The organism is Pseudomonas putida, from assembly GCF_002741075.1.
Classification (GTDB): domain Bacteria; phylum Pseudomonadota; class Gammaproteobacteria; order Pseudomonadales; family Pseudomonadaceae; genus Aquipseudomonas; species Aquipseudomonas putida_T.
Map to the genome: position 1 here is coordinate 598,072 of NZ_CP016634.1, position 57,671 is coordinate 655,742.

The window sequence follows — 57,671 nt, forward strand, 5'->3', positions numbered from 1 at the left end:
TTCTTCTCTGGCGCCGACGAAGTGGCGACCAAGCTGGATCTTGCCCGCGCCTACATCGACATGGGTGATCATCAAGGGGCACGCGACATCCTCGACGAAGTGGTCAAGGATGGCGACGACAACCAGCGCCAGGAAGCCGAAGAGATGCTTTCGCGGCTGGTCTAGCGCCAACCGATTCACCCGATAACGGCAGCCCTCGTGGCTGCCGTTGCCGTTATAATGCCCGTCTTTCGTTCCACCCACAGGTTTCACGTTCTTGGACATCAACGACATCGCGGCAGCCGAATCGGCGGCCGAAGGTTACTCCCGCATCGCCCTGGGCGTGGAATACAAAGGCTCGCGCTACCGTGGCTGGCAGCGCCAGGCCAGTGGTGTGCCAAGCGTCCAGCAGGCACTGGAGCAGGCGCTGTCGACGGTGGCCAACGAGCCGATCTCGGTGATCTGTGCCGGTCGCACCGACGCCGGCGTCCATGGCTGCGGCCAGATCGTTCACTTCGACACCCGGGCGGTGCGCGATGAGCGAGCCTGGACCATGGGCACCAACTTCAATCTGCCCAACGACATCAGCGTCACTTGGGCGCGTCCGATGCCAGCGGATTTCCATGCCCGTTTCAAGGCCATGGCGCGGCGCTATCGTTATGTCATCTACAACGACCCGATCCGCCCCGCGCATTTGGCCGAGGAGGTCACCTGGAACCACAGGCCGCTGGACGTCGAGCGTATGGCCGAGGCGGCCCAGTTCCTGCTCGGGACCCATGATTTCAGCGCGTTCCGTGCCAGCCAGTGTCAGGCCAAGTCGCCGATCAAGCATATCTACCACCTGCGCGTCACCCGCCACGGCAAGATGATCGTCCTGGACGTTCGCGCCACCGCGTTCCTTCATCACATGGTGCGCAACATCGCCGGTGTGCTGATGACCATCGGTGCAGGCGAACGCCCGGTGACATGGGCACGCGAAGTGCTGGAAGGGCGCAATCGTCGCGAAGGCGGCGTCACCGCCCACCCCTACGGCCTATACCTGGTGCAGGTGGAGTACCCCGAGGTCTTCGCCTTGCCGCAACGTTACATCGGTCCACACTTTCTCACCGGTTACGAAGCGCTGGCAGACTGACGGGTGAAACGTCATTTGCTACCATCCGGCTTTTAACCGAGCACTCAAGGTTCGCCGTCCATGAGCAACGTTCGCAGCAAGATCTGCGGGATTACCCGCATCGAGGACGCCCTGGCTGCTGCCGAAGCCGGTGCCGATGCCATCGGGTTGGTCTTTTATGCCAAGAGTCCGCGTGCGGTGGATGTGCGCCAGGCGCGGGCGATCATCGCCGAGCTGCCGCCGTTTGTGACTACGGTAGGCCTGTTCGTCAATGCATCGCGGTGCGAACTCAACGAGATTCTCGAGGCGGTGCCGCTGGACCTGCTACAGTTCCACGGCGACGAAACCCCGGCCGACTGTGAGGGTTACCATCGGCCCTGGATCAAGGCGCTGCGGGTACGTCCCGGCGATGAGCTGGAGTCGGCCTGTCAGCTGTATGCAGGGGCCCGTGGCATTCTCCTGGATACCTACGTGCCCGGTGTGCCGGGTGGTACTGGCGAGGCCTTCGACTGGTCGCTGGTGCCTGCTTCGCTGAGCAAACCGATCATCCTGGCTGGCGGCCTGTCTGCGGGCAACGTCGGTCAGGCCATCGCCCAGGTACGGCCTTATGCCGTGGATGTCAGCGGCGGGGTGGAGCAAGCCAAGGGCATCAAGGATGCGGCGAAGATCGAAGCCTTCATGCGTGCGGTGAAACAGGCGTGACGTTGGATGTGACGGCTGCCCGCGCGGCATCGTCCATAGCTTTCGCAGCCCGGTGCTGCCAAGCCCACCCCTTGGGTGGTTGGTGTGGTTCGCCGGCATGACAGATTGACGATGGCCTGACCGCCAGGTCGGCCCCGCTCAACGCGGGCCCCGGACCGGGCCATCATCGTTTCATTGAAGAACATGAGCTCAAGGGCAGGGCATGGCCGGCCAGACCGGCCCCCGCCCACCGATACTGGAGAAAGAAAGCATGAGCAACTGGTTAGTCGACAAACTGATCCCTTCGATCATGCGTTCCGAGGTGAAGAAGAGCTCGGTGCCTGAAGGCCTGTGGCACAAGTGCCCGGCGTGCGAGTCCGTGCTGTATCGTCCGGAGCTGGAAAAGACCCTGGATGTCTGCCCCAAGTGCAACCACCATATGCGCATCGGCGCGCGTGCGCGCATCGATATCTTCCTCGATCCCGAGGGCCGTGCCGAGCTGGGTGCCGATCTGGAGCCAGTGGATCGTCTGAAGTTCCGTGACGGCAAGAAGTACAAGGATCGCCTGACCGCTGCCCAGAAGCAGACCGGCGAGAAGGACGCGCTGATCTCCATGAGCGGCACCTTGATGGGCATGCCGATCGTGGTCAGTGCCTTCGAGTTCTCCTTCATGGGGGGCTCCATGGGCGCGATCGTCGGTGAGCGCTTCGTGCGCGCCGCCAACTATGCCCTGGAGAACCGCTGCCCGATGGTCTGCTTCTCGGCTTCGGGCGGCGCACGCATGCAAGAGGCCCTGATCTCGCTGATGCAGATGGCCAAGACCTCGGCCGTTCTGGCTCGCCTGCGTGAAGAAGGCATTCCGTTCATCTCGGTACTGACCGACCCAGTCTACGGCGGCGTTTCCGCAAGTCTGGCAATGCTTGGTGACGTCATCGTCGGTGAGCCGAAGGCGCTGATCGGCTTCGCCGGCCCGCGCGTGATCGAGCAGACCGTGCGCGAGAAGCTGCCGGAAGGTTTCCAGCGCAGTGAATTCCTGCTCGAGCACGGTGCCATCGACCTGATCATCTCCCGTGGCGAGCTGCGTCCGCGCCTGGCACGTCTGCTGGCCCAGATGACCGGCCAAGCCACCCCGGCGCAAGCCCTCGAGGCGGCTGCCGTCGCGTGATGAGCACTCGCACGCTGGGCGACTGGCTCGCCTACCTCGAGCAGTTGCACCCTTCGGCCATCGACATGGGGCTGGAGCGTTCTCAACAGGTGGCGACACGGCTCGGCCTGGGCAAGCTGGCGCCTCGGGTGGTGACGGTTACCGGTACCAACGGCAAAGGCTCGACCTGTGCGTTCGTGGCATCCTTGCTCCGGGCGCAGGGGCTGAAGGTCGGTGTGTACAGCTCGCCGCACCTGTTGCGTTACAACGAGCGGGTGCGCATCGACGGTGCCGACGCCAGCGATGAGCGCCTCTGCGAAGCGTTCGCCGCGGTAGAGGCGGCCCGTGGCGAGATCTCCCTGACCTATTTCGAGATGGGCACGCTCGCGGCGTTCTGGCTGTTCCAGCAGTCCGCGCTGGATGCCGTGGTGCTCGAGGTTGGCCTGGGAGGGCGCCTGGATGCCGTCAATCTGATTGATGCGGACCTGGCGCTGGTCACCAGCATCGGTGTCGATCATGCCGATTACCTGGGTGATACCCGCGAATCCGTCGCTTTCGAGAAGGCGGGGATCTTCCGCCAGGGCAAGCCTGCCCTGTGTGGAGATCTCAACCCACCCCAGCCGTTGCTGGACAAGGCGCGGGAACTGGCTTGCCCGTTCCTTTTGCGCGGCCGCGATTTCGATCAGGCAACCACCGATCGACACTGGCAGTGGCGTGGCACTCGGGGCGACGGCAGCAGTGTGGAGCTGCATGACCTGCCGCTGCTCGACCTGCCGATGGAGAACGCCGCCCTGGCGCTGCAGGCCTATCTATTGATGGGGCTGCCGTGGGAGGCTGGGCAGATTCGTCAGGCATTGCTCGATACCCAGGTGACCGGTCGTTTGGATCGTCGCGCGGTGCGCTGGCAAGGCCGGCGTCTGGAGCTGTTGCTGGATGTGGGGCACAACCCCCATGCCGCCGAGTACCTGGCCGCCCGTTTGGCCGCGCGCCCCGTCAAGGGGCGTCGCCTGGCGGTGTTCGGCCTGCTCGCCGACAAGGACCTGGAGGGTGTGATCGCACCGCTCGCGGGGGTGGTCGACGAATGGGCAGTGGCGCCGCTGGAAACACCACGCAGCCGCCCAGCGGCAGAGCTGGCGGCAGCCTTGACGAACGTCGGCGCGACGGTGAAGTCTTATGCCAGCGTCGATGCCGCCCTTGAGGGGCAATGTGCGCAGGCGACAGCGGATGATCAAATCCTGCTGTTCGGTTCGTTTTTCTGTGTTGGCCAAGCCCTGGAATGGCTAGAGCGGCAAGCTCCGGAGGAGTAGATGGCAGTGCTGGATAAAGGGATTAAGCAGCGCATGGTGGGTGCGTTGGTGCTGGTGGCGCTGGCGGTTATATTCCTGCCGATGCTGTTCACCCGCGAAGACGAGATGCGCCAAGTGCGTGTCGAGGCGCCCGAGGCGCCCGCCATGCCGAGCCTGCCGCAGGTTCAGGTCGAGCCTGTGCAGGTGCCTGAGCCCCAGCCACTGCCCGAAGTGTCGGCGCCGGTGGCGGAGCAGCCACCTGTGGTGGTCAATGAATCCAGCGCGCCGATGACCACGCCGAGCCAGCCGATCGCACCAGCCCCCGTCCAGGCGCCGGCGCCCAAACCTGCGCCTGCACCAACACAGAAGGTCGAGACTCGCCCGGCTGCAGCCGCGTCCGCGCCCGCAGCCAGCGCCCCCAAGCCGGCTGCACCGTCCAAGGTCGACGTCAATGGTTTGCCGGTGAGCTGGTCGATCCAATTGGCCAGCCTTTCCAATCGGGCGGGCGCCGATAACCTGCAGAAAACCCTGCGTAGCCAGGGCTACAACGCCTACATTCGTTCTGCCGATGGTATGAACCGCGTCTACGTCGGGCCACTGATCGAACGGACCGAGGCCGAGCGTCTGCGGGATGTGATCAACCGCCAGCACAACCTCAAGGGGTTCGTGGTGCGCTTCCAGCCAGAGCGCAATTGATCTGGAGCGGGGCGCGCGGCTTATGCCGGCCCCGCGTTTTGATGGCCTCAGGGGGTAGATCGCTCTCTGTGGGCCTTGTGTCGCGGGAGGGCGCAATGCGGGCGCAATGGGCTGACATTCCGCTTACCCCAAACCCGCCGCTCTGGTAAAATGCGCCGCCTCAAACGTCGGCAGGCAACACCGTGGCATTTACCTGGGTCGATTGGGCGATCATCGCGATCATCGCCATTTCCTCACTGATCAGTCTCAAGCGCGGCTTCGTCAAGGAAGCCTTGTCTCTGCTCATCTGGATCATTGCCGGTGCGGTTGCCTGGATGTTCGGCGGCTCCCTTTCGCAGTATCTTGAAAGCTATATCCAGACGCCTTCGGCGCGCATCATCGCCGGCTGCGCCATTCTTTTCGTCGCCACCTTGCTGGTGGGGGCAATGATCAACTTCCTCATCGGTGAGCTGATCCGCGTGACCGGGCTGTCCGGCACCGATCGTTTCCTCGGCATGGCCTTCGGGGCCGCGCGCGGGGCCTTGCTGGTGGTGGTGGCCATCGGGCTGTTGAGCCTGGGGCCTGTGCAACAGGATCCGTGGTGGCAGGAGTCTCGCCTGATACCACAGTTTCTATTGGTCGCGGACTGGTCCAAGAACCTGATCCTGGGGTTCACCGGTCAATGGATGTCCAGTGGGATCAGCGCACCGGCTGATCTTCCGTTCAAGGAACAGTTGCTCGGGCCCACCAGGCCTTGAGCGCTTTTCAATCAAGTTTCATCAAAGTAGGGGTTGCGTCGCATGTGTGGCATCGTCGGTATCGTCGGTAAGTCGAACGTCAATCAGGCGCTGTATGACGCGCTAACCGTGCTCCAGCACCGCGGCCAGGACGCTGCCGGTATCGTGACCAGCCACGACGGCCGGTTGTTCCTGCGCAAGGATAACGGCCTGGTGCGTGATGTTTTCCAGCAGCGCCACATGCAGCGCCTGGTTGGCCACATGGGCATTGGCCATGTCCGTTACCCGACTGCGGGCAGCTCCACCTCGGCCGAGGCGCAACCGTTCTACGTCAACTCGCCTTATGGCATCACCCTGGCGCACAACGGTAACCTGACCAACGTCGAGCAGTTGGCCAAGGAGATCTACGAATCGGATCTGCGCCATGTCAACACCAACTCCGACTCGGAAGTGCTGCTGAACGTGTTCGCCCATGAGCTGGCCGTGCGCGGCAAGCTGCAGCCGACCGAGGACGACGTGTTCGCCGCGGTCTCCCACGTGCACAGCCGCTGTGTGGGTGGCTACGCCGTGGTTGCGATGATCACAGGCTACGGCATCGTCGGCTTCCGTGACCCCAACGGTATCCGTCCGGTCGTATTCGGCCAGCGTCATACCGACGAGGGCGTCGAGTACATGATCGCCTCCGAAAGCGTCGCCCTGGACGTGCTTGGCTTCACCCTGATCCGTGACCTGGCGCCGGGCGAAGCGGTGTACATCACCGAGGAAGGCCAGCTGTTCACCAAACAGTGCGCCAACGATCCGAAGCTTCAGCCGTGCATCTTCGAGCACGTCTACCTGGCGCGTCCGGACTCGATCATGGACGGCGTCTCGGTGTACAAGGCGCGTCTGCGCATGGGTGAAAAGCTGGCCGAGAAGATCCAGCGCGAGCGCCCTGACCACGACATCGATGTGGTCATCCCGATCCCGGACACCAGCCGTACCGCTGCCCTGGAGCTGGCCAACCACCTGGGCGTGAAGTTCCGCGAAGGTTTCGTCAAGAACCGTTACATCGGCCGCACCTTCATCATGCCCGGCCAGGCTGCACGCAAGAAATCGGTGCGCCAGAAGCTCAACGCCATCGAGTTGGAATTCCGCGGCAAGAACGTGATGCTGGTGGACGATTCCATCGTGCGTGGCACCACCTGCAAGCAGATCATCCAGATGGCCCGCGAAGCCGGCGCCAAGAATGTCTACTTCTGCTCCGCGGCCCCCGCGGTGCGCTACCCCAACGTCTACGGCATCGACATGCCGAGCGCTCACGAATTGATCGCCCACAACCGTACCACCGAACAGGTGGCCGAGTTGATCGGCGCCGACTGGCTGGTCTACCAGGACCTGCCTGACCTGATCGAATCGGTCGGTGGCGGCAAGATCAAGATCGAGCATTTCGATTGCGCGGTGTTCAATGGTGAATACGTCACCGGCGACATCGACGAAGCCTACCTTGAGCGTATCGAGCAGCAGCGCAACGATCTGGCCAAGGTCAAAAATCAGGCTGTCAGCGCGATCATCGACCTCTACAACAACTGATTTGGGAGCGACGGCATGACCGATCAATGGGATGCCGGTCGACTGGACAGTGACCTCGAGGGTGTCGGTTTCGACACCCTGGCGGTGCGCGCCGGTCAGAACCGTACACCGGAAGCCGAACACAGCGAAGCGCTGTTCCTGACGTCCAGCTATGTCTTCCGCACCGCCGCCGACGCGGCTGCGCGGTTTGCTGGCGAAACGCCCGGTAATGTCTATTCGCGTTACACCAACCCGTCCGTGCGCGCCTTCGAGGAACGTCTGGCGGCCATGGAAGGTGCCGAGCAGGCTGTGGGCACCTCCACCGGCATGGCGGCGATCCTGGCCGTGGTGATGTCCCTGTGCAGTGCCGGTGACCATGTCCTGGTGTCGCAGAGTGTGTTCGGCTCGACCATCAGCCTGTTCGAGAAGTACTTCAAGCGTTTCGGCGTGCAGGTGGATTACGTGCCGCTGGTCGACCTCAACGGTTGGGAAAAGGCCATCAAGGCCAACACCAAGCTGTTGATCGTCGAGTCGCCGTCCAACCCGCTGGCTGAACTGGTCGATATCGCTGCACTGGCCGAGATTGCCCACGCCCGTGGCGCGATGCTGGTCGTGGACAACTGTTTCAGTACCCCTGCATTGCAGCAGCCGCTCAAGCTCGGCGCCGACATCGTGTTCCACTCCGCGACCAAGTTCATCGATGGCCAGGGCCGTTGCATGGGTGGCGTGGTGGCCGGACGCAGCGAGCAGATGAAAGAAGTGGTGGGTTTTCTGCGTACCGCTGGCCCAACGCTCAGCCCCTTCAACGCCTGGATCTTCACCAAAGGCCTGGAAACGCTCAAGCTGCGTATGCGCGCCCACTGCGAGAGCGCCCAGGCGCTGGCCGAGTGGCTGGAGAAGCAAGAGGGCGTGGAGAAGGTTCACTACGCCGGCCTGACGAGTCATCCGCAACACGAACTGGCCAAGCGCCAGATGAGTGGCTTCGGCGCGGTGGTCAGCTTCGAGGTCAAGGGCGGCAAAGAGGGCGCCTGGCGCTTCATCGATGCGACCCGGGTGATCTCCATCACCACCAACCTGGGTGACAGCAAGACCACCATCGCCCACCCTGCGACTACCTCCCACGGGCGTCTTACGCCGCAGGAACGTGAAGCAGCGGGCATCCGCGACAGCCTGATTCGTGTCGCTGTCGGCCTGGAAGATGTGGCTGACCTACAAGCCGACCTGGCCCGCGGTCTGGCGGCGCTGTGATCGACTGGAAGGGCGGTGAGCCGGACCACAATGGTCGGGTAGCCCTGGTCACCGGTGCCGCTCGCGGCATCGGCCTGGGCATCGCCGCCTGGCTGATCTGCGAGGGCTGGCAGGTGGTGCTCAGCGACCTGGACCGCGCGCGGGGTTCGAAGGTGGCCAAGGCCTTGGGCGACAATGCCTGGTTCGTATCCATGGATGTCGCCGACGAGGCACAGGTCAGCGCTGGCGTTTCCGAGGTACTGGCGCAGTTCGGTCGCCTGGATGCCTTGGTATGCAATGCCGCCATCGCCAATCCACACAACCAGACCCTCGAGAGCCTGTCGCTGGCTCAGTGGAGCAGGGTACTGGCGGTCAACCTGAATGGGCCGATGCTGTTGGCCAAGCACTGTGCGCCTTATCTGCGCGCCCATGGCGGGGCCATCGTCAATCTGACCTCCACCCGTGCCCGACAGTCAGAGCCGGACTCCGAGGCTTACGCAGCGAGCAAGGGTGGCCTGTTGGCGCTGACCCATGCATTGGCCATGAGTCTTGGGCCGGAGATTCGCGTCAATGCGGTCAGCCCTGGCTGGATCGACGCCCGGGATCCTTCCCAGCGTCGTGCCGAACCGCTGACCGAGGCCGACCATGCCCAGCATCCGGCGGGCAGGGTGGGGACGGTGGAGGATGTCGCGGCGCTGGTGGCGTGGCTACTGTCGCGCCAGGCGGGGTTCGTCACCGGCCAGGAATTCGTGGTCGATGGCGGCATGAGCCGCAAGATGATCTACACCTGAGCGGCACGCTATTCGTCATAAGCTGCAAGAGGGGACCGTGAGGTCCCTTCGTTGTTTGTAGGGCAGGACCGTGTACTACAAGCGGCAGGCGTTCCCTTGTCGCTCGTAACGCGCAGCTTTTTTGCCCTTTTTGAAAAAAAATCCAATGGGGCTATTGACTTAGGTTCGGTACCTGCGTAAATTTCGCGGCCTCAGCGAAGCAAACGCACCAAGCAACACAGCGAGGGTGATTAGCTCAGCCGGGAGAGCATCTGCCTTACAAGCAGAGGGTCGGCGGTTCGATCCCGTCATCACCCACCACTTCCTGAGACGTTCCTGACCCAGGAGACTTCGAAAGAAGCTTCCTAATTGAGAGGAACCGGACGCAAGTCCATATGCGCAGCGGTAGTTCAGTCGGTTAGAATACCGGCCTGTCACGCCGGGGGTCGCGGGTTCGAGTCCCGTCCGCTGCGCCACTTTTTCTTCAGATGGGTGTTTTCACCGGTCTGGGGTCTGAAGGCCAAGAGCACTTCAGGCCGATCCCAGTTTCAATCAGGCGAGAGCCTGAACGATACGCAGCGGTAGTTCAGTCGGTTAGAATACCGGCCTGTCACGCCGGGGGTCGCGGGTTCGAGTCCCGTCCGCTGCGCCATCTTCGTTTCGAGGTCCCATGAACACCTCGAAGCAACAAACAAAGCGATCAGCGTGTCGCTTTTTTTGTGCCTGCCTTTCGAGCACTACTCGAAAGGACAGATCCCAGTTTCAATCAGGCGTGAGCCTGAGCGATACGCAGCGGTAGTTCAGTCGGTTAGAATACCGGCCTGTCACGCCGGGGGTCGCGGGTTCGAGTCCCGTCCGCTGCGCCATCTTCGCTTCGAGGTCCCATGAACACCTCGGAGCAACAAGAAAGCGACCTTAGGGTCGCTTTTTTGCTTTCCGGGCCCGCGTCATTCAAGCGAGCCTATTGGTCGGTTATATGAATTTTGCCCAGCCAAGCGTGCAACGCGGTTTCAGTGATTGGCCATGTGTTGCACAATAGGCGCAGTTTGTCCTACCCCGGAACCCATGATGTCCAGAACCTCCGTCTTCGGTGCGCTCGGGCTAGCCCTTGTGCTGGCGGGCGTATCCGGTTGCTCCTCGAAGAAGCCTGCGATCTACGAGCACGAGAACTTCGACGACTCGGGCACCTTTTCGCGCAGCTTCCCGGTCAGCGAAGCCGGCTCGTGCGAGGCGGCCCGGCGCGCGCTGCTCAGCCAGGGTTACATCATCACCAGCAGCGGTGCCAACCAGATCGCGGGTAACAAGAGCTTCCAGCAGAACGCCGAGAACCACCTGCAGATCAGCTTCAACATCACCTGCGTCCCGGACAGCGGTGATGAGCAGCGCTCTACCATGTTCGCCAACGCCTTGCAGGACCGTTATGCGCTGAAGAAGTCCAACACCTCCGCCAGCCTTGGCGTCGGTGTCCTGGGCTCGGTGTCCATGCCTATCGGTTCGACCGACGACTCCATGGTCAAGGTGGCCAGCGAGACCGTCACCGCACCGCAGTTCTACGAACGCTATTTCGCCTTGGTCGAAAGTTACCTGCCAAAGCCTAAAAAGGTGAAAAAAGCCCAGCCCAAGGTCGAGGCGCCCAAGCCAGAAAAGCCAGCTGCCGATTTGGGCTTGCCAGAGCAGGCTTCGGCACAGCCCGTGTCCGCGCCACTGGCAGCCAGTGCACCCACTTCGGCCCCTGAATCCGTACCGGCCCCTGCTCCGGTAGCCGCCCCGCTCGCAGTCGAAGCGCCTGCGGCCATCACGGCTCCTGCCAGTGAAGTGCCGGCGGCGCCCGTGGTCGATGATAGCCAGGGCTCGCAGCCTGTCGCCCCGCCCGCCGAGCCTGCACCGATTCAGGTGCAACAGGCGGTGCCAGTGACCGAGGCGGCTCCTGCCCCCCTGTAAGCTGGCAGCCTTTGTGGTTCGCTTGTGGCCAGATAAGGCGCCGTGAGTGCGCCTTGGGAGCCTTTAGTTACCTAACTTCCTGATTGCCTGCTACGTTTATCCTTCATCAGGGTGTCATGAAATGTTCACGCCGCCTGCTTAGCGTGACGGCATGACCCGGCAGATGAATGAGAAGAGAAGGCACGCCAATGGATGACTATCAGGAAGAGTTGCTCGAGTACCAGGCCTACGAGCTGGATCCTACGGAGCCGGCGGACGACGCCACCGAGCTCTAGCTTTTCACACAGACCCTAGCCCACCCGCCGCCGATTGCGGCGAAACTCCCCCGGTGTCAGGCCGGTCCAGCGCTTGAATGCGCGCTGGAAGGCCTCTGCCGACGCAAATCCCAATAGATAAGCAATTTCTCCGAAGGCCAGCTCCGTATCGCGGATGTAGGTTTCGGCGAGGTCGCGGCGTGTGTCATTGAGCAGATTGCGAAACCGTGTGCCTTCCTCGGCCAGCTTGCGACGCAGGGTCCAGGTGGGCAGTTGCAGGTGGCGCGCCACGGCTTCGAGATCCGGTTCCTGGCCACCATTGAGCAATGGGCCGAGCAGATGGGTGATGCGTTCGCCCAAGCTGCGCACGCGGGTACGTTGGGCCAGTTCCGCTTCGCACAGCTGCAACAGGTGCTGCCAGGTGCTGGGGCAATGTTGGCGGTTGGGCAAGTCGAGGGTGGCGCGATCCAGGCGTAATTGGTTGCTGGATGCTCCGAACTGCACCGAGGTTGCACTCAGCGCTTGGTATTGGGCTGCATAGCTGGGGGCTTGGAACTCGATCTCCATGCGCTCGGCCTGTACCGGGTGGCCTGCCAGGTGCGAGAGCTGGGCTAGCCAGCCGGCCAGCAGCGAGTCGACCACGAAGCGGTTGTAGGCGTTGTAGGGGCTGATCGAGTAGAAGCGCAGCCAGGCGCCATGGGCGTCCTCCAGGAAGCTCGACTGGCCTCGATAATTGGCGGCATACAATGGCTCGAAGTGCAGCAGGACGCGCGCGGCCTCGCCGAGCGTCGGGGCTTGGGCGGCGGTGACGCCCGCCAGGCCTGCCTGGGCCAGGCGGCTCAGGCGGCCCATGTGCAGGCCCAAGGCCGGCTCGCCGCACAGCTCGATTGCGGCATGACCCAAGTGCATGTAGCGCGGAATCGACAATCGCGCGCCGGCCTCGGCCAGGCGCGTATCGTCCAAACCGTAGCGGCCCAGGAGTGGGGCAGGGTCGTGCCCCAGCTGTTGGAGCGCCTCACCCAGTGGCTGGACGAAGCCTACCGAGAGTTCGCCCAGGCGTACGCGAGGCCGGGTCATGGGATTACAACCAGAGATTGAGCAGGCGAGCGCCCTTGCTGGGGCTGCCGGCCAGGTGCGTACCTGCCTGATTGGCAAAGCCCTGGCCATCGCTGCCTTGTTCCCAGAACTGGCCGCGCAGGAAAACGCTCAGGCTGGGGGTGGTGCTGTTGGCTGTCAGGGTCAGCTGCTGCCAGGCCGTCTGTTCGCTGACTTCGCCACGCCGCAGTGGCAATTCGGCCGTCGCGTCCTGGTGGCGGTTGCCACGCCAAGGCGTGTTCCAGGTGTCCTTGCCGCTGAGGAAAACAGGGTTGGCGATCATATCCACCGATTGCTGCGCCAGTTGGCGGTAGTTTTCCGGATACCAGCTGTCGCTGCCCACCAGCACGCCCAGGCGGCCAGCCGGGGTCTGGATGACCTGCAGAGGGAACTTGCGGCCATGGTGGACATAGCGACGCACTTCGCTGTCTGGATACTGCTGCCGTTGGGGTTGGCCCAGTACCGAGCCGTCGCCGCCGAACACCAGGCTGCTGTTGAACAACGGGCCGCTGCCAGGGCGCAGTACGCCGTGGTCCAGGTAGGGCGCGGGCAGGACGATGGAGCCGGCCACCAGCGTCACGCCGAACTCCTTGGCCAGTCCACCGAACAGTTGCTGGTAGTCGCTGGCCATCTGTTCGGCTTTCATCCGCAGGTGGGCGTCGGAGCGGCGATCGTCACCCGTGGCGGTGAGCATGGCCAGGCCATAGCGCAGTGGGTTGCTTACCTCCAGCCACTGCCAGGCCTCGTGGCGCTGGGTGACCTGGTACAACTCGTTTTTTTCACCACGGGCCCAGAGCCAGGTGCCGATGTGCTCCGGCAGCACCACTACCGTACGCGGGCCGACCAGGCCTTGGGCGCGGGCCTGCTCCAGGTAGGCTGAAAGCTTGCGGTGCAGGCGTTGCAGGTTCTGGTAATCGCCTGGGTAGAGCACAGGTTCGATACCCAGCAGGTTGCCGTGTTCACCCGGTATACCCTGGTTGAGCGCCAGTTCGATACGCAAATCGGAAAGGTAGTGGCCTTCCGGGCGCTGCATCGTCCAGAAGCCATAGCCGCAGAGGGCGGCGATCATCACCAGCGCCAGAGCGCCTGCCAGGAGTTTTCGCATGAAGCGCCAGGGCACCTTCACTGTCTAGGGTGTCCTAGGGTAGACCCGCTGTGCAGGAGGATCAATAAGTTGTCAGTTTCGATCATTGAGCGTGTTCAAACGGCTGTTTAATGTCGATGTCTATAAACGACGGGACCTGCGAGGTACCCGCGCTCCGTGATCATGCCACCTGGGAGTTCATCCATGGCCGCCACTCCATACCCGCACCTGCTGGCTCCGCTCGACCTGGGCTTTACCACTTTGCGCAATCGAACGCTGATGGGCTCGATGCACACCGGCCTCGAGGAGCGCCCGGGCGGTTTCGAGCGCATGGCTGCCTATTTTGCCGAGCGCGCCCGGGGTGGCGTCGGCCTGATGGTCACCGGCGGCATTGCACCGAATGACGAAGGCGGGGTGTATTCCGGCGCAGCGAAGCTCAGCACCGAGGAGGAGGCCGACAAGCATCGTATCGTCACCGAGGCGGTGCATGCCGCGGGGGGCAAGATCTGTCTGCAGATCCTCCACGCTGGGCGATACGCCTACAGCCCTCGTCAGGTCGCACCCAGTGCCATCCAGGCGCCAATCAACCCATTCAAGCCCAAGGAGCTCGACGAGCAGGGCATCGAGAAGCAGATCGCTGACTTCGTCAACTGCGCAACCCTCGCCCAGCGCGCCGGCTACGATGGCGTGGAGATCATGGGCTCGGAAGGCTACTTCATCAATCAGTTCCTCGCCGCGCACACCAATCAGCGTACCGACCGCTGGGGCGGCAGCTACGAGAACCGTATGCGCCTGGCGGTGGAGATCGTGCGCCGGGTGCGCGCGGCGGTGGGGAGCGACTTCATCATCATCTTCCGCCTGTCGATGCTCGACCTGGTGGAAGGCGGCAGTACCTGGGACGAGATCGTGCAGTTGGCCAAGGCCATCGAAAAGGCTGGGGCTACCCTGATCAACACGGGTATCGGCTGGCACGAGGCGCGCATCCCGACCATCGCCACCAAGGTGCCGCGTGCCGCCTTCACCAAAGTGACCGCCAAGCTGCGCGGCGCAGTGAGCATTCCGCTGATCACCACCAACCGCATCAACACGCCGGAAGTGGCCGAGGCTGTGCTGGCTGAGGGTGATGCCGACATGGTGTCCATGGCTCGCCCGTTCCTGGCCGACCCGGATTTCGTCAACAAGGCCGCCGCAGGCCACAGTGAAGAGATCAACACCTGCATCGGCTGCAACCAGGCCTGCCTGGACCACACCTTCGCTGGCAAGCTCACCAGTTGCCTGGTCAACCCGCGCGCCTGCCACGAGACTGAGCTCAACTACCTGCCGGTCACCCAGATCAAGCGGATCGCGGTGGTAGGCGCAGGCCCCGCAGGCCTGGCCGCAGCCACCGTGGCCGCCGAGCGAGGCCACCAGGTCACGCTGTTCGACAGCGCCAGCGAGATCGGCGGGCAGTTCAATGTCGCCAAGCGTGTCCCGGGCAAGGAAGAGTTCCATGAAACCCTGCGTTATTTCCGTAACAAGCTGGCGCGCACCGGTGTCGAGCTGCGCCTCAATACCCGGGTCGGGGTCGATGAACTGGTGGCGGGCGGTTTCGACGAGATCATCCTCGCCACAGGCATCAGCCCCCGTACCCCGGCGATTCCGGGTATCGAGCATGCCAAGGTGCTGAGCTACCTGGACGTGCTGCTCGAACGCAAGCCGGTCGGCAAGCGTGTGGCGGTGATCGGTGCGGGCGGTATCGGTTTCGATGTGTCCGAGTTCCTGGTGCATGAGGGCGTTGCCACTAGCCAGGACCGCGAGGCGTTCTGGAAGGAGTGGGGTATCGATACCCATCTGGAGGCCAGAGGTGGTGTGGCTGGCATCAAGGCAGAACCGCATGCGCCAGCGCGGCAGGTGTACCTGTTGCAGCGCAAGAAGACCAAGGTCGGCGATGGCCTGGGCAAGACCACGGGCTGGATCCACCGCACGGGCCTGAAGAACAAGCATGTGCAGATGCTCAACAGCGTGGAATACCTGGCCATCGACAATGACGGCTTGCATGTGCGTATCGGCGAGGGCGAGCCGCAGGTGTTGGCGGTGGACAATATCGTCATCTGTGCAGGGCAGGAGCCGCTACGTGAGTTGCAAGACGGGCTGGTCGCGGCAGGGCAATCGGTGCACCTGATCGGTGGGGCGGACGTTGCGGCGGAACTCGATGCCAAGCGGGCGATCAACCAGGGGTCGAGGTTGGCTGCCCAGTTGTGATCGGCCGGGATCGCGGGGGGGGCGCCTTGCGCCCCACGCGTGACGCTCGGCGCTACAGGATCAATGCACACCGGGGCTTGGCGTGCACCTTCCACAATCCACTGCATCCTGGCTTGGGAAGTTTCCTCAAAACGCTCGGAAATGTCGCCTATTTGAGTATTCAGCACAGCGCATAGGCTCTTGGGCTACCCGGATCTATGAGAGCGCTGCATGTTTCCCACAAAAAAGATGCTCGAAGCATTTACATCCTTGCGTTGGTTCAAAACGAGCGTGTTTTTGGGGATGTTGACCGGACCTTTGTGTAGCGAGGCGGTAGAGACCGTCATCAGCGCTCGCTACACCGGAAATGCTTCTGGAGAGTTCGAGAACACCACGCCTGAGGCTGCCTATTGCAAGAGGTTCCCTGGACGGTGCGTTGGGTACAAGCTGTTCACGGCCAACTTGCCCATCACCTACGATAGGCAGTCGGTACACCATTCCTCGGACCCTCGCAAGCAATTCTACCTAAAGGCACCCGCGAGCCGTACCGTTCGGGTGACCCATGACAAGGGCATCGACGCCCATGAGCTGCTGTTCGAGATCACTCACCTCAGCCAGGGCGTGACGAACGACCCTAGATTCCAGGGGGCGGCGAATCCGGTGTTCACGGCCTACGTCTATGGGGGGTGCAGTCATGTGGCAGCAACGGCGGTAGGCTCGATGACTTACTACCTGCGGACCGTTCGTTCACCCACAAGTCCAACAGGTTGTTACTCAAGCGGTCGCGAGGGCAAGGCGGGTGATGTTCATCAGAATCCCGTCGATACATTGGGCGTGGGCTTCAGACTGGCCATGCCTTCGGCGCTGCGGATGAAACAGGGCATGTATCGCGGCAGTCTCGACTTCACTGTTGGCTCTGGAGGCGATTTTGACCTGGGCGAGGGCGTCACCAACCTCAATTCGCCAACCCTGCGGATCAACTTCGAACTGGATGTCCAGCACGCCTTCGATCTGGACTTTCCCGCCGCGAGCGAGCGTGCCGTGCTGGAGCCTCCAGGGGGCTGGTCGCGATGGCTTGGGGGGGGGCACGCCGCCCTCTCGCCTCGAGCGCAGCATGCGCTTAAACCTATGGTCCACCGGCCCGTTCAAGGTCTACAAGCTGTGTCAGTACGACCAGGGCGTCGGTTGTGGCATTCGTAATGGCGCGGGCCACGAGGTGCCTGTCGACGTGGCCTTGACGCTGCCCTTAGGCGTGCAGCATGCCAATGCGCCCGTGCGTCGTCTGGCCATTCCGACCGGCCGCGATGCCGCCCTGACGTTCGAAATGGCGATGCCGGTGGCTGGCCAGTCGGGGCAGCTACACTTCGATGTCGTCGCTCAGCATGTCAAATCCATGCTCGACTATCCCGGCAGCACGTATCTAGGCGATGTGACGGTGTTGTTCGATGCCACGCTTTGAGCGGGTGGCGCGGGTGGTGCAAAGGCGGAGCACGGGGTGCACAGCGGCCCCCTGATCTCGATACACTCTCACGATGTCTAACGCCTTTGCTGACCTTCCCCAAGCACCTTTGCAGCCCTTGTCCTTGCCCTGGCTCGAGCGGGCTGGTGTCCAGGTCGCGGTGCTGCGTCTGGACCTGATCGACCCGCTGATCAGCGGCAACAAAGGGTTCAAGCTTCGCCACCACCTGCGCGACGCCCATGCCATGGGCGCCCCTGGGCTGATCAGTCTGGGCGGCAATCACTCCAATCACCTTCACGCCCTGGCGGCGGCGGGCAAGCGCTTTGGCTTTGCCACGGCTGGCCTGCTGCGTGGGCATCCGCAGGACACCCCCACGGTTCGTGACCTGCAGGCCTTTGGCATGGCGCTGCACTGGTTGGGTTACGGCGGCTATCGCGAGCGTCACCAGGCAGGTTTCTGGGCGCCCTGGCAGGCGCGCTATCCCGGGTGGTACTGCATTCCCGAAGGCGGCGGCGGGCTGGCGGGTGCCGAGGGGTGTCGACTGATCGTCGAGCAGGCGAGGGCGCAGTTACCGGCGCTCGGCTGGGCGGATTACCACGGTTGGTGGCTGGCGGTGGGGACCGGCACCACGCTGGCGGGCCTGGTGATGGCAGAGCAAGGGCTTCGTGAGGTGCATGGGGCTCTGGCGGTACCCCCCGGGCATGGCGTCGAAGAAAACCTCTCGACCCTGGTGCAGGGCGGCCACGAACTGCATGACGCGTGCCGTGGTGGATTCGCCCGCATCGATGACGAACTGCTGGCGTTCATCGACCAGAGTGAGCGCGAAAGCGGCCTGCCGCTGGAGGCGGTGTACACCGGCAAGGCCTTGCTGGCCCTGCGTGATCAGGTCGTGGCCGGGCGTTTCGCACCCGGCACACGCCTGATCTTCCTGCACACCGGAGGGCTGCAGGGGCGTCGCGGTTACTTGTAGGGCAGCATGCGCAGCAGTGTGTCGTCGCGGCGCACATAGTGGTGATAGAGGCCGGCCAAGGCGTGCAGACCGATCAACCAGTAGCCCCAGCTGCCGACTCGCTCATGCCAGCCTTTGACGAACTTGGCCAGGTCCAGATCGGGCGCGACCAGTGCAGGCAGGTCGAGGCCATAGAACGGGATCGGCTTGTCCGCGGCGCTGAGGATGATCCAGCCGGCGATTGGCAGACCGATCATCATCACGTACAGCAGCAGATGCACCAGGTGCGACAGGCCCGTTTGCCAGGCCGGAGGCTTGGGCACGATCGGTGGGGTCGGGCGGCTCAGACGCATGGCCAGGCGCAGCCAGACCAGCACGAACACTGTCAGGCCGAGCATGAAATGCAGCTCTTTCATCAGGTCGCGCTCGGCGCTGCCTTTGGGAAACAGGCCGCGCAGCTCGATGGTGGCGTAGACCGCAGCCAACAGCACCAGCATCAGCCAGTGCAAGGCGATGGACAGACGCGCGTAATGCGTCGTGGATGTGGGTGAAGCCATGGTGGTTCCTCGTCATCAGGTTGGGGGCGGCGCTCTTGGTTGGCGCGTGGGTGTAACTCTAATCGTTGGCGAGGTTTTTTTCTTTGCGCCATGTCGTTGAAATGGCGGTTGACAGCAAAAAGCTCAGGGAGGCAGTTGCGGCCAGTTGTCCGCCGCCAGGAACACGCGCTCAGTTTCTTCCCATGCCCCGTGGTCGGCTTCCTCCAGCCTGACCAGCAACTGCGCGGGCGCAGTGCTGTCCAGCGCCTGAAGCCAGGCTTGGAACTGGCCGGGCGACCAGCAGTCCTCAGGCTCGACCCGTGTCGGCGCCAGCCAGGCGTGGCGGGGCAGGGCTTGCCAGCGGCCGTTGGGACAAGCCCGCTGGTAGTCCTGCCAGTGGCGGCGATGCAGCCATCGCCCGTGCAGGTGCTGCGGATGGGCGCCTGCCGGCGGTTCGGCATGTCCAGGCCAGGGATAGAACAAATAGCCGCCGAGCCACAGATGCGCCTGAACCTGCGTCACGCCCAGGCCCGTCAGGATTGCACGGCTCTGTGGACGTGTGGAGAGGGGCAGTTGGTGGCCCGCCAGGTGTGCCAGCTTGAGGTCCAGGCGGTCGTGACACCCGGGGCCCAGCCAGTGTGCCGGGGCGTGGCCGTCGCCATCGGGTGGGCCGAGATAGAGCTTGATGGCCAGCTCCAGGTGGTGCACGCCGTCCCGGTCTCGAAGGAGGATGTCCAATTCCCCCAGGGTATGGCCGGCTTCGCGGATCGCCAGGTTGGCCGCCAGCAACTCGATCCCAGGCGCCTGGCCCAGGGCAAATTGCCAGAGGCCTTCGTAGTACAGACCCAGGCGGCGACTGGTGATGCGCGCGAGCCAGTCGCGCAGGGGGCGGGGGTCATGGTCCAACGCCAGCAGCCAGTCGTGCAGGCGCTGTGGGTCGTGCGCCCAGTCGCTGGCGGTCAGCGGGTGGCGCTGGGGCGCGGGTGGCTGGTGCAGCATGGGGGCGGACACCAGCACCCAGGCCAGGTCGCGTACCGCAGGCTGGCGCAGTTGGCGGGGGAGTTCGTGCAGGTGGGCGAAGGGCGTCATCCAGCGAGCATAGCCGGTTTGCCGCTGGCGGGTCGTTTCGCCCATAATCCCAAGGCCATACTGGCCATCCGTCACCCGCCGCAGAGCCTTGCAGGAGCACCATGGAGCAATTTCGCAATATCGGTATCATCGGTCGCCTTGGCAGCTCCCAGGTGCTCGATACCATTCGCCGACTGAAAAGATTCCTGATCGAGCGCCACCTGCACGTGATCCTCGAGGACACCATTGCCGAGGTACTGCCCGGGCATGGCCTGCAGACTTCTACGCGCAAGCTGCTGGGCGAGGTCTGTGACCTGGTCATCGTGGTCGGTGGTGACGGCAGCCTGCTCGGCGCCGCCCGTGCGCTGGCTCGGCACAACATCCCGGTGCTGGGCATCAACCGCGGCAACCTGGGCTTTCTCACCGATATCCGCCCTGACGAGCTGGAGACCAAGGTCGCCGAGGTGCTCGATGGCCATTACCTGGTCGAGAACCGCTTCCTGCTGCAGGCCGAGGTCCGCCGCCACAACGAGGCCATTGGCCAAGGCGATGCGCTCAACGACGTGGTGCTGCACCCCGGCAAGTCGACACGGATGATCGAGTTCGAGATCTACATCGATGGCCAGTTCGTCTGCAGCCAGAAGGCCGACGGCCTGATCATCGCCACCCCCACCGGCTCCACCGCCTATGCGCTCTCCGCGGGCGGGCCGATCATGCACCCCAAGCTCGACGCCATCGTCATCGTGCCGATGTACCCGCACACCTTGTCCGGGCGGCCGATCGTGGTGGATGGCAACAGTGAGCTCAAGATCGTCGTCTCCCAGGACCTGCAGATCTACCCGCAGGTCTCCTGCGACGGCCAGAACCACTTCACCTGTGCTCCCGGCGACACCATCACCGTGAGCAAGAAACCGCAGAAACTGCGCCTGATCCATCCGCTGGACCATAACTACTACGAGGTGTGCCGCACCAAACTCGGCTGGGGCAGCCGTCTGGGGAGTGGAGGCGACTGATGCTCGATCCGGCACGCAGTTTCGACATCATCGGCGATGTACACGGTTGTGCCCTGACCCTGGAACGCCTGCTCGATGCCATGGGCTACAAGCGCCAGGGCGGGGTGTGGCGTCACCCTCGGCGCCAGGCGCTGTTCCTCGGCGACATCGTCGACCGTGGCCCGCGCATCCGCGAGGCCCTGCACATCGTCCACGACATGGTCGAGGCCGGTCAGGCCTTCTGCATCATGGGCAACCACGAGTACAACGCCCTGGCCTGGGTCACCCCGGCACTGCCGGACAGCGGCAAGACCTACGTCCGCGAGCACACCCCGCGCCACGCGCGGCTGATCGACGAGACCTTGACCCAGTTCGCCCATCATCCGGGGGACTGGCACGATTTCCTGCAATGGTTCTACGAGCTGCCGCTCTTCGTCGATGCCGGGCGCTTCCGTCTGGTCCACGCCTGCTGGGATCCGGGGTTGATCGCGCCGCTGCGCCGCGAGTACCCGAATGGGTGCATCGACGAACATTTCATCCAGGCTTCGGCGGTCTCCGGCAGCTTTGCGTCCACGGTGTGCAACCGCCTGCTGCGCGGCACCGACATGCGCTTGCCGGACGGGCTGACCCTGACCGGCGGCGATGGCCTGACCCGCGCGTTCTTCCGTACCAAGTTCTGGGAGGAAGACCCCCAAACCTATGGAGACATCGTGTTCCAGCCCGACGCCCTGCCCGAGGACGTGGCCCGCACGCCCCTGAGCCACAGCCAGAAGAACGCCCTGCTGCGGTACGCCGAAGACGAGCCGTTGCTGTTCGTCGGCCATTACTGGCGCAGCGGCCGCCCGGCCCCGATCCGCGACAACCTGGCCTGCCTGGACTACAGCGCCGTGCTCTACGGCAAACTGGCGGCCTACCGCCTGGATGATGAAACCCGCATCGACCCCCACAAATTCGTCTGGGTCGATGTCGAACGCCCGCAGGCCAGCCAATGAACGTGATCGAAGCGATGCGCCTGCCTCTGACGGTCGACCTGGGCGGCTTCGTCAAGATGCTGCGCCGGTTGCAGGTCCCGCACCGGGTGGTCGAACAGGGGCAGGAGCAGATTCTCTGGGTGCCGGCCTCGCTGGCCGAGGAGGTGCGCGAGTTGTATCAGCGGTATCCCGAAGGCAACGATGAGATCCAGTTGCCCGAGGAGGTGCTCGCCGCCATGGCCCAGCGTCCTACCCTGGCCGACCAGGCCCGGGCCTGCAAGGTCACCGCAGGGGTGCTGTTGCTGTGCCTGGTCGTCGCCGTGCTGACCGGTCTGGGCGACAACCTGTCGACGGTCGGCTGGTTCACGTTCCTGGATTTCCGAGTGCAGGGCCAATACCTGTACTTCACCTCGCTGGACCAAGGCTTGGCCGAGGGGCAGTGGTGGCGCCTGGTGTCGCCGATGCTGCTGCACTTCGGTGTCCTGCACCTGGCCATGAACGCCCTGTGGTACTGGGAGCTGGGGCGGCGCATCGAGTTACGCCAGGGGCCCTGGGCGCTGCTGGGCCTGACACTGCTGTTCAGCCTGGTGTCCAACCTGGCTCAGCATTACACCAGCGGTCCCAGTCTGTTCGGTGGCTTGTCCGGTGTGCTCTACGGTTTGCTCGGGCATGTCTGGCTGTACCAGTGGTTGGCGCCCAGCCCGTTGTTCAGCCTGCCCAAGGGCGTACTGGTGATGATGCTGGTGTGGCTGTTGATCTGCCTGACCGGCGTGGTCGGCCAGCTCGGCTTCGGTCAGATCGCCAATGCCGCCCACGTAGGCGGGCTGCTCATCGGATGCCTGACCGGGCTCTTGGGCGGGGCCCTGGCACGGCGTAAACTGTCGGCTTGATTTAGGAGATGTTATGTCCACCTTTGCGCAAATGATCGAAAACATCACCCCCGAGATCTACGAGAGCCTGAAGCTGGCCGTGGAAATCGGCAAATGGGCTGACGGCCGCAAGCTGACCCCGGAGCAGAAGGCCTTGTCCCTGCAGGCGGTGATCGCCTGGGAGATGAAGAACCTGCCCGAGGAGCAGCGCACCGGCTACATGGGCCCACAGGAGTGCGCGTCGAAATCGGCACCGGTCCCCAACATTCTGTTCAAGTCGGACTCGGTACATTGATCGAACTCGCTCGTGGCTCTCTGAGCAAGATGGCGGTGCGCCTGGAAGCACCGGTTGTCCAATACGCCTTTCGCCTGGGTGAGGAGCAGGTGCCGGTCAATCCGCTGATCGGCAAGACCTTGCGCCTGGAGTACCTCGGCGCCATCCACTGCACCCATTGCGGCAAGCGCACCAAGACCAGCTTCAGCCAGGGTTACTGCTACCCGTGCATGACCAAGCTGGCCCAGTGCGATGTCTGCATCATGGCCCCGGAAAAATGCCATTACGACGCCGGTACCTGCCGCGAGCCGTCGTGGGGCGAGCAGTTCTGCATGACCGACCACGTGGTGTACCTGGCCAACTCCTCGGGCATCAAGGTCGGCATCACCCGCGCCACCCAGCTGCCCACCCGCTGGCTCGACCAGGGGGCCAGCCAGGCCTTGCCGATCCTGCGCGTGGCCACCCGGCAACAGTCCGGCCTGGTCGAGGACTTGCTACGCAGTCAGGTTCCGGATCGCACCAACTGGCGCGCGCTGCTCAAGGGCGACGCCGAGGTGCTCGACCTGCCGGCCATCCGCGAACAGATCTTCGACGCCTGCGCCGATGGGCTGCGGGGCTTGCAGGAGCGCTTTGGCCTGCAGGCGATCCAGCCGCTGGCCGATGCCGAAGTGGTCCAGATGCGCTACCCGGTCGAGGCCTACCCGAAAAAGATCGTCAGCTTCAACCTGGACAAGGACCCCGTGGCCGAAGGCACGCTGTTGGGCATCAAGGGCCAGTACCTGATCTTCGACACCGGCGTGATCAACATTCGCAAGTACACGGCCTACCAATTGGCCGTGCACCAGTAAAAGGACCAGCACGATGCGTACCGAACAACCGCAAGTGATCTACCTCAAGGATTACCAGGCGCCCGAGTACCTGATCGACGAGACGCACCTGACGTTCGAGTTGTTCGAGGATCACAGCCTGGTCCATGCGCAGTTGGTCATGCGCCGCAACCCGGCCCGGGGCGCCGGCCTGCCGCCGCTGGTGCTCGATGGCCAGCAGCTGGAACTGCTGAGCGTGCAGTTGGATGACCAGGCGCTGGCCGCCGACGACTACCAGCTCGACGACGACAGCCTGACCGTGCAGCCCAAGGCCGAGCGGTTCACCCTCGACACCAGCGTGAAGATCCATCCCGAGAGCAACACCGCGCTCGAAGGCCTGTACAAGTCCGGCAAGATGTTCTGCACCCAGTGCGAGGCCGAGGGGTTTCGCAAGATCACCTACTACCTAGACCGCCCGGATGTGATGAGCACCTTCACCACCACGGTGATCGCCGAACAGCATCGCTACCCGGTGCTGCTGAGCAACGGCAACCCGATCGGCAGCGGTCCAGCCGAAGACGGCCGTCACTGGGCGACCTGGGAAGACCCGTTCATGAAGCCGGCCTACCTGTTCGCCCTGGTTGCCGGTGACCTTTGGTGTGTCGAGGACACCTTCACCCGCCAGTCTGGCCGTGATGTGACCCTGCGGATCTACGTGGAGCCGGAGAACATCGACAAGTGCGACCACGCCATGGTCAGCCTGAAGAAGTCCATGCGCTGGGATGAGGAAGTCTACGGCCGAGAGTACGACCTGGACATCTTCATGATCGTCGCGGTCAACGACTTCAACATGGGCGCCATGGAAAACAAGGGCCTGAACATCTTCAACTCCAGCTGTGTGCTGGCGCGTGCCGAAACGGCCACCGACGCCGCTCATCAGCGCGTCGAAGGCGTGGTGGCCCACGAATACTTCCACAATTGGTCGGGCAACCGCGTCACCTGCCGCGACTGGTTCCAGCTGTCGCTCAAGGAAGGCTTCACCGTATTCCGCGACGCCGAGTTCAGTGCCGACATGAACTCGCGCACCGTCAAGCGCATCGAGGACGTGGCCTACCTGCGCACGCACCAGTTCGCCGAGGATGCCGGCCCCATGGCCCATCCGGTGCGCCCGGACAGCTTCATCGAGATCTCCAACTTCTACACCCTGACCGTGTACGAGAAGGGCGCCGAAGTCGTGCGCATGGTCCGCACCCTGCTGGGCAGCGAAGGTTTCCGCAAGGGCAGCGACCTGTATTTCGAGCGCCATGATGGCCAGGCCGTGACCTGCGACGACTTCATCAAGGCCATGGAAGACGCCAACGGCGTGGACCTCACCCAGTTCAAGCGTTGGTACAGCCAGGCCGGCACGCCGCGCCTGGAGGTCAGCGAAGCCTATGACGCCGCCGCGCAGACCTACAGCCTGACCTTCCGCCAGAGCTGCCCGCAGACCCCGGACAAAGCCCAGAAGCAACCGTTCGTGATCCCGGTGGAGCTGGGCCTGCTGGACGCCCAGGGCAACGACCTGCCGCTGCGCCTGGCCGGCGAAGCCGCGCCGCAGGGCACCAGCCGTGTGCTGTCGGTGACCGAGGCCGAGCAGACCTTCACCTTCGAAGGCATCGCCGCCAAGCCGCTGCCGTCGCTGCTGCGTGGCTTCAGCGCACCGGTCAAGCTGAGCTTCCCGTACGATGGCGACCAGTTGATGTTCCTCATGCAGCACGACAGCGACGGCTTCAACCGCTGGGAAGCGGGTCAGCAGCTGTCGGTACAGGTGTTGCAGGAGCTGATCGGCCAGCACCAGCGTGGCGAGGCACTCAAGCTCGATCAGCGGCTGATCACGGCCCTGGACACAGTGCTGGGCAACGCGTCGCTCGATGCGGCCATGGTCGCCGAGATGCTGTCGCTGCCAGGTGAGGCCTACCTCACCGAGATCAGCCAGGTGGCCGACGTCGACGCCATCCATGCTGCCCGCGAGTTCGCCCGCAAACAGATCGCCGAACAGCTGTTCGACGCGCTGTGGGCGCGTTACCAGGCCAACCGCGAAGTTTCCGGCAAGACCGCCTACGTCGCCGAGGCCGAGCACTTCGCCCGTCGCAGCCTGCAGAACATCGCGCTGTCCTACCTGATGCTCACTGGCAAGCCGCAAGTGCTGGAGGCGACCCTGGAGCAGTTCGAGCAGTGCGACAACATGACCGAGCGTCTCACCGCCCTGGCCGTGTTGGTCAACTCGCCGTTCGAGGCCGAGCGCGCCAAGGCCCTGGACGCCTTCGCCGAGCACTTCAAGGACAACCCGTTGGTCATGGACCAGTGGTTCAGCGTGCAAGCCGCCAGCACCCTGCCGGGCGGCCTGGCGCGGGTCAAGGCGCTCATGCAACACCCGGCGTTCACCCTGAAGAACCCCAACAAGGTGCGTGCACTGGTCGGCGCCTTTGCCGGGCAGAACCTGGTGAACTTCCATGCTGCCGACGGTTCCGGCTATCGCTTCCTGGCGGACCTGGTAATCGAACTCAACGCCCTCAACCCACAGATCGCTTCGCGCCAGTTGGCGCCGCTGACCCGCTGGCGCAAGTACGACGATGCGCGCCAGGCACTGATGCGTGGCGAGCTGCAGCGCATCCTGGCTTCCGGGGCGCTGTCCAGCGATGTGTATGAAGTGGTGAGCAAGAGCCTGGCCTGAGCCGAGGCGGTTCACAGCCCCTGACGGGGCAACCGCCTTGTTTTTTGTGTTGCCTGCAATGGCCAATTTGCGGGTAAATCGGAGCGCCGAACCACCGCTGCGATTTGCCCGCGAAGACAGCACCGCGTCCCCTGGCAAGGGCCTCGCCCTTGTCCGTCATGTTCTAGTGCTTAACAAAACATAACGTCCCGCTCGTTGTTTTCCCGCCGACATCCCCGATAGGATGGCCCCAAAGCTATTGCGGTGCTCTGGAACAGGCTTTTCGCAGCACCCGCCAATGGCCTTACCCACTACAAGAACACAAAAGGGGGCGGTCATGAGAGACCGGACAAGCGTGCGTGCGCGGCGTGGTGCATGGCCACTGGCGGCCAGTATGTGGCTGGCGCTGGCCATGGCGACAGGAGCAGGTAGCGCGCAGGCTGCCGCTGCCGAGGAATACTCGGTGGAATCGGCCAGGGCCAGCCAGAGCCTGCTGATCGATGCCGTCACGCTCGGTAACCGGCTGGTGGTGGTCGGCGACCGTGGCCATATCCTGTTCTCCGACGACCAGGGCAAGACCTGGACCCAGGCCCGGGTGCCCACTCGGCAACTGCTCACGGCCGTGTTCTTCCTCGACAACAAACGCGGCTGGGCCGTCGGCCATGATGCCCAGGTACTGACCACCAACGATGGCGGCGCCACCTGGAGCAAGCAGTTCGAGGACCTTTCGCGCGAAGCGCCACTGCTCGATGTGACCTTCCTCGACGCCCAGCACGGTTTTGCCGTGGGTGCCTATGGCGCCCTGATCGAGACCACCGATGGCGGCCAGCACTGGCAGGACATCGCTGAGCGCCTGGACAACCCCGATCAGTTGCACCTCAACGCCATTGCCTCGATCAAGGGCGCTGGCCTGTTCATCGTCGGCGAGCAGGGCAGCATGTTCCGCTCCAGCGACAACGGCCAGAGCTGGTCGCGCGTCGAAGGCCCCTACGAGGGGTCGTTGTTCGGCGTGATCGGTACCGCCCAGCCCCGCACACTGCTCGCCTATGGCCTGCGCGGCAACCTGTTCCGCTCCACCGATTTCGGTGAGTCCTGGCAGCCGATCGCGCTCAAGGCCGCCCGCGGCTCGCTGGAGTTCGGCCTGGCAAGCGCCACCCTGCTCGACGATGGCAGCCTGGTCCTGGTAGGCAACGGCGGCACGGTGCTGCGCAGCCACGATGACGGCCAGAGCTTCACGGTCTACAACCGCGCCGACCGTCTGGCGCTGTCAGCCGCCACGGGGCTTGCCAACGGCGGCCTGCTGCTGGTGGGCCAAGGTGGTGTGCACCTGGCCACCGCCAAAGGCGCAGAGGAGGAACAGCGATGACCCGTCGGGAGAATTTCGACATGCACCAGCAGCATCATCAGGACAAAGCGACCCTGCTCGAACGGCTGATCTTCAACAACCGGCCGGTGGTCATCGCCCTGTGCCTGCTGGTGAGCATTTTCCTGTTCTGGCAGGCCACGCAGATCCGCCCGTCCACCAGTTTCGAAAAGATGATCCCGCTGCAGCACCCGTTCATCGAACAGATGCTCGAACACCGCAATGACCTGGCCAACCTCGGCAATACCGTGCGCATCTCGGTGGAGGCGGTCAACGGCGATATCTTCGACAAGGCCTACATGGAGACCCTGCGCCAGATCCACGACGAGGTCTTCTACATTCCTGGCGTCGACCGGGCCGGGCTCAAGTCGCTGTGGAGCCCGAGCGTGCGCTGGACCGAAGTGACCGAGGATGGCTTCGCCGGCGGCGAGGTGATCCCCAACACCTACAACGGCTCGGCCGAAAGCCTCGATGAGCTGCGCGACAACGTGCTCAAGTCCGGCCAGGTCGGGCGTTTGGTGGCCAACAACTTCAAGTCCAGCATCGTCGACGTGCCCTTGATGGAGAGCTACCCAGACCCGCAGGACCAGAGCAAGCAGGTCAAGCTGGACTACCAGCAGTTCTCCCATCAACTGGAAGAGAAGATCCGCGACAAGTTCCAGGCCCAGAACCCCAATGTGAAGGTGCACATCGTCGGCTTCGCCAAGAAGGTCGGTGACCTGATCGATGGCTTGGTGATGGTGGTGATGTTCTTCGGTGTGGCCCTGGCCATCACCTGGGCGCTGTTGTACTGGTTCACCTGGTGCATCCGCAGCACCATCGCCGTGCTCATCACCACCTTGGTGGCGGTGGTCTGGCAGTTGGGGTTGATGCACGCGGTCGGTTTCGGGCTGGATCCGTATTCGATGCTGGTGCCGTTCTTGATCTTCGCCATCGGCATCTCCCACGGGGTGCAGAAAATCAACGGTATCGCGTTGCAGTCGAGCGGTGCCGACAATGCCCTGACCGCCGCACGGCGCACCTTCCGACAACTGTTCCTGCCGGGCATGATCGCCATCCTGGCCGACGCGGTGGGCTTCATCACTTTGCTGGTGATCGACATCGGGGTGATCCGCGAGCTTGCCATTGGTGCGTCGATCGGCGTGGCGGTGATCGTCTTCACCAACCTGATCCTGTTGCCGGTAGCGATTTCCTACGTGGGTATCAGCCAGAAAGCCATCGCCCGCAGCAAGAAGGACGCAACCCGCGAACACCCGTTCTGGCGCCTGCTGGCCAACTTCGCCAGCCCCAAGGTGGCGCCAGTGTCCATCGCCCTGGCCCTGGCGGCCTTTGCCGGTGGCCTGTGGTACAGCCAGAACCTGAAGATCGGCGACCTCGATCAGGGTGCGCCGGAACTGCGTCCTGACTCACGCTACAACCAGGACAACAACTTCATCATCAGCAACTACTCCACCAGTTCCGACGTCTTGGTGATCATGGTCAAGACGCCGGCCGAGAGCTGCTCGATCCATTCGACCATGGCGCCGATCGACGAGCTGATGTGGACCATGGAAAACACGCCCGGCGTGCAGTCGGCGATTTCCCTGGTGACTGTGTCCAAGCAGGTGATCAAGGGCATGAACGAGGGCAGCCTGAAGTGGGAGACCCTGTCGCGCAACCCGGACGTGCTCAACAACTCCATCGCCCGCGCCGATGGCCTGTACAACACCGACTGCTCCCTTGCGCCGGTGCTGGTATTCCTCAACGACCACAAGGCCGAGACGCTGGAGCGGGTCACCGCGGCGGCCCAGGCGTTTGCCGACAGCCATGACAAAGAGGGTCTGCAGTTCCTCCTGGCGGCCGGCAACGCGGGCATCGAGGCGGCCACCAACGAGGTGATCAAGTCGGCCGAACTGACCATCCTGGTGCTGGTGTACTTGTGTGTGGCGGTGATGTGCCTGATCACCTTCCGCTCGTTCGCCGCGACCCTGTGCATCGTCCTGCCGCTGGTGCTCACCTCGGTGCTGGGCAACGCCCTGATGGCCTTCATGGGCATCGGCGTGAAGGTCGCCACCCTGCCGGTGGTGGCCCTGGGCGTGGGGATCGGCGTGGACTACGGCATCTATATCTACAGCCGGTTGGAGAGCTTCTTGCGGGCGGGGCTGCCGCTGCAGGAGGCTTATTACGAAACCCTGCGCTCCACCGGCAAGGCGGTGCTGTTCACTGGCCTGTGCCTGGCCATCGGGGTGTGCACCTGGATCTTCTCGGCGATCAAGTTCCAGGCCGACATGGGCCTGATGCTGACCTTCATGCTGCTGTGGAACATGTTCGGTGCGCTGTGGCTGCTGCCGGCGTTGGCGCGGTTCCTGATTCGTCCGCAGAAGCTGGCGGGCAAGGCGGGCGGGTCGATCTTCGCGCATTGATCCTGAGGGGGCCGCTTTGCGGCCCTTCGCAGGCTTCGCTCGTTCCCACAGGTGCCGCGTCGCCGAGGCTATAATGCCTGTCCATTTCTTTGCGGACCTTCCCATGACCACCCTTGCCAATGCCCTCGAATCTTGCGACATGCTGCTGATCGACGGGCTGCATGCCTTCGATTTCACCTTCGACGCCGATGGCCTTTCGGTCGAATGCATGGATGGCCGTCAACTGCGCCGCTGGCGCTTCACGCCCGAGCAGGTTGCCGCCGCGGTTGCCGAGGGCGATCAGTGGCAGCTCAACGATGCCGAAGGCGAGCATCGGCTAGTCTGTATGGATGCCTTGCGCGCCTCGGAAGATGACGAAGATGAAGACTTGGAAGAGCCTGCTGATCGCTAGTCTCATGGGTCTGACGTTCACCGCCCAGGCGGGCGTGCTGTTGGTCGGCAGCTACACCGACGGCACCAGTCAGGGCATCTACCGCTACCGCTTCGATACCCGCAGCGGCCAGATCGACGCCAAGCCCCGGCAGGTGGTCAAGAGCGTGAGCCCGTCATGGCTGGTGCTCTCGGCTGACCAGCGGCTGTTGTTCGCGGTCAACGAAACGCCCCAGGGCCACGTGAGCAGTTTTTCGTTGGGCACCCAGGGCGAGATCAAGCCCCTCAACCAGGTGGCCAGCCGTGGCGACGAGCCGACTCACGCCAGCCTCAGCCATGACCAGCGCTACCTGTTCATCGCCAACTACGCCGTTGCGCCGGTGCCGGGCGGTAGCCTGGTGGTGATCCCGGTGGCACGGGACGGCAAGCTCAAGGACGTGGTCCAGCAACTGCGTCATACCCCAAGCAAGGTCAACCCCGAGCGCCAGGCCGGTGCCCACGTGCACTCGGTGGTGCTTTCGCCTGACGGGCGCCACCTGTATGCCAGCGACCTGGGCGCCGACAAGGTGTTCATCTATCGCTATGACGGCGCCAGCCCTGAGCACCCGTTGAGCCCGGCGATTCCCGCCTCGGTGACGTTGCCTGCCGGCAGTGGCCCACGTCATCTGTTGTTCGACGCCAAGGGCCGGCACGCCTACCTGACCCTGGAAATGAGCGGCGAGGTAGTGAAGTTCGACGTGCAGGACGGCAATCTGGTCGAACGCCAGCGCCTGCCCCTGACCGAACAGCAGGACGCTGCGGCGAAAGCCTCTGGCGGACTGCATCTGTCGGCCGACGGGCGTTTCCTGTATGTCAGCAATCGCGGCACTGCCAATGAGATCGTGGTATATGCGGTGGGCAAGGATGACGGCCAGCTGACCTTGTTGCAGCGCCGGTCGGTGGAGGGGGATCACCCCCGGGAGTTCACCCTCGATCCGAGTGGCAACTTCTTGCTGGTGGCCAACCAGAAGAGCAATCAGATCGTGGTCATGCGCCGTGACCCACGAAGCGGCAAGCTCGGCGAGACCGTGCAGACCTTGCCGCAGGACGCGCCGTCGGACCTCAAGTTTCTCGAGTGACTATCAATCGGCGTGATAATCGCTACTGGCGCAATGAATTTCTGCAGGCCTGCCTGGCGGCGTAAGTTTGATCCAAGGCCAACAACGGCCACCGTCAAACCACCGAAGTCGAGGACTGCCCGCATGAACTTCAATCTCTTCCCGGTCATTGCCGCTTCTGCCATTTCCGCCTCTGTCGTCCTGCCGGCCCATGCCCAGGTAGAGGTGCGCGGCAAATCGTCCGTCACCCACAGCTATACCGAAAAGTACCTGCAGCAAAGCGCGCATTTCCACGCAGCCCTCGGCGGCAAGCACGCACATTGATTGCAGGAAAGAGTGGTGGTAGCACAACGCCATATGTTTAAATTTGACGCTGTATTTTTGACTCCGGGGGTGGAGCATGATGTGGCGTATCGCGGCGGTAGTGCTGTTGCTGTTCTCTTCGCCGATCCTGGCGATCTAAAAAGGCACGAACGATGGTCTGTTGTTGCACTGGCCTATTCGCGGGTGAACCCGCTCCCACAGGCTCTTCGGCGCTATCAAGCACTGTGGGGACGGGTTTGCTGCGAATGGACAGCATGCAGACAGAGGAAATCAGCGGGCCATGATGGCCTTGAACAGGTCTGATTCCAGCCAGCCCTGCAACCAGCTGCGTACCCGCGGGTAGGGCGCCTCGGCGAACCAGTGCGGTTCGACCCCGGCGAACTGGCGCATCAAGGGCAGCAGCGCGGCATCGGCCAGACTCGGATGCTCGGCGAGCAGGTAGGGACGGCCTTCGAGCAATCCTTCCAGCTCCGCCAGCCAGGGTTCGGCCTGCTGGCGATAGTGCTCGCGCGAATGTTCAGGGTAGCGTTCGGCGTACTTGTACAGATTCACCTGAGCCTTGAATGTCTGGTCGTTGCGCGCGATCAGTTCCAGCGCCTGGGCTGAGGCCGCAGGGTCCGCCTGCAGGCGCCAATCCTGCGGATCGTTCTGCTCCAGGGCCCAACGCATGATATCCAGGCTTTCTTCGAGCACCTGGTCACCGGTATCGAGCACCGGCACCGTGCCCTTGGGCGACAGTGCCAGCAGCTCGGCGGGCTTGTTCTTCATCGCCACTTCGCAGATATCCACCGGGCACCCGGCATAGCGCAGGGCCAGGCGCGCGCGCATGGCCCAGGGGCAACGGCGGAACGAATAGAGCCTCACCCGCACACCTCCACATCGCTCAGGCCATTGCCCTGGCGGCGTACTTGGATCTGTACCGGGATACGCTCGTGCATTTCCTGCACGTGAGAAATCACCGCCACCTTGCGTCCCTGGGCCTGCAGGCCGTCGAGGGCATCCATCGCCAACTGCAGGGACTCCGGGTCCAGGCTGCCGAAGCCCTCATCGATGAACAGCGATTCGATGCGCAGGGTGCTGGAGGCCATGGACGCCAGGCCCAAGGCGAGGGCCAGGGATACCAGGAAGGTCTCGCCACCGGAGAGCGAATGCACCGAGCGCAGCTCGTCGCCCATCTCGGTGTCCTGCACCAGCAGGCCCAGGGCACTGCCGCCGCGCTTGAGGCGATAGCGCTTGGCCAGTTGGCGCAATTGGCTGTTGGCGTGATGCAGCAGCAGGTCCAGGTTGTAGCCCTGGGCGATCTTGCGGAAGACATCGCCCGAGGCCGAGCCGATCAATGCATTCAGACGTGCCCAGCGCTGCCACTGCTGGTAAGCCTGGTCGATCTCGCCGGCCAGTGCCTCGTGCGCCTGCTGGCGACGCTGATCGTCGGCCTGACGGGCGCGCAGTTCGGCGCACTGCTGCTCCTGGCTAGCCAGCGCTTGCTGGAGGGTGGCCAGCGCTTCTTCCAGGGCCTCGGGGGCAACTTCGACGATGGCTTGGGCGGCATGCTGTTGTAAGCGCTGCTCACGTTCCTGCAGCAGCACGCGGCCTTGCTCGATGGCTTTTTCTGCTGTTTGCAGACGCTGGCGCAGTTCGCCGAGCTGGGCATCGTCGATGGCCAGCAGGCGGTCGAGACCGGTGTCGTCCAGTTCGGGATGTGCGCTGCGCCACTGGTCGATCTCGCCCTGCAACTGCTGGCACTCCTGCTCCAGTGTGTGCTGGCGCTCGCGGTTGGCCTTGAGCTCGCCGGCCAATTGCACGCCTTGGGTGCGCAGCGCCTGCAAGCGCTCGGAAATCTCGGCCTCGGTGAGGCGGGCCTGTTCCAGTTGCGCGGTCATATGCTGTTGCCAGGCCTCGGCACTGGGCTGCTCGCCGAGCAGTTCGGCTAGCGTGGCCAGGGCCTGCAGGCGCTGCTCATCCAAGGTGGCGAGTTTGTGCTGAAGCTGCTGTTGGGTGTTCAGGCGCAGTTGCTGCTGGTCGCGCAGTTTCTCCAGTTGAGCCTGGCGGGCCTGCTGTTCTTCCTGTTCGTCCTTGCGTTGGTCGAGCTGCTGGCGGCGCAGGGCGATCTGTTGGTCGAGGCCCAGGAACGCGTTGGCCGGGTCGTCGCGCAGGGCCTGGAGAATGTCCTTGGGCAGCACGCTGGCCAGGTCGTTCAGGCCTTGTTCGAGCTGTTGCTCGTCGGCGGCCAGGGCCTGGTGTTGTTGGTCGAGGTGACGTTGGGCCTGCTGCTGGGCATCGCTGGCAGCCTGCAACTGCTGGTTCAGGCGGGCAGCGTCTTTTTGCAGGGTGAGCAGGGCGCTTTGGCGCTGCTCGTCGCGGTTGATCTCTTCCTCCAGGCGGCGCAGTTGCCCAGCGAGCCAGGCGCTGCGGGCGTTGTCGTCCTGCGGGGCGAGGGCGGGCCACAGGGCATGGGCCTGGAGCTGTTCGACGAGCGGTTGCAGTTGCTCGCCCAGGTGCACCTGTTGCTGCTGGTAGTCCTTGAGCTGGGCGTTGACCACGCCCAGTTGGGTACGCAGCTCCACCAACTGGCTGTTGAGCCCTTCGACCTGTGCGCGGGCGGCGTCTTCTTCGGCCTGGTCATGGCGGCCCAGGCTCTGCAGCAGGGCTTCGGGCTGGTGGAAGGGATGCTCGGCGCTGCCGCAGACCGGGCAGGGCTCGCCGTCGCGCAGTTGCGCGCGTAGCTCCTCGACACTGCTGGTCCGGGCCAGGCGCTGGCGTTCCAGCAGTTGGCGAGTCAGGGCGAGGGCCTGTTCGGCGGCTTCCTGCTCGGCCTTGGCGGCGGTGCCTTGGCCAATCAGTTGCTGGCGTTGCTGCATGGCCTGCTGCTGACGCTCACGCAGGCTGGCGAGGGTCTGACGCAGCTCCTGTTCACGATTATGCAGACGAGACAGGTCTTCGACCGCACGTTGTTGTTTGCGGTTGTCCTGGAGCATGGCGCCCAGCAGGTCGATCTGCTCGGCCAGCGCCTGGGGCTCGGCACCGGCTTCGCGGAACAACAGCTCGAAGCTGTCACGCTGGGCCTGCAATTGGGCATTGGCCTGGCTGACCTGGGCTTGCAGGCCCGGCAGCTCTTCCCGGCCCTTGGTCAGGCGACCGCCCACCAGCATCACTTGCTTGAGCTGAGGCAGGTAGGCCTGCCAGGCATCGGTCAGTCCGGACAGCTGCTCGCTGTGCGCGAGCGCCGCGTCGATCTGCTCCAGAGTTTGCAGGCTGCGCTGCTGGTTTTCTTCCAGTTGCTGCAATTGCTGCTGGCCGTCGGTGACGTCCTGGCCGGCGTGCGCGGCGGCGGTACGCTGGTCGGCCAGCTCTTCAGTCAGGCGCGCGAGGCTGTCTTGGGCGGCGAAGGCCTGGCGCAGGCGGGGGGCGTTTTCGTTGTGCTGGACCTGATGCTGGGCAAGTGCCTGGCGTGCGGCTTCAAGCGCCTGCTCGAATTCGCTCGTGCGGGCCTGCAGTTCGTCTTGCTGGCGTGCTTGTTCAGCGATCACCGCGGCCAGTGGGGTCAACTGTGCGGTCAGTACCTGCTGGCGATGGAACTGGTGGCGCTGCGGCGCCAGGCGCTCCAGACGCTGCAGGTCCAGGCGCTGCTCAGCCAGTTGTTGCCAGTCCTGTTCGGCCGCGTGCAGCGCCTGCTGGGCCTCGGTGTGCTGGGCCTGCAACTGGCGCTGCTCTTGGAGCCAGGTGCGTTGTTGCTCCAGTTGACGCTGGCGCGCCTGGTCGGCCTTGAATTGCTGCTGGGTGTGTTCTAATTGCTGGTCGAGCGCGGCGCGGGCTTCGCCGTCCATGGGCAGCAGATGCTCGGCCTGCTTCTTCAGGTCGTTGTGCCGCTCGCCAGTTTCCCTGGCCTTGATGAAGGCGCGTTGGCCCAGGCGGGTGTAGATGGCGGTGTTGGTGAGCTTTTCCAGCAGCTCGCTGCGTTCTCTGTCGTCGGCCTTGAGGAAGGCCCCGAATTCGCTCTGGGCCAGCATCACCGCACGGGTGAACTGCTCGAAGTTCAGCCCCAGGCGCGCCTCGACCAATTGCTTGTATTCGTTCTTACCGCTGCCCAGCAGTTGCTCGCTGTCCAGGTCGTACAGGCTCTGGCGGCTATGTTGCAGCTTGCCATTGGCTTTTTCGCGGGCGCGGTTGGCTTCCCAGCGGGCGCGGTAGCGGCGCCCGTCGATGCCGACGAAGTCCACCTCGGCATAGCCGCTGCCGGTGCCCCGGCGCAGCAGGTTGCGTGGGTCATAGGTCGGGATCTCGCCGTCGGCGTCCGGCACCTTGGCCTCCCGGCCGATGTCGTCGAGGCGGGGAACTGCGCCGAACAACGCCAGGCACAGGGCATCGAGCAGCGTGCTCTTGCCGGCACCGGTGGGGCCGGTGATGGCGAACAGGCCGGCGCTGGCCAGGGGCTCGGCGGTGAAGTCGATGTCGATCGGGCCTGCCAGGGAGGCAAGGTTCTTCAGGCGAGTGGCAAGGATCTTCATGGTTGCTCCTCCTCCAGCTGGACGTCTTGCAGGAGCAGGGCGAAATCGGCCAGGGCCTGCTCATCCACCGGGTTGCCGTAGGCCTGCTCCCAGGCACGGCTGAACAGATCTTGCGGGGTCAGCTGCGACAGCTCGACGAAGGGCTGCTCGTCATCGTCCTGTCGGTCGCGTCCGGCGTATTCGGCGCTGATGCGCACCAGGCGCACGGCCTTGCCCTCCAAGGCGCTTTCGATTTGCTGGCGCAGGTCTGGCTGCGGCTCGTCCAGGCGTACCCGCACTTCCAGCCAAGGCTGGCGGTTGGGGTCTTCCAGCAGGTCGATCACCGGCAGGTCGGTCAGTTGTTGCAGCAACTCGCCCAGCGGGGCAGGGCCGATGCGTTGCAGGGCCACGGCACGCGGCACTGGGCGAGACTCGACGCTGACCAGCTCGGCGCCGTCGAGCTCGATTTCCAGCACTTGGTGCGGGTAGTTGATTTCAGCGAACGACAGCGGGATCGGCGAGCCGCTGTAGCGGATGCGTTCTTCGCGGTTGACCCGTTGCGGCTTGTGCAGGTGGCCCAGGGCGACATAGCTGATGGCCTTGTCGAACAGCCGCGCCGGCAGGGCCTCGGCGTTGCCGATGATCAGGCTGCGTTCAGAGTCTTCCGAAACCGCGCCACCGGCCATGTGCGCATGGCTGATGGCGACCAGCGCCTGGTCTTTCTTGCGCTTGGCCTGGGCAGCGGCGATCAGTTGCTGATGCACCTGGGTGATGCCTTGCAGATAGTCGTCGCCCAGTTGCGGGCCGGTGACTTCCGCAGGGCGCAGGAATGGCAGGGCCAGGCACCAGGCACAGACCTTGCCCCGGGCGTTGGTCAGCGGGATCAACAGGCGTTCGGCGTCCAGCTGGCCTTCGTCGAGCCAATGCACGCGGCCCAGCGCATGGGTGCGCAGGCGTCGCATCAAGGCGGCCGGCAGTTCGATGCGCGAGCCGGAGTCGTGGTTGCCGGCGATCATCACGATGTCGAGTTTGGGCTGCTGCTCATGGGCCTGGACGATGAAGTCGTAGAGCCGCTCCTGGGCTTTGACCGGCGGGTTGACCGTGTCGAAGATGTCGCCGGCGATCAGCAGGGCGTCGGGTTGGCGCAGGCGCAGTTGGCCGAGCAGCCAGTCGAGGAAGCAGGCGTGTTCGAAATCGCGTTCCTGGCCGTGCAGGCTTTGGCCCAGGTGCCAGTCGGAGGTGTGAAACAGACGCATGGAGAGTTCCGCAAGCATGCAGGCGTGGCACAGGGCGCCACGCGCTGAAGGTTATTTGGGGTAAAGCGGCGGCAGGCTGCCTGTTTCGCCCGAAGGCGTCAGGACCTGCTCGGCCGGTGGGATGGTGCCGATGGCGCGCCACAGCTCGTCGCCTTGCCAGTACTGGCCGCTTTCGCTGTACAAGGCGCCATTGAGCCCATCCAGGGCATCGGACAAGGGTACGAAACGGGCGGCCATCTCGGCCAGGGTTTCCGGTTGCTGGCGCGCCCAGGCATCGAGCGCCTGACGGGTGGCCTGAGGGTCGTTGGCCTGGCAGGCGCGCTTGAGGTCGTCCAGCAGGCTGCGTGGGCTCGGACCGGTCTGGGTGGCGCGCAGCACCGCTGGCTGCGAGCGGGCGCGCCACCACAGGGCGAAGCCCAGCAGGGTGGTCAGGGCCAGCACCAGGGTCGCCAGTTGCCAGGGCCACAGCAGGGCATTGCTGGCGCTGCTGTCGCCGACCGGGGTGTCGGCGCTCAGGGCTGGGTTGTCCTCCACTTGCAGGGTGCGCGCCGGCAGGCTGCTGTGTTCCAGGTGGTCTTCGCGGGTATTCCACCAGGTGATTTCCAGCGCGGGCAAGGCCAGGTCGCCACTGTGGGTCGGGACCAGCGCCTCGCGCTCCTCGCGGTTGGCGGTCATGCCCCGTTCGCTGATTTCATTGCGCAGCACAGGTTGGTCCGGGTAACGGCGCAGGCCGCGGATCTCTGTGGCCGGCAGGGGGGGAAGCTGGGTGCTGGACAGGCCCTCGGCGCGCAAGGTGATGCCGCGGGTCAGGGAGTCGCCGATCTGTGTCTGCTGGCCGCTTGGGTCCGGGCTCCAGTGCTCTTCCAGGGTCAGGCTGCGTGCCGGCAGCCACGGCTGGTCGGTGGGCCAGGCGGCGGGAATCGGTCGTACCTTCAGGTGCAGGGGCAACGAGCTGACCTGGACCTGGCGACCCACGCGCGGGGTGCCGGCCGGTTGCTCGCCATTGTCGGCGGCGGTGGCGGTGAAGGTCAGCGCGGGGAGGTCCAGGGTGCCACTTTGTTGCGGGTAGATCGCATAGCGGGTCTCGATCACGCCGTGGCGTATGCCGTTGATTTCCTTTTCATAGGTGCGCGACTCGCCCAGGGGTTCGACCTTGGCGTTGTCCAGTTGCAGCGGGCTCAGGCTGCTGTCGTCGTACAGCGACACCGAGTGATAGATGCGCAGGGTCAGCACCGCCTGGGCCTGGACGTACACCTCGGGGCTGTCCAGGGTGGCCTCGACGAACACTTGAGAGGCGCCTTCGGGGCGGCTGGCGTCGGCTTGCAAGACTTGCAGCTCGATGGCCTGGCTCTGCGACTGGCCCAATTGCAGCTCAGGGATGCGCAAGCTGCCGCTGCGCTTGGGGAGCAGGGTGATGATCCAGCGAGTACTGGCGCGGGTCTCGCCATCGAGGGTGTGCAGGCTGTTGAGCTGGCGGGTGCCGCGCACTTCGAAATCGCCTTCCAGGGCGCGCAGGTCGGGTTTGCCGAACTGGGTGACGTCCTGGCTTTCCAGGGTCAGCTCCAGGGTTTCGCCGGCCTGCAGGCGAGTGCGGTCGACGCTGGCTTGCAGGATGGGTTGGGCCTGGGCCTGGAGGAGCCACAGCAGGCTGAATAGAAAGACGCCGAGGCGACTCATCGTGGGGTGTCCTGATGCAATTGCTGTTCATACCAGAATTTGCGCCGCAGCAGCTGGGCCGGGTTGTCGGGGATTTCCCGCAACCATTGCTCCAGGGCCTGACGCTGTTCGGCATCCAGGCTGGTGGAGACCGGCCGCTGCGGCGGCTGGGTGGTGCTGTCGTCATCGCCGGGCTGGTCGCTGCCTGGCCCTTGCGTATTATTGGCGTTCTCGCCCTGACCCTGGGCCGACGCCTGCTCGTCGCTGCCAGGCGCGCCTTGGGCTGTGCTGGGCGCCGAGCTGCTGTTGCCCTCGGTTTCATTGCCGGGTGTGCCTTCGGACTCGCTGTCTGCCGGTTGTTCCTCGGCCTTGGCCTGGCGCTGCTGCAACAATTGCTGGACCAAGGCCTGGTTGTCCAGGGCCGGCTGCAGGTCGGGCTGGCGCTCCAGGGCCTGCTCGTAGGCATCCAGCGCGGCCTCCAGTTCGCCGGCACGGGCCAGAGCGTTGCCTCGATTGTAGTGGGCTGCGGCGCTGCTGCCTTGGGCAAAGGCCTTGGCGGCACCTTCGTAGTCACCGGCCTGGTACAGCGCCATGCCGCGCCACTGTGGGTCTTCGAAGCGCCGGGCGGCTTCGGCGGGGTGTTGCTGCTCGAGCAGGCGCTGGCCTTGTTGGTCCGGGCGCAGCCACAGGTCGTTGAATTCGAAGGCCTGGCTCGGTTGCGGCAACGCCAGCAGCAACGGCAGGCAGAACAACCAGCCGCGTCGCCCGGCGCAGGCCGCCAATAGCAGCAAAGGCAGCAGCAACCAGTAACCTTGGTCGGCCCAGCTGTCCAGCTGTAGGGTCTGGCCGTCGGCGCGCAGGGTGCGGGGGTTGTCGAACAGGCCCAGTCCGCGCAGGTCAAGGTCATCGATGCGGGCGTGGCGGTAGCGCCCACCGGTGCTGTTGATGAAGGCCTTGAGGCTGGCGCTGTCCAGGCGTGGTAGCAGGATGCCGCCCTGATTGTCCTTGAGGTATTCGCCATTGGCCTGGCGAACCGGCGCGCCCTCGCTGCTGCCGATGCCGAGCATCAGCAGGCTGGGGCCCTGGCGGCCGAGGGCTTTGAGGATGCCGCTGCGTTCGGCGTCGCTCAGCGAGGAGCCGATCAGCAACAGGCGTCCCTGGCCTAGGCCGCTCTGGGCGAGCAGGGTCAGGCCTTTCTGCACGGCCAGGTCGGCTCGCTGCCCCGGCTGCGGCATGATCGAAGGGTCGACCGCCTCGAGCAGGTTGCGGGTGGTGCCCAGATCGTCCGACAGCGGCACCAGGGTGTGCGCACTGCCGGCATACACCACCAGGGCGGTCTGGCTGTCGCGGCGGTGCTCGAGCAGGTCGAGGATCTTGCGGCGGGCCTGCTCCAGGCGGTTGGGCGTGCTGTCTTCGGCGAGCATCTGTGGTGTCAGTTCGAGCAGGATCACCAGCGGGTCGGCGGGGCGCTGGCGGGTTTCCTCCAGGCGTTGCCAGCTTGGCCCGAGCAAGGCCAGGACCACCAGCAGCCAGGCCAGGCCGAGGGCGATCCACGGCAGTTTGCTGGTCTGGCCTTTGCCGCCGCCGAGCAGCACGGCGTGGAACTGCACGGGCAGGATCAGCTGCCAGCGCCCGGCGCGCTTGCGCCGGTGCCAGAGCTTGAACAGCAGCCAGCCGAGCAGGGGGACCACCAGCAGCCAGAGCGGGCGCAGCCATTGCGGCCAGAGTTCGATCATCGCCGTCTCCTCAGGCGCAGGCGTTTGAGGCGCTGACGCCATTCCGGGTGCGGCTGTAGAAAGCGCGGGCGGCGCAGCAGGCGCTGGAAGAGGTTGTCCGGCCATTGCACGGCAACCACCAGCAGCACGCTCAGGAGCAATGCCACGGCCAGCGGCCAGGCGTACAGGGCTTTGGCAGTGCGCGCCTGGGTGGGTTGCTGGGCCACCGGTTCGAGCTGGTCGAGGGTATCGCCGATCGCGACCAGTTCGGCGCCGTCATGGGCGCGGAAGTAGGCGCCATGGGTCAGCTCGGCGATTTCCTTGAGCGAGGCTTCGTCCAGGTCCAGGCTCGGGTTCAGACCCAGCAGCCCAGGGGTGCCACTGGCTTCGGGGTTGGCACCGATGCCGATGGTGTAGATGCGTACGCCTTCCTGCGCGGCCAGGCGGGCGGCGGTGAGCGGGTGGATCTGACCGCCATTGTTGGCGCCGTCGGTGATCAGCACCAATACCCGGCTCTGCGCCGGACGCTGGCGCAGGCGCTTGACCGCAAGGCCAATGGCATCGCCAATGGCGGTGTTCTTGCCGGCGATGCCGATCTGCGCCTCGTCGAGGAAGGTGCGCACGGTGCGTCGGTCGAAGGTCAGAGGGGCCTGCAGGTAGGCCTCGCTGCCGAACAGGATCAACCCGACCCGATCGCCTTCGCGGTCCTGGAGGAAATCGCCGAGCAGTGCCTTGACCAGGTCCAGGCGGCTGATTTCGTCATGCTTCCACTGCATGTCGGGAAAGTCCATCGAACCGGACACATCCACGGCCACCAGCAGGTCGCGGCCGCTGGCTGCCACCGGCACCGGATCGCCCAGCCATTGCGGGCGGGCGGCGGCCAGTAGCAGGAGCAGCCAGATTGCCACGAAGGGCGCTTGCTGGCGCCAGGTCGGCAGGTTCAGACGGGCACGGCGCCCGGCCAGGCCTTCGAGTTCATCGAGAAAACCCACCTTGAGCACCGGCTCGCCGCTGTCGGCGGCCGGCAGCACCAGCCGCGCGAGCCAAGGCAGCGGTAGCAGCAAGAAGACCCACGGCCAGGCCAGCTCAAACATGCTTGCGAATCCAGGTTTCGACCGCCTGGGCGAGCCCGGCGATGGCCTTGTCGTCGAGCTTGCACTCGGGTTTGTAGGCGCCTTCGACCAGCACCATCCAGCGGGTCAGGCCCGCAGCCGGGCAGCGGTTGTCGAGAAACGCCAGCCACTGACGGCCGTTGAGCGTGTGGCTGTTGGCGCCGGGATAGTGGTTGCGGCACAGGCGTTTGAGCAGCGCGTTGATTTGCTGCAACCAGGCGCCGGCGGGCGCGCCATCGTAGGGGCGGGGCAGGCGGGCCAGTTCGGCCAGTGCTTCCAGGCGGATGGGGTCCAGGGGCAGCTCGGCGCGTACCACCCGGGGTTTGGCTGGACGCCAATGACGCAGCCGCCACAGCCCCCAGCCGAGCAAGGGGAGCAGGGCAAGCAGCACCCACCAGCCTGGCGCAGGCGGCCACAGGCCTATCGCCGGCGGCGCGATCAAGGGTTGCAACTGGTCCAGCGGGTTCATTGACTGCTCCCCGGACGCTGGGCGTTGAGGTACTCGCGCAGTTGCTCGATCATCTCGCTCTGGGTGCTCAAAGGCATCATCAGCACCCGCAGCTTCTGCGCCAGCAGCTCCCAGCGCTCGATGCGCGCTTCGGCCTGCTGGCGGTAGGCTTGGCGCAGGTTGGTATCGAGGGTGTCGAGCTCCAGCTGGGCGCTGCGCTGGGCAAAGCGCAGCAGGCCAGCGGCCGGCAGGGCGTGGTCGAGCGGGTCGGAGACGGGCATCAGCAACAGGTCGCAGTGGCGGGAGAGCATGCTCAGGTGCTGCTCGACCCCGGGGGTCAAGGCGCGTTCGTCGCAGATGATGATGGCCAGGCTGCCGGGGCGCAGCACTTCACGGGCGCGACGCAAGGCCAGGCCCAGGCTGTCGGGCTGGGGCACGGCCTCGGTGTGCAGTGACTGGTTGACCTTGGCCAGGCGATTGAGCAGTTGCAGCAGACTCTGCTTGCTGCGCCGGGGTTTGATCTCATGGTGTTCGTTGTCGCCGAACACCAGGCCGCCGATGCGGTCGTTGTGCCCCAGTGCAGCCCAACCGAACAGAGCTGCGGCCTGGGCCGCCAGGACCGACTTGAACATCAGCCCGGAGCCGAAGAACAGGCGTTGACTCTGTTCGACCAGGATGAAGATTGGCCGCTCGCGCTCTTCATGAAACAGCTTGGTGTGGGGCTCCTGGGTACGTGCGGTGACGCGCCAATCGATGTTGCGCACGTCGTCGCCGGCCTGGTAGACCCGCACCTGGTCGAAGTCCACACCCCGTCCGCGCAGTTTGGAGTGGTGCAGACCCACCAACGGGCTGCGCTGGCCAGGTCGGGAAAACAGCTGGATCTCGCGCACGCGGTGACGCATGTCGATCAATTCGGCAAGGCCGATGCGGATGCCGGGGTCGGCCAGGTGCGCGGTGGGCATGAGGTCAGGCGACAGCGACGACGTCGAGGATGCGCTGGACCACCCGGTCCTGGTCGATCCCCGCCGCTTCCGCCTCGAAGGACAGGATGATGCGGTGGCGCAACACGTCGAACAGCACCGCCTGGATGTCCTCGGGGCTGACGAAGTCACGCCCGGCCAGCCAGGCGTGGGCGCGTGCGCAGCGGTCCAGCGCGATCGAGCCGCGGGGGCTGGCGCCATAGGCGATCCAGTCGGCCAGCTCGGCGTCGAACTTGGCTGGCGTGCGGGTGGCCATCACCAACTGCACCAGGTATTCCTCCACGGCGTCGGCCATGTACAGACCGAGGATTTCCTTGCGTGCGGCGAAGATCGCTTGCTGGCTGACCCGGCGCTCCGGCTTGACCTCGCCCCCGAGCGCCTCGCCGCGGGCTTGCTGTAGGATGCGCCGTTCCACGGCGGCATCCGGGAAGCCGATCTTCACGTGCATCAGGAAGCGATCGAGCTGGGCCTCGGGCAGGGGATAGGTGCCTTCCTGTTCGATCGGGTTCTGGGTGGCCATGACCAGGAACAGCGGCGACAGCTCGTAGGTGCTGCGTCCGACGCTGACTTGGCGTTCGGCCATGGCTTCGAGCAACGCGGACTGCACCTTGGCCGGCGCCCGGTTGATTTCGTCGGCCAGTACCAGGTTATGGAAGATCGGCCCCTGCTGGAACACGAAGCTGCCGGTTTCCGGACGGTAGATCTCGGTGCCGGTGATATCGGCCGGGAGCAGGTCGGGCGTGAACTGGATGCGGTGGAACTGCGCTTCGATGCCTTCGGCCAGTTCCTTGATGGCCTTGGTCTTGGCAAGGCCTGGTGCGCCTTCGACCAGCATGTGGCCGTCGGCCAGCAGCACGATCAGCAGGCGTTCGACCAGCTTCTCCTGGCCAAGGATCTGGGAGGAAAGAAAGGTGCGCAGCGCGATCAGCGCCTCACGGTGTTCCATCGTCGACGGTTCCTGGGGATAGGCCCTGGCGCGCTGGAAGCGGTTGCCGGGCAGGGGTGGATACTTTAATCCATCCGGGGGGGCGGGGACCAATGGGGGTTTGCAAAATTCGCATAAAGCAGCGGGTGATGTAGAAGCGGCCTTGGGCCGCGAAAGGTCCCGGATCGATGCCTTGGGCAGACATCGTCGGGGCTGCATTGCCATCGGTGAAGTGGCTGTCCGAGCCTGCGACCACGGCCAGGCCACTCCAGCGCCCTCGCGGCCAGGGCCGTCTCGTGTACCGACCCCTGAAGGTTCCTTATTGTCTTTGTATTGGGTTGTGCAGGGGGTCAGTGGGCCTTGAGGATCTTGGCGGCGATCATCTGGCCAATGGGGATGGCGGAGGTGGCTGCAGGCGAGGGCGCGTTGCAGACGTGCACCATGCGCGGGGTCTCGGCGAACAGGAAGTCATGGACCAGGGTGCCGTCGCGCATCACCGCCTGGGCACGGATGCCGGCTTCGTAGGGCAGCAGGTCTTCTACCTCGAGCTGCGGGCAGTACTTGCGGCACTGCTCCAGGTAGCCACGCTTGAACAGCGAGTTCTTCATCTCGGTGGTGCCGGAGCCCAGGTTGTTCCAGATCGTTTTCCAGAAGCCGGGGAAGCGCGCGTACTCGGCCACATCGCGCCAGTTCACCGAAAACTTGCGGTGGTTCTCCCGGCCCAGGCCCAGCACGGCGTTGGGGCCGACGGTGACGCTACCGTCGATCATGCGGGTCAGGTGCACGCCCAGGAACGGCAGGTCCGGGTCGGGGATCGGGTAGATCAGGTGGTTGACGATCTGGTTCTTGCTCGCCGGCAGGCGGTAGTACTCACCGCGGAAGGGGATGATCTGGTGATCGATCTTCACCCCGGCCAGCCGCGCCAGGCGGTCGGATTGCAGGCCGGCGCAGGCGACCAGCTGGCGAGCGCGCCAGCTTTGGCTGTCGCTGCTGATCTCGACGTACTCGCCCTGCTCCTGGATCGCCCGCACGGTAGTGGCCAGGCGAACGTGGCCGCCAGCTTTCTGGATGACCCGGGCCATGGCGTCGCACACCTGCTTGTAGTCGACGATGCCGGTGGCATCGAGAAACAGCGCGCCCTTGCCGACGATGTTTGGCTCTCGACGCTTGAGGTCGGCGGCGTCCAGGCGTTCGACCTTCAGCCCGTTCTGCTGCGAGCGCTCGTACAGGGCCTGCATGCGCTGCATTTCAAGATCGTTGGAGGCCACCAGCAATTTGCCGCAGACATCGAAGGCGATGCCGTGCTCGGTGCAGAAGTCCTTGGTGGCCTGGGCGCCGCGTTTGCACAGGTCGGCCTTGAGGCTGCCCGGTGCGTAGTAGATGCCCGCATGGATCACGCCGCTGTTGTGGCCGGTCTGGTGCAGACCGAGGCTGGCTTCTTTCTCGAGGATCAGCAACGAAGCGCCGGGGCGCTGCTCGAGCAGGGCCATGGCGGTGGCGAGGCCGACGATGCCGCCGCCGATGATGCAGTAGTCGTAAGTCATGCAGGGATTACCTTGGTGTTCTTATCGGTGAATCTGATTATCAGGTTGTCAGACTAAGTGAGGCGTATGAAAGGCTCGCCAGGCCATGTGCGAAGGCTCCGAAATCAGTCGAGGGCGGGAAGGTCGATCTTCAGGCGTCGGGCGGACGCGCGCAGGTGGGCCTCGGCGCAGGCGGCAGCCGCCTGGCGATCGCCGTCGGCGATGGCGTGGTACAGCGCCTGGTGCTCGCGATTGGCGTCGGCAGAACCGCCCAGGGGAAGGGCGGCGGAGTTTTCCCAGGCATTACGCCGCGCGGTGGCCAGTTGGCCGCCGAGAAAGTCGTGGAAGGCCACGAAGTAGTCGTTCTTGCTGGCTTCGGCGATGGCCCGGTGGAAGGCCACGTCGGCTGCTGAGGCGGTGGCCAGGTCGCTGCGGTCATCGAACATCGTCTGCAGGGCCTGGGCCATGCGGGCGAGGTCCGCATCGTCGCGGCGGCGTGCGGCGATCGCGGCGGCCTGGGTCTCGATCCACAGGCGCATTTCGAACATCTGCACGAGGTCTGGCTTGCGCCCGTTGCTGCCGGGGAAGCGGAACACCGTGCCGCACGGGGTTTGCGAGATATAGGAGCCGAGCCCGCGGCGGGCGATGAGCACGCCGTCCGCCTTCAGTTGCGCCACCGCCTCGCGCACCACCGAACGGCTGACATTGAGCTGCTCGGCCAGTTGCTGTTCGGTGGGCAGGCGCGATTCGGCGGCCAGGCGGCCGGAATCGATTTCTGCGCGGATCGCGCTGACCACCCGTTCGACCAAGGTGTCGGGGCGCTGAAGCTCTAGCATGGGATGCTGCCTATTGATCAGGTTGTCAGACAATGCCTGTGGCACGGATGGGATGTCAATGATTTCAAGGGCTTGTAGGGCAGCCCAATGGCGGGGCAAGCTCGCTCCAGCAGGTGTCGCGTCGCACGCGGTACCTGCTGGCGGCAGGGCTCAGAGCTGGCTGACGTAGGTCCCGGTGCCGTCGAGGATATTGCGCAAGGTCAGCTCGACTTCCTCGAGGTCCGTGCCTGGTGAGGTCAGCAGAATCTCCAGTTGCTCCGAGCCCTTGAGTGCATCCCGATCGCCAGCGGCCACTTCGATCAGCAGGCGGTCGGCGCTGAGGGTGATCTTCAGGCCGTCGAGGGTCGAGGGCTCGTCGTCCAGGGTCAGGTCAACGGTGTCCTCGTCGGGGTAACGGGTGAGCAGGAACATCTGCCCCTTGTCGCTGTGGCAGCACAAGGTCGCCATGTTGTCTTCCTCTTCATCGCAGGGCGTGGCGAAGAGCAGGGCGGTTTTCAGTTGCATGGGCAGGCTCAGGTCAAGGAAATGAGAGGGAATTCTGACAGTCTTGAGCGGGGACATAAACGTAAAGTTACCGCCCCTTGACCGAAATTGTCGCAGCGCTGCAAGCCGGGGTGACCGCTCAGTCGTTAAGCTGCCCAGTCGATGGACACCCGTAAAGCCACAGCCTCCGGTGGCAGTCGTCTTTGCAGGTGCCCATCCATGGAATGGATGGACGTGCCGATCGCGTCCAACGCCTGGTTTTTCACCGTCCTGTCGCCACAGGTTGGCTATCGTTGACCTTTGACGGCGGACGCACGCGACGCTTCACCTAATAACAAAGCCCAAGCGGAGTACCACAGATGGCGTTCTTCACCGCAGCCAGCAAAGCCGACTTCCAGCATCAACTGCAAGCGGCCCTGGCGCAGCACATCAGCGAGCAGGCACTGCCACAAGTGGCGCTGTTCGCCGAACAGTTCTTCGGCATCATCTCTCTGGACGAACTCACCCAGCGCAGGCTTTCCGACCTGGCGGGCTGCACCCTCTCTGCCTGGCGCATCATCGAGCGCTTCGACCCCGAACACCCGCAGGTGCGGGTCTACAACCCCGATTACGAACGCCATGGCTGGCAATCGACCCACACCGTGGTCGAGGTGTTGCACCACGACCTGCCGTTTTTGGTCGACTCGGTGCGCACCGAACTCAACCGCCGCGGCTACAGCATCCACACCCTGCAGACCACCGTGCTGAGCGTGCGCCGCGGCGCCAAGGGCGAGCTGGTGGAATTGCTGCCTAAAGGCACCCAGGGCGAAGGCATCCGCCACGAATCGCTGATGTACCTGGAGATCGACCGCTGCTCCAGCGCTGGCGAGCTGACCACCCTGACCAAGGAACTCGAGCAGGTACTGGCCGAGGTGCGCGTGGCGGTGGCCGACTTCGAGCCGATGAAGGCCAAGGTCCGCGACCTGCTGGCACTGGTGGAGCAGACCGCGTTCGGTCCGGCGCAACACGACAAGGCCGAGGTGAAGAGCTTCCTGTCGTGGCTGCTGGACAACCATTTCACCTTCCTCGGTTACGAAGAGTTCGTGGTCGAGTCCGACGCCGATGGCGGCCACTTGGTCTATGACGAAGGCTCGTTCCTCGGCCTGACCCGCCTGCTGCGCGCAGGCCTGGGCGCCGACGACCTGCGTATTGAAGACTACGCTGTCGCCTACCTGCGCGAGCCCGAGCTGCTGTCGTTCGCCAAGGCCTCGCAGCCGAGCCGTGTGCACCGGCCGGCATATCCGGACTACGTGTCGATCCGCCAGATCGACGCCGACGGCAAGGTCATCAAGGAGTGCCGCTTCATGGGCCTGTACACCTCCTCGGTGTATGGCGAGAGCGTGCGCACCATTCCGTACATCCGTGGCAAGGTCGCCGAAGTCGAGCGCCGCTCCCACTTCGACGCCAAGGCCCACCTGGGCAAGGAACTGGCCCAGGTGCTCGAAGTGCTGCCGCGTGACGACCTGTTCCAGACGCCGGTGGACGAGCTGTTCACCACGGTCATGTCGATCGTGCAGATCCAGGAGCGCAACAAGATCCGCGTGTTCCTGCGCAAGGACCCATACGGCCGCTTCTGCTATTGCCTGGCCTACGTGCCGCGTGAAATCTATTCCACCGAAGTGCGCCAGAAGATCCAGCAGGTGCTGATGGAGCGCCTGAAGGCCAGCGACTGCGAGTTCTGGACATTCTTCTCTGAGTCGGTGCTGGCGCGTGTCCAGCTCATTCTGCGGGTCGATCCGAAGAACCGCATCGACCTGGACCCGCAGCAACTGGAAAACGAAGTCATCCAGGCCTGCCGTTCCTGGCAGGACGACTACTCCGCCCTGGTGGTGGAGAACTTCGGCGAAGCCCAGGGTACCAACATCCTGGCCGACTTCCCCAAAGGCTTCCCGGCCGGCTACCGCGAGCGCTTCGCCGCCCATTCGGCGGTCGTCGACATGCAGCATGTGCTGGCGCTGTCCGAGAGCAAGCCGCTGGCGATGAGCTTCTACCAGCCGCTGACCCGCCTGGGGGACCGACTGCTGCACTGCAAGCTGTATCACGCCGATACCCCGCTGGCGCTGTCGGATGTGCTGCCGATCCTGGAAAACCTCGGCCTGCGCGTGCTCGGTGAGTTCCCGTACCGCCTGCGTCACGCCAGTGGCCGCGAGTACTGGATCCACGACTTCGCCTTCACCTACAGCGAAGGCCTGGACCTGGACATCCAGCAGCTCAACGACATCCTGCAGGATGCCTTCATCCATATCGTCAAGGGCGACGCCGAGAACGACGCCTTCAACCGCCTGGTGCTGACCGCCGGCCTGCCGTGGCGTGACGTGGCGCTGCTGCGTGCCTACGCCCGCTACCTCAAGCAGATCCGCCTGGGCTTCGACCTGGGCTACATCGCCAGCACCCTGAACAACCACACCGACATCGCCCGCGAGCTGACCCGGTTGTTCAAGACCCGCTTCTACCTGGCGCGCAAGCTCACCAATGAAGACCTGGACGACAAGCAGCAACGCTTGGAGCAGGCCATCCTCAGCGCTCTGGACGAGGTCCAGGTGCTTAACGAAGACCGGATCCTGCGTCGCTACCTGGACCTGATCAAGGCTACTCTGCGCACCAACTTCTACCAGCCGGACGCCAGCGGCCAGAACAAGTCGTACTTCAGCTTCAAGTTCAATCCCAAGCTGATCCCCGAGCTGCCCAAGCCAGTGCCGAAGTTCGAGATCTTCGTCTACTCGCCACGGGTCGAGGGCGTGCACCTGCGCTTTGGTAACGTCGCCCGCGGCGGCCTGCGTTGGTCGGATCGCGAGGAAGACTTCCGCACCGAAGTGCTCGGCCTGGTCAAGGCCCAGCAGGTGAAGAACTCGGTGATCGTGCCGGTGGGCGCCAAGGGGGGCTTCCTGCCGCGTCGCCTGCCGCTGGGCGGTAGCCGCGACGAGATCCAGGCCGAGGGCATCGCCTGCTATCGGATCTTCATCTCGGGCCTGCTCGACATCACCGACAACCTCAAGGACGGCGGCGTGGTGCCCCCGGCCAACGTAGTGCGTCACGATGACGATGACCCGTACCTGGTGGTGGCCGCGGACAAAGGCACCGCGACCTTCTCCGACATCGCCAACGGCATCGCCATCGACTACGGCTTCTGGCTGGGCGACGCCTTTGCCTCCGGTGGCTCGGCCGGTTACGACCACAAGAAGATGGGCATCACTGCCCGTGGCGCCTGGGTCGGCGTGCAGCGTCACTTCCGCGAACGCGGCATCAACGTGCAGGAAGATCCGATCACCGTGGTCGGTGTCGGCGACATGGCTGGCGATGTGTTCGGCAACGGTCTGCTGATGTCCGACAAGCTCAAGCTGGTGGCGGCGTTCAACCACCTGCACATCTTCATCGACCCGAATCCGGACCCGGCCACCAGCTTCGTCGAGCGCAAGCGCCTGTTCGAGCTGCCGCGTTCGGCCTGGAGCGACTACGACACCAGCATCATGTCCGAAGGCGGCGGGATCTTCCCGCGTAGCGCCAAGAGCATCGCCATCACCCCGCAGATGAAGGAACGCTTCGCCATCGAAGCCGACCGTCTGACGCCGACCGAACTGCTGCACGCGCTGCTGCAGGCTCCGGTGGACCTGCTGTGGAACGGTGGTATCGGCACCTACGTCAAGGCCAGCAGCGAAAGCCACGCCGATGTCGGCGATAAGGCCAACGATGCCCTGCGGGTCAACGGCAACGAGCTGCGCTGCAAGGTGGTGGGCGAGGGCGGCAACCTGGGCATGACCCAGCTCGGTCGCGTCGAGTTCGGCCTCAACGGCGGCGCGACCAACACCGACTTCATCGACAACGCCGGCGGCGTGGACTGCTCCGACCACGAGGTCAACATCAAGATCCTGCTCAACGAAGTGGTGCAGGGTGGCGACATGACCGAGAAGCAGCGTAACCAGCTGCTGGGCAGCATGACCGACGAAGTCGCTTCGTTGGTGCTGGGCAACAACTACAAGCAGACCCAGGCCCTGTCCCTGGCGGCCCGCCGAGCCCTTGAGCGGATCGCCGAGTACAAGCGCCTGATGGCTGACCTGGAGTCCCGTGGCAAGCTGGACCGGGCCATCGAGTTCCTGCCGTCCGAGGAGCAATTGGCCGAGCGCCTGGCCGCAGGCCAGGGCCTGACCCGGGCCGAACTCTCGGTGTTGATCTCCTACAGCAAGATCGACCTCAAGGAGCAGTTGCTCAAGTCGCTGGTGCCGGACGACGACTACCTGACCCGCGACATGGAGAACGCGTTCCCGCCGTCGCTGGTCAGCAAGTTCGCCGAGGCCATGCGCCGTCACCGCCTCAAGCGCGAAATCGTCAGCAACCAGATCGCCAACGACCTGGTCAACAACATGGGCATCACCTTCGTCCAGCGTCTGAAGGAGTCCACTGGCATGAGCCCGGCCAACGTCGCCGGTGCCTACGTGATCGTGCGGGATATCTTCCACCTGCCGCACTGGTTCCGTCAGATCGAGGCATTGGACTACCAGGTCCCGGCCGAGATCCAGCTGACCCTGATGGACGAGCTGATGCGTTTGGGCCGTCGCGCGACCCGCTGGTTCCTGCGCAGTCGCCGCAACGAGCAGGACGCTGGCCGCGACGTGGCGCACTTTGGGCCGAAAATCGCCCAGTTGGGTTTGAAGCTCGACGAGTTGTTGGAAGGACCGACCCGCGATCGCTGGCAGCAGCGCTACCAGGGCTTCGTCGAAGCTGGGGTGCCGGAATTGCTGGCACGCATGGTTGCAGGCACCACTCACCTGTACACCTTGTTGCCCATCATCGAAGCCTCGGATGTCACCGGTCATGACCCTGCTCAGGTGGCCAAGGCATTCTTCGCCGTGGGCAGCTCGCTGGACCTGACCTGGTACCTGCAGGAGATCAGCAACCTTCCGGTGGAGAACAACTGGCAGGCCTTGGCTCGCGAGGCGTTCCGCGACGACATCGACCTGCAGCAGCGGGCAATCACCATCTCCGTGTTGCAGATGGCCGATGCGCCGGACGATATGGACGCCCGCGTGGCACTGTGGTGTGAGCAGCATCGCGTGATGGCTGAGCGCTGGCGCGCCATGCTCGATGACCTGCGCAATGCCACCGGCACCGACTATGCGATGTACGCGGTGGCCAACCGCGAGCTGGTCGACCTGGCCATGAGTGGGCAGGCGGCGGTGATTCCGTCCTGAACCAGGCGTTGAGGTAAAAAGAAGCCCCGGCAGTGATGCCGGGGCTTTTTCATTTTCATCGCGGCCTTTGTAGGAGCGGTGTTACTTGAACCTGCGCTCGACGCCTTTCTCGACCAGGATCTTGGCCGAGATTTCCTCCACCGAGAAATGCGTGGAGTTGATGTGCGGGATGTTCTCTCGGCGGAACAGGCTCTCCACCTCGCGCACTTCGAACTCGCATTGGGCGAAGCTCGAATAGCGGCTGTTGGGTTTGCGCTCGTGGCGGATGGCGGTGAGGCGGTCAGGGTCGATGGTCAGGCCAAACAGCTTGTGATGGTACTTCTTGAGTACCGGCGGCAACTGCAATCGCTCCATGTCGTCTTCGGTCAGCGGGTAGTTGGCCGCACGGATGCCGAATTGCATGGCCATGTACAAACACGTCGGCGTCTTGCCGCATCGCGACACGCCCACGAGGATCAGGTCGGCTTTGTCGTAATAATGGGTACGCGCGCCATCGTCGTTATCGAGGGCAAAGTTGACGGCCTCGATGCGCTCCATGTAGTTGGAGTTGCCGCCAATCGAGTGGGACTTACCCACGGAATACGACGAATGGGCAGTCAATTCCTGCTCGAGTGGGGATAAAAACGTCGAAAAGATGTCGATCATGAAGCCGTTCGACGTTGCCAGGATTTCTCGGATGTCCTGGTTGACGATGGTGTCGAAAATGATCGGCCGCATGCCGTCCCGTTCGGCGGCAGCATTGATTTGCTGCACCATGCTCCGGGCTTTGTCCGGGGTGTCGATGTAGGGGCGGGTGAATTTATTGAAAGGAATGCTTTCGAATTGTGCGAGCAGGCTTTGGCCCAGTGTTTCTGCAGTGATGCCGGTACCGTCGGAGATGAAGAACGCGGATCGTTTCATTTGCACCCTGGGCCTTAAGCTGCCGAAGTTTTCTGGAGTATGATAGGTTCGGTTTGCCGAACGCGACTGTTCGGCATTCTCACTTATTTTCCAGGTCCAGGCCACAAGCGTCCGGCCAAGTCAGTGTGACAGGCGGCCGCCCTTGAGCTTTTCCAATACAGTTAGTGGAGAGATCACCTTGGTTGAGTACGTAGTTTCCCTCGATAAGCTCGGCGTCCATGATGTAGAGCATGTGGGGGGCAAGAACGCATCCCTGGGCGAGATGATCAGTAACCTCGCAGGTGCCGGCGTATCGGTGCCGGGCGGCTTTGCCACTACGGCTCAGGCGTACCGCGATTTTCTCGAGCAGAGTGGCCTGAACGACCGCATCCATGCGGCCCTGGACGCATTGGATGTCGATGACGTCAACGCCTTGGCCAAGACCGGCGCGCAGATCCGCCAATGGGTCATGGACGCCGAATTCCCGGCGCGTCTGGATGCCGAAATCCGCACTGCCTTCGCCGAAATGTCCCAAGGCAACGACAACATGGCCGTCGCCGTGCGTTCCTCGGCCACCGCTGAAGACCTGCCCGACGCCTCCTTCGCAGGTCAGCAGGAAACCTTCCTGAACATCCGTGGCGTGGACAACGTGATTCGCGCTGCCAAGGAGGTATTCGCCTCCCTGTTCAACGACCGTGCCATCGCCTACCGCGTCCATCAAGGCTTCGACCACAAGCTGGTCGCCCTGTCCGCCGGCGTGCAGCGCATGGTTCGTTCGGAAACCGGTACCGCCGGCGTGATGTTCACCCTCGACACCGAGTCGGGCTTCCGTGACGTGGTGTTCATCACCGGCGCCTACGGCCTGGGCGAGACCGTGGTCCAGGGGGCGGTCAACCCTGACGAATTCTACGTGCACAAGAGCACCCTGCAGGCCGGCCGCCCAGCCATCTTGCGCCGCAACCTGGGCAGCAAGGCCATCAAGATGATCTACGGCGACGAGGCCAAGGCCGGTCGTTCGGTCAAGACCGTCGATGTCGATCGCGCTGACCGTGCGCGCTTCTGCCTGAGCGACGCCGAAGTCACCGAACTGGCCAAGCAGGCCATGATCATCGAGCAGCACTACCAGCGCCCGATGGACATCGAATGGGCCAAGGACGGTGATGACGGCAAGCTGTACATCGTCCAGGCACGTCCCGAGACCGTGAAGAGCCGCTCCAGCGCCAATGTCATGGAGCGCTACCTGCTCAAGGAAAAGGGCACCGTCCTGGTGGAAGGCCGCGCCATCGGCCAGCGCATCGGCGCTGGCAAGGTCCGTGTGATCCACGACGTGTCCGAGATGGATAAGGTCCAGCCAGGCGACGTGCTGGTCTCCGACATGACCGACCCGGATTGGGAACCTGTGATGAAGCGCGCCAGCGCCATCGTTACCAACCGCGGCGGACGTACCTGCCACGCGGCGATCATCGCCCGTGAGCTGGGCATCCCAGCGGTCGTCGGTTGCGGCAACGCCACCCAGGTGCTCAAGGACGGCCAGGGCGTGACCGTCTCCTGCGCCGAAGGCGACACCGGCTTCATCTTCGAAGGCGAACTGGGCTTCGACATCAAGCAGAACTCGGTCGACGCCATGCCGGAGCTGCCGTTCAAGATCATGATGAACGTCGGCAACCCGGACCGCGCCTTCGACTTCGCCCAACTGCCCAATGCCGGCGTGGGGCTGGCGCGTCTTGAGTTCATCATCAACCGCATGATCGGTGTGCACCCCAAGGCACTGCTCAACTACGCGGGCCTGCCAGCAGACCTCAAAGAGAGCGTCGACAAGCGCGTAGCCGGTTACTCCGACCCGGTCGGCTTCTATGTAGAGAAGCTGGTCGAGGGCATCAGCACCCTGGCTGCGGCGTTCTATCCGAAGAAGGTCATCGTGCGCCTGTCGGACTTCAAGTCCAACGAGTATGCCAACCTGATCGGCGGCAAGCTGTACGAGCCAGAAGAAGAGAACCCGATGCTGGGCTTCCGTGGCGCCTCGCGCTACATCAGCGAGTCGTTCCGTGACTGCTTCGAACTCGAATGCCGCGCCCTCAAGCGTGTGCGCGACGAGATGGGCCTGACCAACGTCGAGATCATGGTGCCGTTCGTGCGTACCCTGGGCGAGGCGAGCCAGGTGGTCGACCTGCTGGCCGAAAACGGCCTGGGCCGTGGCGTCAATGGTCTGCGCGTGATCATGATGTGCGAACTGCCATCCAACGCCCTGCTGGCCGATGAGTTCCTCGAGTACTTCGACGGCTTCTCCATCGGCTCGAACGATCTGACCCAGCTGACCTTGGGCCTGGACCGTGACTCCGGCATCATTGCCCACCTGTTCGACGAGCGTAACCCGGCCGTGAAGAAGCTGCTGGCCAACGCCATCGCGGCGTGCAACAAGGCCGGCAAGTACATCGGTATCTGTGGTCAGGGCCCTTCGGACCACCCGGACCTGGCCAAATGGCTGATGGAGCAGGGCATCGAGAGCGTTTCGCTGAACCCGGACTCGGTGCTCGAGACCTGGTTCTTCCTGGCCGAGGATCAAAGCGCGGCATGATGCAATGAACGCGGGAGCGCTTCGCGGCGCTCCTGCCTGGTTTCTTCCAGGGCGAGTTCCAGCGATGGATCCCGCCCTTTTTTGTGCAATCGACCTATGCAAAGCAGCAGTACCCTGTTTCCCGTGGCCTTGCTCAGCGCTGAGCGTCGGGGTGACCTGAGCGAGGATGTGTACCGGATCAAGGCCGGTAACAGCCCCGACCCCAGCGTCGAGCTGGCCGTCACGCGCCTCGGGCTGGCCGACCAGACCGCAGCCCAAGGTGTGCCGGTGATTCTCCTGCACGGCAGCTTCTCCAACCGCCGCTTCTGGTATTCGCCCAAGGGCGTCGGCCTGGGCGCCTTTCTGGCGCGCGCCGGGTTCGATGTGTGGATCCCGGAAATGCGTGGACACGGTCTTTCGCCCCGTAACCGCCACTGGCGACACAACCGCGTGGCCGACTACGCCCGCTTCGACTTGCCGGTGATCGGCGCGTTCATCCAGGAACAGGCCGGGCAGGCGCCGCATTGGATCGGCCACTCCCTGGGCGGCACCATCCTCGCCGCAGCCTTGGGCGGTGCGTATCTGCCAGTCGAGCAGGTGGCCAGTGCGGCGTTCTTCGGCACCCAGGTCAGTCGCGTCTATTGGCCTTTGAAAGTCCCCCCTGTGGCCTGGAGCGCCCGTTTGCTGCTCAAGCGCCTGGGGCAGTTGTCTGGCACGCGGCTCAAACGTGGCCCGGAGGACGAACCGATCGGCCTGGCCCTCGAAACCCTGGGCTGGCATGGCCTGTTCGGGCGTTTCGGTGACAAGGACGACGACTGGTGGGCGGGGCTCGCGGATGTGGATGTGCCGGTGCTGGCAGTGGCCGGTGCGGCGGACTACCAGGACCCGGTCTGGGCGTGCCGCAAGCTGTTCGAGCAGTTGGGAGGGGCACGCAAGCAGTTCCTGCGCCTGGGGACACAGGAGGGCTTTGACGCGTTCGGGCATGTGGACATGCTGGTCAGCAAAGCAGCCCAGACGCAGGTCTGGCCATTGGTGGAGCGCTGGTTGAAGGCGCCGGATTCGCCCTTGCCTGGGGCTGTGGTGGTTGCTGAATCTGTGCCGGTCCGCTGAGCGTCGTGGTGCTGTCTCGGGTGCTCTGCGGGGCACGCCCGCGCACACCCGCGACAAGTATCAATGTTGACTGGCCAGTCTCGGATGACTGCGGGGCCTTCCCCGGTGTAGCCTTGCTCAAACCTTGCTTTCATTGTGACTGACAGGAGTTTCCCATGCAGCATTACGTAACGCCCGACCTGTGCGACGCCTACCCGGACCTGGTCCAGGTACTGGAGCCGATGTTCAGCAACTTTGGTGGCCGCGACTCCTTCGGTGGCCAGATCGTCACGATCAAATGCTTCGAGGACAACTCGCTGGTCAAGGAGCAGGTCGAGCTCGATGGCAAGGGCAAGGTCCTGGTGGTGGACGGCGGTGGTTCACTGCGCCGCGCGCTGCTTGGCGACATGCTTGCCGAAAAGGCAGCCAAGAATGGTTGGGAAGGCCTGGTGATCTACGGTTGCGTGCGTGATGTGGACGTGCTGGTTCAGACCGATGTCGGTGTCCAGGCCCTGGCCAGTCACCCGATGAAGACCGACAAGCGCGGTATTGGCGATCTCAACGTGGCCGTGACTTTCGCCGG

General features: G+C 64.2%; 46 protein-coding genes, 4 tRNA genes and 1 pseudogene (2 of these 51 only partly in view). 33 read left to right on the plus strand and 18 right to left on the minus strand.

The features are described 5' to 3' along the window. From IEC33019_RS03225 to IEC33019_RS03295, 15 genes and pseudogenes are all read left to right on the plus strand, one after another. Positions 1-165: the 3' end of a FimV/HubP family polar landmark protein gene (locus IEC33019_RS03225; protein WP_070092558.1), read on the plus strand. It extends 2,535 nt beyond the left edge of the window; the window shows 165 of its 2,700 coding nt (coding positions 2,536-2,700); the start codon falls outside the window, past its left edge; its stop codon occupies positions 163-165. Positions 166-256: 91 nt separating this feature from the next. Further along, positions 257-1,111 carry a tRNA pseudouridine(38-40) synthase TruA gene (gene truA / locus IEC33019_RS03230; RefSeq protein ID WP_070092557.1) on the plus strand — a complete coding sequence of 285 codons (855 nt, stop codon included), beginning with the start codon at positions 257-259 and terminating at the stop codon, positions 1,109-1,111. Between the two features lie 60 nt (positions 1,112-1,171). Further along, entirely contained in the window at positions 1,172-1,792 is a 621-nt protein-coding gene (locus tag IEC33019_RS03235; RefSeq protein ID WP_070092556.1) for a phosphoribosylanthranilate isomerase, read from the plus strand. A 250-nt stretch (positions 1,793-2,042) separates the two neighbouring features. Then, complete coding sequence (accD, locus tag IEC33019_RS03240) at positions 2,043-2,936, plus strand: acetyl-CoA carboxylase, carboxyltransferase subunit beta (RefSeq protein WP_043206823.1); 894 nt, start codon at positions 2,043-2,045, stop codon at positions 2,934-2,936. Further along, a pseudogene (folC, locus tag IEC33019_RS03245) lies at positions 2,936-4,239 on the plus strand (bifunctional tetrahydrofolate synthase/dihydrofolate synthase). The gene accD and the pseudogene folC overlap by 1 nt, the downstream one beginning before the upstream one ends. After that, entirely contained in the window at positions 4,223-4,897 is a 675-nt protein-coding gene (locus IEC33019_RS03250; RefSeq protein WP_099593033.1) for an SPOR domain-containing protein, read from the plus strand. The pseudogene folC and the gene IEC33019_RS03250 overlap by 17 nt, the downstream one beginning before the upstream one ends. Before the next feature lie 182 nt (positions 4,898-5,079). Then, positions 5,080-5,634, plus strand: coding sequence for a CvpA family protein (locus tag IEC33019_RS03255; protein ID WP_043206819.1), 555 nt, complete (start codon positions 5,080-5,082; stop codon positions 5,632-5,634). Positions 5,635-5,676: 42 nt separating this feature from the next. Beyond that, entirely contained in the window at positions 5,677-7,182 is a 1,506-nt protein-coding gene (gene purF / locus IEC33019_RS03260) for an amidophosphoribosyltransferase (RefSeq protein ID WP_070092554.1), read from the plus strand. Positions 7,183-7,197: 15 nt separating this feature from the next. Beyond that, a complete protein-coding gene (locus tag IEC33019_RS03265; RefSeq protein WP_070092553.1) occupies positions 7,198-8,409 on the plus strand; it encodes an O-succinylhomoserine sulfhydrylase in 1,212 nt (403 codons plus the stop codon). Continuing rightward, positions 8,406-9,179 (plus strand): SDR family oxidoreductase, encoded by a 774-nt coding sequence (locus IEC33019_RS03270; RefSeq protein ID WP_070092552.1) that lies wholly within the window; start codon positions 8,406-8,408, stop codon positions 9,177-9,179. Before IEC33019_RS03265 ends, IEC33019_RS03270 begins: the two co-directional genes overlap by 4 nt. A 224-nt stretch (positions 9,180-9,403) precedes the next feature. Then, a tRNA-Val gene (locus tag IEC33019_RS03275) sits at positions 9,404-9,479 on the plus strand. A gap of 78 nt (positions 9,480-9,557) precedes the next feature. Then, a tRNA-Asp gene (locus IEC33019_RS03280) sits at positions 9,558-9,634 on the plus strand. A 99-nt stretch (positions 9,635-9,733) separates the two neighbouring features. Next, positions 9,734-9,810, plus strand: a tRNA-Asp gene (locus tag IEC33019_RS03285). A 137-nt stretch (positions 9,811-9,947) separates the two neighbouring features. Continuing rightward, positions 9,948-10,024, plus strand: a tRNA-Asp gene (locus IEC33019_RS03290). A gap of 202 nt (positions 10,025-10,226) precedes the next feature. Continuing rightward, positions 10,227-11,099: a DUF2242 domain-containing protein gene (locus IEC33019_RS03295; protein ID WP_070092549.1), complete on the plus strand. Its 873-nt coding sequence runs from the start codon at positions 10,227-10,229 to the stop codon at positions 11,097-11,099. Positions 11,100-11,389: 290 nt separating this feature from the next. Here IEC33019_RS03295 and IEC33019_RS03300 read toward each other — a convergent pair whose 3' ends face one another. Both IEC33019_RS03300 and IEC33019_RS03305 read right to left on the minus strand, forming a co-directional pair. Then, the gene (locus IEC33019_RS03300) at positions 11,390-12,430 is read right to left on the minus strand and encodes an AraC family transcriptional regulator (protein ID WP_070092548.1); all 1,041 of its coding nucleotides are present in this window, start codon (positions 12,428-12,430) and stop codon (positions 11,390-11,392) included. 4 nt (positions 12,431-12,434) lie between these two features. Further along, positions 12,435-13,553, minus strand: a complete 1,119-nt coding sequence (locus IEC33019_RS03305; protein WP_070092551.1) for a carbon-nitrogen hydrolase family protein — start codon at positions 13,551-13,553, stop codon at positions 12,435-12,437. 183 nt (positions 13,554-13,736) lie between these two features. On the opposite strand from IEC33019_RS03305, the gene IEC33019_RS03310 reads away from it, so the two are divergent. Beyond that, entirely contained in the window at positions 13,737-15,773 is a 2,037-nt protein-coding gene (locus IEC33019_RS03310) for an NADPH-dependent 2,4-dienoyl-CoA reductase (RefSeq protein ID WP_070092547.1), read from the plus strand. 753 nt (positions 15,774-16,526) lie between these two features. On the opposite strand, the gene IEC33019_RS03315 is transcribed toward IEC33019_RS03310, so the two are convergent. Then, positions 16,527-16,754 (minus strand): hypothetical protein, encoded by a 228-nt coding sequence (locus IEC33019_RS03315; RefSeq protein ID WP_157765864.1) that lies wholly within the window; start codon positions 16,752-16,754, stop codon positions 16,527-16,529. 112 nt (positions 16,755-16,866) lie between these two features. On the opposite strand from IEC33019_RS03315, the gene IEC33019_RS03320 reads away from it, so the two are divergent. Then, on the plus strand, positions 16,867-17,211 hold the full coding sequence (locus IEC33019_RS03320) for a hypothetical protein (protein ID WP_099593036.1): 345 nt from the start codon (positions 16,867-16,869) through the stop codon (positions 17,209-17,211). Positions 17,212-17,284: 73 nt separating this feature from the next. Further along, the gene (locus tag IEC33019_RS03325) at positions 17,285-18,181 is read left to right on the plus strand and encodes a 1-aminocyclopropane-1-carboxylate deaminase/D-cysteine desulfhydrase (protein ID WP_070092546.1); all 897 of its coding nucleotides are present in this window, start codon (positions 17,285-17,287) and stop codon (positions 18,179-18,181) included. On the opposite strand, the gene IEC33019_RS03330 is transcribed toward IEC33019_RS03325, so the two are convergent. Continuing rightward, positions 18,172-18,717 carry a cytochrome b gene (locus IEC33019_RS03330; protein WP_070092545.1) on the minus strand — a complete coding sequence of 182 codons (546 nt, stop codon included), beginning with the start codon at positions 18,715-18,717 and terminating at the stop codon, positions 18,172-18,174. The genes IEC33019_RS03325 and IEC33019_RS03330 overlap by 10 nt on opposite strands. Before the next feature lie 123 nt (positions 18,718-18,840). Beyond that, positions 18,841-19,830: a DUF1853 family protein gene (locus IEC33019_RS03335; protein WP_099593038.1), complete on the minus strand. Its 990-nt coding sequence runs from the start codon at positions 19,828-19,830 to the stop codon at positions 18,841-18,843. A gap of 56 nt (positions 19,831-19,886) precedes the next feature. Between IEC33019_RS03335 and IEC33019_RS03340 the strand changes: the two genes are divergently transcribed. The 11 genes from IEC33019_RS03340 to IEC33019_RS03390 all read left to right on the plus strand — a co-directional run bounded on the left by IEC33019_RS03340 (position 19,887) and on the right by IEC33019_RS03390 (position 31,923). Further along, complete coding sequence (locus tag IEC33019_RS03340; RefSeq protein ID WP_070092543.1) at positions 19,887-20,777, plus strand: NAD(+) kinase; 891 nt, start codon at positions 19,887-19,889, stop codon at positions 20,775-20,777. After that, positions 20,777-21,748 (plus strand): metallophosphoesterase, encoded by a 972-nt coding sequence (locus IEC33019_RS03345; protein ID WP_070092542.1) that lies wholly within the window; start codon positions 20,777-20,779, stop codon positions 21,746-21,748. Before IEC33019_RS03340 ends, IEC33019_RS03345 begins: the two co-directional genes overlap by 1 nt. After that, positions 21,745-22,617: a rhomboid family intramembrane serine protease gene (locus IEC33019_RS03350; protein WP_070092541.1), complete on the plus strand. Its 873-nt coding sequence runs from the start codon at positions 21,745-21,747 to the stop codon at positions 22,615-22,617. The genes IEC33019_RS03345 and IEC33019_RS03350 overlap by 4 nt, the downstream gene beginning before the upstream one ends. Before the next feature lie 13 nt (positions 22,618-22,630). After that, positions 22,631-22,891 carry a YeaC family protein gene (locus tag IEC33019_RS03355; RefSeq protein ID WP_043206786.1) on the plus strand — a complete coding sequence of 87 codons (261 nt, stop codon included), beginning with the start codon at positions 22,631-22,633 and terminating at the stop codon, positions 22,889-22,891. Next, entirely contained in the window at positions 22,888-23,718 is an 831-nt protein-coding gene (locus tag IEC33019_RS03360; protein WP_070092540.1) for a DUF2797 domain-containing protein, read from the plus strand. The genes IEC33019_RS03355 and IEC33019_RS03360 overlap by 4 nt, the downstream gene beginning before the upstream one ends. Positions 23,719-23,731: 13 nt before the next feature. Continuing rightward, positions 23,732-26,389 (plus strand): aminopeptidase N, encoded by a 2,658-nt coding sequence (gene pepN, locus IEC33019_RS03365; RefSeq protein ID WP_070092539.1) that lies wholly within the window; start codon positions 23,732-23,734, stop codon positions 26,387-26,389. A gap of 316 nt (positions 26,390-26,705) precedes the next feature. After that, positions 26,706-27,734: a WD40/YVTN/BNR-like repeat-containing protein gene (locus IEC33019_RS03370; RefSeq protein WP_070092538.1), complete on the plus strand. Its 1,029-nt coding sequence runs from the start codon at positions 26,706-26,708 to the stop codon at positions 27,732-27,734. Next, entirely contained in the window at positions 27,731-30,133 is a 2,403-nt protein-coding gene (locus IEC33019_RS03375) for an efflux RND transporter permease subunit (RefSeq protein ID WP_070092537.1), read from the plus strand. The genes IEC33019_RS03370 and IEC33019_RS03375 overlap by 4 nt, the downstream gene beginning before the upstream one ends. A gap of 103 nt (positions 30,134-30,236) precedes the next feature. Then, positions 30,237-30,524, plus strand: a complete 288-nt coding sequence (locus IEC33019_RS03380; protein ID WP_070092536.1) for a DUF5629 family protein — start codon at positions 30,237-30,239, stop codon at positions 30,522-30,524. Next, positions 30,484-31,620: a lactonase family protein gene (locus IEC33019_RS03385; protein WP_212632837.1), complete on the plus strand. Its 1,137-nt coding sequence runs from the start codon at positions 30,484-30,486 to the stop codon at positions 31,618-31,620. The genes IEC33019_RS03380 and IEC33019_RS03385 overlap by 41 nt, the downstream gene beginning before the upstream one ends. Positions 31,621-31,743: 123 nt before the next feature. Then, positions 31,744-31,923, plus strand: a complete 180-nt coding sequence (locus IEC33019_RS03390; protein WP_070092534.1) for a hypothetical protein — start codon at positions 31,744-31,746, stop codon at positions 31,921-31,923. A 270-nt stretch (positions 31,924-32,193) separates the two neighbouring features. Here IEC33019_RS03390 and IEC33019_RS03395 read toward each other — a convergent pair whose 3' ends face one another. The 12 genes from IEC33019_RS03395 to IEC33019_RS03450 all read right to left on the minus strand — a co-directional run bounded on the left by IEC33019_RS03395 (position 32,194) and on the right by IEC33019_RS03450 (position 47,362). Then, entirely contained in the window at positions 32,194-32,787 is a 594-nt protein-coding gene (locus IEC33019_RS03395; RefSeq protein WP_070092533.1) for a glutathione S-transferase, read from the minus strand. Further along, on the minus strand, positions 32,784-36,428 hold the full coding sequence (locus IEC33019_RS03400) for an AAA family ATPase (protein WP_099593041.1): 3,645 nt from the start codon (positions 36,426-36,428) through the stop codon (positions 32,784-32,786). The genes IEC33019_RS03395 and IEC33019_RS03400 overlap by 4 nt, the downstream gene beginning before the upstream one ends. Further along, the gene (locus IEC33019_RS03405) at positions 36,425-37,663 is read right to left on the minus strand and encodes an exonuclease SbcCD subunit D C-terminal domain-containing protein (RefSeq protein ID WP_070092531.1); all 1,239 of its coding nucleotides are present in this window, start codon (positions 37,661-37,663) and stop codon (positions 36,425-36,427) included. Before IEC33019_RS03405 ends, IEC33019_RS03400 begins: the two co-directional genes overlap by 4 nt. A 51-nt stretch (positions 37,664-37,714) precedes the next feature. Then, on the minus strand, positions 37,715-39,340 hold the full coding sequence (locus IEC33019_RS03410; protein ID WP_070092530.1) for a BatD family protein: 1,626 nt from the start codon (positions 39,338-39,340) through the stop codon (positions 37,715-37,717). Then, a complete protein-coding gene (locus IEC33019_RS03415) occupies positions 39,337-41,055 on the minus strand; it encodes a vWA domain-containing protein (RefSeq protein ID WP_070092529.1) in 1,719 nt (572 codons plus the stop codon). Before IEC33019_RS03415 ends, IEC33019_RS03410 begins: the two co-directional genes overlap by 4 nt. Next, the gene (locus IEC33019_RS03420) at positions 41,052-42,128 is read right to left on the minus strand and encodes a vWA domain-containing protein (RefSeq protein WP_070092528.1); all 1,077 of its coding nucleotides are present in this window, start codon (positions 42,126-42,128) and stop codon (positions 41,052-41,054) included. The genes IEC33019_RS03415 and IEC33019_RS03420 overlap by 4 nt, the downstream gene beginning before the upstream one ends. Continuing rightward, positions 42,121-42,615, minus strand: a complete 495-nt coding sequence (locus IEC33019_RS03425) for a DUF4381 domain-containing protein (protein WP_070092527.1) — start codon at positions 42,613-42,615, stop codon at positions 42,121-42,123. The genes IEC33019_RS03420 and IEC33019_RS03425 overlap by 8 nt, the downstream gene beginning before the upstream one ends. Further along, positions 42,612-43,556, minus strand: a complete 945-nt coding sequence (locus tag IEC33019_RS03430) for a DUF58 domain-containing protein (RefSeq protein ID WP_070092526.1) — start codon at positions 43,554-43,556, stop codon at positions 42,612-42,614. Before IEC33019_RS03430 ends, IEC33019_RS03425 begins: the two co-directional genes overlap by 4 nt. 4 nt (positions 43,557-43,560) lie before the next feature. Continuing rightward, the gene (locus IEC33019_RS03435) at positions 43,561-44,520 is read right to left on the minus strand and encodes an AAA family ATPase (protein WP_043206762.1); all 960 of its coding nucleotides are present in this window, start codon (positions 44,518-44,520) and stop codon (positions 43,561-43,563) included. Between the two features lie 329 nt (positions 44,521-44,849). After that, positions 44,850-46,043 carry an L-2-hydroxyglutarate oxidase gene (gene lhgO, locus IEC33019_RS03440; protein WP_099593043.1) on the minus strand — a complete coding sequence of 398 codons (1,194 nt, stop codon included), beginning with the start codon at positions 46,041-46,043 and terminating at the stop codon, positions 44,850-44,852. A 104-nt stretch (positions 46,044-46,147) separates the two neighbouring features. After that, positions 46,148-46,858, minus strand: coding sequence for a FadR/GntR family transcriptional regulator (locus IEC33019_RS03445; protein ID WP_070092524.1), 711 nt, complete (start codon positions 46,856-46,858; stop codon positions 46,148-46,150). 150 nt (positions 46,859-47,008) lie between these two features. Further along, positions 47,009-47,362, minus strand: a complete 354-nt coding sequence (locus IEC33019_RS03450; protein ID WP_070092523.1) for a hypothetical protein — start codon at positions 47,360-47,362, stop codon at positions 47,009-47,011. 338 nt (positions 47,363-47,700) lie between these two features. On the opposite strand from IEC33019_RS03450, the gene IEC33019_RS03455 reads away from it, so the two are divergent. Then, on the plus strand, positions 47,701-52,566 hold the full coding sequence (locus IEC33019_RS03455; protein ID WP_070092522.1) for an NAD-glutamate dehydrogenase: 4,866 nt from the start codon (positions 47,701-47,703) through the stop codon (positions 52,564-52,566). Positions 52,567-52,647: 81 nt separating this feature from the next. Here the strand turns inward: IEC33019_RS03455 and ppsR are convergent, their stop codons facing one another. Next, positions 52,648-53,466 carry a posphoenolpyruvate synthetase regulatory kinase/phosphorylase PpsR gene (gene ppsR, locus IEC33019_RS03460; RefSeq protein WP_070092521.1) on the minus strand — a complete coding sequence of 273 codons (819 nt, stop codon included), beginning with the start codon at positions 53,464-53,466 and terminating at the stop codon, positions 52,648-52,650. 178 nt (positions 53,467-53,644) lie between these two features. Here ppsR and ppsA point away from each other — a divergent pair, with 178 nt between their 5' ends. The 3 genes from ppsA to rraA form a co-directional block, all read left to right on the plus strand. Then, on the plus strand, positions 53,645-56,020 hold the full coding sequence (gene ppsA, locus IEC33019_RS03470; RefSeq protein ID WP_070092520.1) for a phosphoenolpyruvate synthase: 2,376 nt from the start codon (positions 53,645-53,647) through the stop codon (positions 56,018-56,020). 96 nt (positions 56,021-56,116) lie between these two features. Then, positions 56,117-57,109 (plus strand): alpha/beta fold hydrolase, encoded by a 993-nt coding sequence (locus IEC33019_RS03475; RefSeq protein ID WP_070092519.1) that lies wholly within the window; start codon positions 56,117-56,119, stop codon positions 57,107-57,109. 155 nt (positions 57,110-57,264) lie between these two features. Further along, positions 57,265-57,671, plus strand: the 5' portion of a protein-coding gene (rraA, locus tag IEC33019_RS03480) for a ribonuclease E activity regulator RraA (RefSeq protein WP_043206744.1). The gene runs 85 nt beyond the window's last position; the window shows 407 of its 492 coding nt (coding positions 1-407); it begins with the start codon at positions 57,265-57,267; the stop codon falls past the right edge of the window.

Coding starts and splice junctions, on each gene's coding strand:
- purF (WP_070092554.1), top strand. CDS start 5,677: ATGTGTGGCATCGTCGGTATCGTCGGTAAGTCGAACGTCAATCAGGCG.
- IEC33019_RS03445 (WP_070092524.1), bottom strand. CDS start 46,858: ATGCTAGAGCTTCAGCGCCCCGACACCTTGGTCGAACGGGTGGTCAGC.
- IEC33019_RS03385 (WP_212632837.1), top strand. CDS start 30,484: ATGACGAAGATGAAGACTTGGAAGAGCCTGCTGATCGCTAGTCTCATG.
- IEC33019_RS03405 (WP_070092531.1), bottom strand. CDS start 37,663: ATGCGTCTGTTTCACACCTCCGACTGGCACCTGGGCCAAAGCCTGCAC.
- IEC33019_RS03390 (WP_070092534.1), top strand. CDS start 31,744: ATGAACTTCAATCTCTTCCCGGTCATTGCCGCTTCTGCCATTTCCGCC.
- IEC33019_RS03425 (WP_070092527.1), bottom strand. CDS start 42,615: ATGAACCCGCTGGACCAGTTGCAACCCTTGATCGCGCCGCCGGCGATA.
- IEC33019_RS03455 (WP_070092522.1), top strand. CDS start 47,701: ATGGCGTTCTTCACCGCAGCCAGCAAAGCCGACTTCCAGCATCAACTG.
- IEC33019_RS03340 (WP_070092543.1), top strand. CDS start 19,887: ATGGAGCAATTTCGCAATATCGGTATCATCGGTCGCCTTGGCAGCTCC.
- IEC33019_RS03400 (WP_099593041.1), bottom strand. CDS start 36,428: ATGAAGATCCTTGCCACTCGCCTGAAGAACCTTGCCTCCCTGGCAGGC.
- IEC33019_RS03380 (WP_070092536.1), top strand. CDS start 30,237: ATGACCACCCTTGCCAATGCCCTCGAATCTTGCGACATGCTGCTGATC.
- IEC33019_RS03415 (WP_070092529.1), bottom strand. CDS start 41,055: ATGATCGAACTCTGGCCGCAATGGCTGCGCCCGCTCTGGCTGCTGGTG.
- IEC33019_RS03330 (WP_070092545.1), bottom strand. CDS start 18,717: ATGGCTTCACCCACATCCACGACGCATTACGCGCGTCTGTCCATCGCC.
- IEC33019_RS03320 (WP_099593036.1), top strand. CDS start 16,867: ATGCGCTTAAACCTATGGTCCACCGGCCCGTTCAAGGTCTACAAGCTG.
- IEC33019_RS03350 (WP_070092541.1), top strand. CDS start 21,745: ATGAACGTGATCGAAGCGATGCGCCTGCCTCTGACGGTCGACCTGGGC.
- IEC33019_RS03265 (WP_070092553.1), top strand. CDS start 7,198: ATGACCGATCAATGGGATGCCGGTCGACTGGACAGTGACCTCGAGGGT.
- IEC33019_RS03345 (WP_070092542.1), top strand. CDS start 20,777: ATGCTCGATCCGGCACGCAGTTTCGACATCATCGGCGATGTACACGGT.
- IEC33019_RS03435 (WP_043206762.1), bottom strand. CDS start 44,520: ATGGAACACCGTGAGGCGCTGATCGCGCTGCGCACCTTTCTTTCCTCC.
- IEC33019_RS03250 (WP_099593033.1), top strand. CDS start 4,223: ATGGCAGTGCTGGATAAAGGGATTAAGCAGCGCATGGTGGGTGCGTTG.
- ppsR (WP_070092521.1), bottom strand. CDS start 53,466: ATGAAACGATCCGCGTTCTTCATCTCCGACGGTACCGGCATCACTGCA.
- IEC33019_RS03335 (WP_099593038.1), bottom strand. CDS start 19,830: ATGGGCGAAACGACCCGCCAGCGGCAAACCGGCTATGCTCGCTGGATG.
- IEC33019_RS03295 (WP_070092549.1), top strand. CDS start 10,227: ATGTCCAGAACCTCCGTCTTCGGTGCGCTCGGGCTAGCCCTTGTGCTG.
- IEC33019_RS03430 (WP_070092526.1), bottom strand. CDS start 43,556: ATGCCCACCGCGCACCTGGCCGACCCCGGCATCCGCATCGGCCTTGCC.
- lhgO (WP_099593043.1), bottom strand. CDS start 46,043: ATGACTTACGACTACTGCATCATCGGCGGCGGCATCGTCGGCCTCGCC.
- IEC33019_RS03420 (WP_070092528.1), bottom strand. CDS start 42,128: ATGTTTGAGCTGGCCTGGCCGTGGGTCTTCTTGCTGCTACCGCTGCCT.
- IEC33019_RS03375 (WP_070092537.1), top strand. CDS start 27,731: ATGACCCGTCGGGAGAATTTCGACATGCACCAGCAGCATCATCAGGAC.
- IEC33019_RS03370 (WP_070092538.1), top strand. CDS start 26,706: ATGAGAGACCGGACAAGCGTGCGTGCGCGGCGTGGTGCATGGCCACTG.
- IEC33019_RS03355 (WP_043206786.1), top strand. CDS start 22,631: ATGTCCACCTTTGCGCAAATGATCGAAAACATCACCCCCGAGATCTAC.
- IEC33019_RS03310 (WP_070092547.1), top strand. CDS start 13,737: ATGGCCGCCACTCCATACCCGCACCTGCTGGCTCCGCTCGACCTGGGC.
- IEC33019_RS03410 (WP_070092530.1), bottom strand. CDS start 39,340: ATGAGTCGCCTCGGCGTCTTTCTATTCAGCCTGCTGTGGCTCCTCCAG.
- accD (WP_043206823.1), top strand. CDS start 2,043: ATGAGCAACTGGTTAGTCGACAAACTGATCCCTTCGATCATGCGTTCC.
- IEC33019_RS03325 (WP_070092546.1), top strand. CDS start 17,285: ATGTCTAACGCCTTTGCTGACCTTCCCCAAGCACCTTTGCAGCCCTTG.
- IEC33019_RS03235 (WP_070092556.1), top strand. CDS start 1,172: ATGAGCAACGTTCGCAGCAAGATCTGCGGGATTACCCGCATCGAGGAC.
- pepN (WP_070092539.1), top strand. CDS start 23,732: ATGCGTACCGAACAACCGCAAGTGATCTACCTCAAGGATTACCAGGCG.
- IEC33019_RS03305 (WP_070092551.1), bottom strand. CDS start 13,553: ATGCGAAAACTCCTGGCAGGCGCTCTGGCGCTGGTGATGATCGCCGCC.
- IEC33019_RS03475 (WP_070092519.1), top strand. CDS start 56,117: ATGCAAAGCAGCAGTACCCTGTTTCCCGTGGCCTTGCTCAGCGCTGAG.
- IEC33019_RS03450 (WP_070092523.1), bottom strand. CDS start 47,362: ATGCAACTGAAAACCGCCCTGCTCTTCGCCACGCCCTGCGATGAAGAG.
- IEC33019_RS03300 (WP_070092548.1), bottom strand. CDS start 12,430: ATGACCCGGCCTCGCGTACGCCTGGGCGAACTCTCGGTAGGCTTCGTC.